The following is a 44,497-nucleotide window of genomic DNA, read 5'->3' as shown; positions in this document are numbered from 1 at the left end:
TGCTGCTCGGTGTCGTCGCCCAGGCGACCTTCCCGCCGTCGGTGGGCCTCGTCGAGGCCAACGCCGTCACCAACCCGGTGGCGCTGGCCCGGGTGCTGCTGCAGCACTACGTGATCGCGATGGAGGTCGTGGGCATTCTGCTGGTCACGGCTGCGCTCGCGGGGCTGGTGCTCACGCACCGGCGCCGGCTCGGCAAGAAGCCCACGCAGCGCGCGCTGGCCGAGGCGAAGGTGGCGCTGCTGCCGACCGGCCGGCAGCTCACGCCGCTGCCCGCCCCGGGCGTCTACGCGCAGAACAACGCGATGGACACCCCGGCGCTCGACCCGCAGGGCCGCCCGCTGGAGCACTCGGTGCCGCGCGTGCTGCGCATCCGCGGCCAGCAGCGTTCGGCGTCCGAGCTGCTCACCGCGGAGGGGCTGTTGGTGCAACGGATCCAGGTGGACCGGCCCGCGCCGGACCAGAACGAGGAGGAGGGCTGATGGAGCTCGTCAACTACCTCTACCTGGCGTCGATCCTGTTCGCGCTCGGTGCCACCACGGTGCTGCTGCGTCGCAACGCGATCGTCGTGTTCATGGGCGTCGAGCTCATGCTCAACGCCACCAACCTGGCGCTCGTGACGTTCGCCCGCATGCACGGCGACATCACGGGCCAGGTGCTCGCGTTCTTCGTCATGGTGGTGGCCGCCGCGGAGGTCGTCGTCGGACTGGCGATCATCGTGACGATCTTCCGTGCCCGCCGGTCGGCCTCGGTCGACGACGTCAACCTGCTCAAGAGCTAGAGGGGCCGACGACTGATGCAGACTCTTTCCCTCGCGCCCTGGCTGGTCGCCACGCCGCTGATCGGCGCGGCGCTGCTGCTCCTGGTCGGGCGCCGCAGCGACCGGTGGGGGCACTGGTTCGGTGTGCTCGCCTCGACGGCGACGTTCGTGATCGGCCTGGTGATCCTGCTCGACATGCTGGGCGTGGACGCCGCAGAGCGGGTGGGCGTCCACACGACGGCGAGCTGGATCGACGTGGGCCCGCTGTCGGTGGACCTCGGGTTCCAGGTGGACCCGCTGTCGATGACGTTCGTCATGCTGATCAGCTTCGTCGGCTCGCTGATCCACCTCTACTCGGTGGCGTACATGTCGCACGACCGCGACCGCCGTCGGTTCTTCGCCTACCTCAACCTCTTCGTGGCGGCGATGCTGCTGCTCGTCCTCGCGGACTCCTACCTGCTGCTGTTCGTCGGGTGGGAGGGCGTGGGCCTCGCCTCGTACCTGCTCATCGGGTTCTGGGACCACCACCTGCCCAACGCGGTGGCGGGCAAGAAGGCGTTCGTCATGAACCGCGTGGGCGACATGGGCCTGATCGCGGCGATGATGTTCATGCTGGCCACGTTCGGCGGGGTGGACTTCGCCACGGTGCTCGGGACGGCCGGGGCCGTCGACGAGGGCACGGCGACGGCGATCGGGCTGCTGCTCCTGCTGGCGGCCTGCGGCAAGTCGGCCCAGCTGCCGCTGCAGGCGTGGCTCGGCGACGCGATGGCCGGCCCGACGCCGGTCTCCGCCCTGATCCACGCCGCCACGATGGTGACCGCGGGGGTCTACCTCCTGGTGCGTTCGGGACCGCTCCTGGAGGCGGCGCCGGACGCCCAGCTCGTCATCGCCGTCGTGGGTGCGCTGACCCTGCTGTTCGGGGCGATCGTCGGTTGCGCCAAGGACGACATCAAGAAGGCGCTGGCTGCCTCGACGATGTCGCAGATCGGCTACATGATGCTCGCCGCGGGGCTCGGACCCGTCGGGTACGCGTTCGCGATCTTCCACCTGCTGACGCACGGCTTCTTCAAGGCCGGCCTGTTCCTCGGGGCCGGCTCGGTCATGCACGCGATGGACGACGACGTGAACATGCGCCGGTTCGGCGGGCTGGCCCGGCTGCTGCCCGTCACGGCGATCACGATGGGCCTCGGTTGGTTGGCGATCCTCGGCGTCCCGCCGTTCTCCGGCTTCTACTCCAAGGACAAGATCATCGAGGCCGCGTTCGTGGGAGAGGGCTGGCGCCCGTGGGTCTTCGGGATCGTCGCCCTGGTGGGCGCCGGGATCACCGCGTACTACATGTCGCGCCTGTTCTTCATGACGTTCATGGGCCGACGGCGGTGGGCGTCGGAGCTCGCGGGCGGTGCGGGTCGTGACGGCGCGGCCGACGGCACCCCGGTGCGGCACCCGCACGAGTCCCCGTGGCTCATGACGCTGCCGATGGTCGTGCTGGCGATCGGGTCGGTCGGGCTCGGGTTCGTGCTGAACGCGGGCGACCGGTTCGTGCACTGGCTCGAGCCGGTGACGGGCCACGCCGAGCACCATGAGCCGGTCCTGCCGATCTGGCTGATCGTGACGCTGACCCTCGTCCTCGTGGTGCTGGGCGCGGCGCTCGCCTTCGTGCAGTACGCCGTGCAGCGGGTGCCGACGACGCCGCCACCCGCCTCTGCGCTGGTGCGTGCGGCTCGGGTGGACCTCCACCAGGACGACGTCAACGAGGGGCTCGTGATGCTGCCGGGCAAGGTGCTGACGCGGTCGATGGTCTTCGCGGACCGGACGGCCGTCGACGCGGGTTGGTTGGGCCTGGCCGGGGGCGTGGGACGCCTCGGTGGCTGGCTGCGCGGGCTGCAGTCCGGGTACGTCCGGCAGTACGCCGCGACGACCCTGGGTGGTCTGGGCGTGATCGTGCTCGTGATCTGGCTGGTCTCCGGCCAGGGGGCGAGCTGAGGCGTGGAAGGGATGATGATGTCCGGCTTTCCCTGGGTGACTGCTCTCGTGGTGTGGCCGCTGGTCGCGGCCGCGGCGACGGTGCTGACCGGTGCGGGGCGCGGGCGCCCCGCCTCGGGCGCGGCGAGCGGGGGCGGCGCGTTCCGCGCCGGCACGGCCCGTACGGTGGCTCTCGTCGGCTCGCTGGTGGAGGTCGCCCTGCTGGTCGGCGCCTTCCTGGCGTTCGACACGTCGGCGGCGGGCACCCACCAGCTGACCGAGACGTACGCGTGGATCCCGGCGATCGGGGCGAGCTACGCCGTCGGCGTCGACGGGGTCTCGTTGCTGCTGGTCGCGCTGAGCGTGGGCCTCGTGCCGCTGGTGATCCTCGCCGCCTGGCACGAGCAGGGCGGTGACCACGTCCGGCTGCGGCGCTATCTCGCCACCGTGCTGGTGCTGCTGTCCTTCATGGTGGTCGTGTTCACGGCGCGCGACGTGTTCCTGTTCTACGTGGTCTTCGAGGCCATGCTGATCCCGGCGTACTTCCTGATCGGAGGCTTCGGGCAGGGCGCGCAGCGCCGGTACGCGGCGGTGAAGTTCCTGCTGTTCTCGCTCGCGGGCGGGCTCGTGATGCTGGTCGCCGTCGTCGCGCTGTACCTGCAGGTACCGGTGGACCCGGCTACCGGGCTGCGCCCCGAGGACGCGTTCCTGACGGCGAGCATGACCGGCCTGGAGCTCGACCCGACGGTCGAGCGGCTGATGTTCTGCGCGTTCTTCCTGGCGTTCGCGATCAAGGCGCCGATGTTCCCGGTGCACACCTGGCTGCCGGACGTGACCCAGAACTCGACGCCGGGCACCTCCACGCTGCTCATCTGCGTCCTGGACAAGGTGGGCACGTTCGGGATGCTGACCCTGTGCCTGCCGCTGTTCCCGCAGGCGAGCCGATGGGCGGCTCCCGCGATCATCGTGCTCGCGGTGATCTCGATCCTGTACGGCGCGATCCTCGCGATCGGCCAGACCGACCTGCTGCGACTCATCGGCTACACGTCGGTGTCGCACTTCGGGTTCATCATCCTGGGCATCTTCACCTTCACGTCCCTGGGGATCTCGGGTGCGAGCTTCATGATGCTCAACCACGGGATCTCGACGGGGGCGCTGTTCCTGCTCGCCGGGTTCGTGATCGCCCGGCACCCGCGCCGCAGCCAGCAGATCGCCGACTACGGCGGTCTGCGCAAGGTCGCGCCGGTGCTGGGCGGGACGTTCCTGGTCGCGGGCCTCTCGGCGCTCGCGCTGCCGGGTCTGGCCACGTTCGTCTCGGAGATCATGGTCTTCCTCGGCGCGTTCGCCCGGTGGCCCGCGCCGGTGCTGGTCGCGATCCCCGCCGTCGTGCTCGCCGCCGTCTACGTGCTGCTGACCTACCAGCGCATGTTCACCGGCGAGATGGGTGCCGACGTCGTCGGCGCGAAGGACCTGGACGTCCGGGAGAAGACGGTCGCCGGCGTGCTGGTGGCCGCGCTGGTGGTGCTCGGGCTGATGCCCGGGCCGGCGCTGGACTACGTGCGCGAACCCGCGGGCGTCTCCGTCGAGCACGTGGGTGAGACCGATCCGGAGCCCGTCCTCGGGGCTCTCGAGGGGAGCGAGCAGTGAACGCGTTCGAGGCACCCGTCATCGAGTGGGGCGTCCTGATGCCCGTCCTGGTGGTGCTGGCCGCCGGCGTGGTCGGCGTCCTGATCGAGGCCTTCGTGCCCGACCGGGCGCGCCGCACCACCCAGGTCGTCCTGACCCTCGCGGCCCTCGTCGGCTCGCTCGCGTCCGTGGTCCTGCTGTGGGACCGCGTCACGACCGAGGGGTACGCCTTCGTGGTGGACGGCACGTACCTGCTCACCCCGTTCACGCTGGGCATCCAGGCCGTGGTGGCCGTGCTGGCGCTGCTCGGCGTGCTGGTGATCGCCGACCGCACGCGCACCGGCCAGGACGCGTTCGCGCCCACCGCGGCCGCCGTGCCCGGCACCACGTACGAGGACGCCGCCCGGGAGGCGGGGCTGCAGCAGACGGAGATCTACCCGCTCGTGCTCTTCGCGACCGGCGGCATGCTCCTGTTCCCCGCGACGGACAACCTCATCGTGCTGTTCATCGCGCTGGAGGTGCTGTCCCTGCCGCTGTACGTGCTGTGCGCGACGGCCCGCCGTCGGCGGCTGCTGAGCCAGGAGGCGGCGTTCAAGTACTTCCTGCTCGGGTCGTTCGCGAGCGCCATCATGCTGTTCGGCATCGCGCTGGTCTACGGGTTCGCGGGGACGGTCAGCATCGAGGGTGCGCTCTTCGTCCTGGCGCACCCGGAGAGCCAGGTGCTCGAGCTGATGCCCGGCCTGGTGATCGCGGGCGTGCTGCTCATCACGGTGGGCCTGCTGTTCAAGATCGGTGCCGCCCCGTTCCACACGTGGACGCCGGACGTCTACCAGGGTGCACCCACCCCCATCACCGGCTTCATGGCGGCGTGCGTCAAGGCCGCCGCGATCGGTGCGCTGGTGCGGGTGATCTTCACGCTGGCGGCGGGTCTGGACGAGCCGCTGCGGCGCGACCTCGAGGTCGGGCTGTGGGCCGTGGCGATCCTCACGATGCTGATCGGCACGGCCGCGGGCGTCGTGCAGACGGACGTCAAGCGGATGCTCGCGTACTCCTCGATCGCGCACGCCGGGTTCCTCGCTGTCGCCTTCGTGGGCTTCTCCGAGGTCGGGTCGCAGGCCGTGCTGTTCTACGTGCTCGCCTACGGGCTCGCGACCCTCGGTGGTTTCGCGGTCGTGACGCTCGTGCGCGAGCAGGACGCCGACGGCGTGGTGCTCGGGGAGGCGACGCACCTGTCCCAGTGGGCCGGGCTCGCGCGTCGCTCGCCCTGGCTCGCCGCGGCGTTCACCCTGTTCCTGCTGTCGATGGCGGGCATCCCGCTCACCGCGGGCTTCGTGGCGAAGTTCGCGGTGTTCTCCGCGGCGGTGGCCGCGGGCGCCTGGCCGCTCGCGGTGCTCGGCGTGCTCGCCTCGGCGGTCGCGGTGTTCTTCTACGTGCGGCTCATCGTGCTGATGGTGCTCACGCCGCGCTCCGAGGATGCGGAGGACGTCGGCGCGGCCGACGGCGCAAGGCCGGCCGAGGGCGAGCCTTCGGCCGACGGCGGCGCACCGGCGACCGCCACGCTGGCCGCGGCGCGGTCCACGCTCGCCCGGGCCTCCGTGGTCGTGGTGACGTCGCGCGGGCCGGCGACCGTGGCGATCGTCCTGTGCGCGGTCGGGGTCGTCCTGCTCGGGGTGGTGCCGCAGATGGCACTCGACTGGGCCACGCAGGCGGCGACGTTCCGGCCTCTGCAGCCGTGACGCCCGGTTCGCTGAGGCCCGGTCCGGGCAGATAGGTTCGGATCGTGACCCGTGCTACCGACGCCTCGGCCGGCGCCTCAGCCGCGCTGCCGACCGCCATCCCGCTGAACGATCCCGAGCTGGCCGAACGGCTCGCGGGACGGCTGGCACAGGTGGACACCGCCCTGGCTGCCGCCGTCGCGTCGACGGACGCGCTGGCCGACGACGCCTCGCGTCACCTGGTCTCCGCAGGCGGCAAGCGGTTCCGGCCGCTGCTGACCCTGCTGGCGGGCGAGCTGGGGGACGGGGCGGACCCGCGGCTCGTCGACGCCGCCGTGGTCGTCGAGCTGACCCAGGTCGCCTCGCTGTACCACGACGACGTCATGGACTCCGCGCCGGTGCGCCGTGGTGCACCGGCGGTGCACACCATCTGGGGCAACTCCGTCGCCATCCTCGTCGGCGATCTGCTGTTCGCGCGCGCCTCGGCGCTCGTGGCGGGTCTGGGGCCGGAGGCGGTGGTGCTGCAGTCGCAGACGTTCGAACGGATGTGCCTCGGTCAGCTCCACGAGACGACGGGACCGGGCGTGGGGGACGACGCCGTCGAGCACTACCTGCAGGTGCTCAGCGACAAGACGGCGTCGCTGCTGGCGACGTCGGCACGGCTCGGCGCGATGTTCGGTGGCTGCTCGGACGAGATCGTCGGGGCGGTCACCGGGTACGGCGAGAAGGTGGGCACGGCGTTCCAGCTCGCCGACGACGTGCTCGACATCGCGTCGTCCGGCACCGAGTCCGGCAAGACGCCGGGGACCGACCTGCGCGAGCACGTCCCGACCATGCCGGTGCTGCTGCTGCGCCGTCGGGTGGAGCGCGGCGAGGCCACGCCGTCGGACATCGAGCTGCTGGCCCGTCTCGACGGGGACCTGTCGGACGACGCGGCGCTGGCCGCCGTCGTGGCCGAGCTGCGCGAGCACCGTGTGCTCGCCGAGACGCGCGAGCTCGCGGTGCGCTGGGCGCGGGAGGCGGCGGCCGAGCTGGCGCCGCTGCCCGAGGGCCCGGTGAAGCAGGCGTTCGGGGACCTGGCGACCGCACTGGCCGACCGGGCCACCTGAGAGGACGGGCGCGGGGCGAGGACCTGTCGTCCTCACGCCCGCGCCCGCCGGCCTGACCCGCGGGTCCCGCGCGATCAGGAGCCTGTCAGGACGTCACGACACCGTGATGCCCGTCGTGTACGCGCCGGAGCCTGAGTAGGCGTGGACGACGACGCGGTAGTAGCCGGACGACGCGGAGTAGGTGAGCGCGTCGAGGCTCGACGTCGTGGTGCCCTGCGCCACGGTGGACCAGCTGCTGCCGCTCCAGCGCTGCAGGTAGACGTCGAAGTCGCCGTTCGAGGGGCCCTCGACGCAGGCGGTGACGGTCGCGGAACCGCTCTGGTTCCAGTAGGTCCCGTCAGGGTGCACGGCCTGGCCGCCGCGGTTCAGGGAGCCGTTGCCCGTGTAGGAGGAGCCGGTGCAGGACGTGCCCGGGTCGCCGCCGTCGTCACCGCCACCGCCGTTGGTGACGAGGGTGAGGTTGTAGCGGGACAGGATCGGGTTGACCGGCTGGAAGTAGGTCGTGCCGCCGGAGCGGCAGTTGCCGGACCCGCCGGAGGTGACGCCCTGCGCCTGGTCGCCCGCGAGGAGCGAGCCGCCGGAGTCGCCGGGCTCGGCGCACACCGTGGTGCGGATGAGGCCGTTCACGCTGCCCTGCGGGTAGGTGACGGTGGCGTTGTAGGCCTGGATGGTGCCGCAGTGCCAGCCCGTGGTGGAACCGGAGCGGCACACCTGCGAGCCGACCGGTGCCTGGGTGGAGCCGGCGACCGCGACGGTGCCACCGTTGTAGTCGTTGACCGCGCCGACGGGGTTGTCGTCGGAGCCGGTCCGGACGTGGGCCATGTCGCTGCCGGGGAAGATCGAGGCGGCGAAGGTGCCGCTCGGCTGGGACGTCGTCGCCCCGGTCGAGCCGCAGTGCCCGGCCGTGACGAACCCGGTGGTGACGGCGAAGCCGACGGAGCAGCGTGAGCCGCTGCCGATGTAGTAGGCGTTGCCGCCGACGACGTCCTGGTAGGTGCGGGGTTCCTCGGTGGTGACCTCGAAGGTGATGGCGCGCTGGGGGACTCCGGCGACCCGGGCCGCCTGACGGGCCTCACCGCGGGAACCGCGGTGCACCTGGACGACGATCGTGTTCTCCGCGAGGTCGACGTAGGTGCCGGGCACGCCGTCGACGTCCGTCAGGGGCGCGGTGAGGGAGGACTGCCACTGCTCCAGGTCCTCCAGGGAGTAGCGGGCGGTGACGGCCTCGGCGCCGGCCTTGCGGACCGTCGAGGACTTGCCCGCGTCGGTGACGGCCGCGTAGACGACGTCGTCGTCGGTGTCGAGCCACAGGCCCGCGAAGTCGTCGCCGAGCTCGTCGTCGAGCTCGTCGAGGGTGATCGAGGCGTCGGCCTGGAAGTCCAGGCGCTCGACGGCACGGTCCTTGGTCACGTCGAGGTCGTCCTGCATGGCCTCGAGCAGCTCGACGGGGTACTTCTCCGCCAGGTCCGCGTCGCCGAGCGGGTCGTCGGCGTCGGGGGTCGGGCTCGCAGCCTGGGCGGTGAACGCCGTGGCCACGAAGGTGAGCGTCGCCGTGGTGGTGGCGAGCGTCCTGAAGGTCGTTCGTCTCATGGAGCTTCCTTCCGTCAGGTGCCGGGCGGAGTACCCGGCAGACCCCACGGTATGCTCATCGTTCAGCATCTGCCCAGATACTATTCAGGTCATACCGAGGTAGTATCCAGGCCGGACACGGTAGCCCGGAGCATCGATGGTGGTGCGGGCACCAGCCTGCCCGGTTCGGGTGGATCGTGCCCGCCGAACGGGTCAGGCCGGGCCGACCCGGGCGGCCGTCAGCGCCAGCGCCGCACCGACGAGCATCGCGGGTCCGAACGCGATCGCGGTCCGCCGGGTGGCTCGCCGGGTGACGATCAGGGCCAGGGCGGTCAGGCCGCCGACCAGGAACGGCAGCACGGCCACGGCCCACAGCACCGACCAGCCGTACCAGGCGCCGACCAGCCCGAGCAGCACCGCCAGCTTGACGTCACCGAGGCCGAGACCCGACGGGCTGATCAGGTGCAGCAGCAGGTACCCGGCGCCCAGCGAGAGCGCCCCGAGCAGCGCGCGCAGCGAGACGTCCCAGGAGTCACCGGCGAGCGCCGCGCCCGCCAAGAGCAGGCCGACGACGGCGGTGGTCGGGTAGGTGAGGGCGTCCGGCAGGCGGTGGGTCGCCCCGTCGACGACCCCGAGCGCGACGCCCGCGACCGCGGCGACGGCGAGCGCCGGCGTCGACCATCCCGGGCCGCTCGCCCACACCGCCCACACCAGGGCGAGCGTGCCGCCGACGACGATGCGACGCCGGTACGGCGACGTCTCGAGCGCGGCGCGTTCGGTGAGGGTCGGCACGCGAGGATCGTAGGGGAGCCTGCCGCGCAGCGGGCGGGCCGTCCACAGGTGCGGGCGGGCCGGACGGTCAGGCCGGACGGTCAGGCCGCCAACGCGTCGCCCGCCACCACGATCTGCACCACGCACAGGGCGGCGACCGCCATGCTCAGCAGGAAGGGAGCCCTGCTGTGCGGTCGGACCATCCCGAGGGCACCGGCGGCCGCCGCGAGCAGGCAGGCGACCACGGTGAGTGCCACGGCCGGTCCGGCGGGACCGCCCGGCGGGCCGGTCATCGTCGTCACGCACCCGGCGGCCAGCACGACCGGGGCGACGACGCTCGCGCCGCGCCGCCCGAGCCGGTGCGGCAGCCCACGGATCCCCGTGGCGCGGTCGTCCTCGAGGTCGGGCAGCACGTTGGCGACGTGCGCGCCGACGCCGAGCAGCGCCCCCGCGAGCACCGCCCACCCGGCCACCACCCGCCCGTCACCGGCCGCCGCCACCACGAAAGCGGGCAGCAGACCGAACGCGACGGCGTAGGGCAGCCACGACCAGACCGTCCGTTTGAACCAGAGGTTGTAGGTCCACCCGCCGGCGAGGACACCGAGGTTCGCCAGTCCCGCTCCGGTCCCGGTGGCGAAGCCCAGCACCGTGCTCACGCCCGCGGCGACGAACGCGCCCGTCCGCAGCGTGCCGGTGGTGACCGCCCCGCGCACGGTCGGCTTGTCGGTGCGGCCCACCTGGCGGTCCCGGGCGGCGTCGAGCCAGTCGTTGCTCCAGCCGATCGAGAGCTGACCGGCCGCGACGGCCGCCGTCACCAGGAGCGCCCGCCCGATGCTCGGTTCGATGCGCAGCGCGAGCGCCAGGGCGAACAGCGTGACCATGGCGGCCGGGGCGGGGTGCGTGGCCGCCAGCATCCCGCGGGCGAGCTTGCCGACGTCGGACATGACGCGAACCTAGTGGCGGCAGAACCTCGGCACGACCGGGGGCCGGGTGGCAGCATGAGGGCGTCCCTCGACGTCGACCGACCGGAGCCCGCCATGGAGTCACTGTCCCTGCCCGCCCTGACCGACGAGCTCATGGCGAAGGCCCGCCAGACCAACGGCCGAGGAGCACGCACCGTCCGCGGCGGCCACGACCACGCGCTGCGTCAGGTGGTGGCCGTCCTGACCGCCGGTCGCGAGATGAGCGAGCACGACGCGCCCGACGAGGCCACCCTGCAGGTGCTCCGGGGGCGGGTGCGGCTGGTCGCCGGGGAGGAGTCGTGGGAGGGGACCGTCGGCGACTTCGTCGTCATCCCGCCGGTACGGCACCGCCTGGAGGCTCTCGAGGACTCCTCGATCCTGCTCACCGCGCTCGCGGCCGGAGCCGTCCGCCTCTGACCCGCACCGTCCCCCGCGCGTCGAGGCCGGTGAGGTGCCACGATGCCAGCATGTCCCGTGTGCTGGCCGTCGCCCCCGCGCTGCCCCCGGACGTCTACCCGCAGCAGCAGATCTCGGAGGCGATCGTGCCGCTGCTCGCTCCGGAGGGCGCACGCCGCAGGCTCGCGCACCGGGTCCACGCCGCCTCCGGCGTGGACACGCGCCACCTGGCGCTCCCCATCGACGAGTACGCGGGCCTGACGTCGTTCGGCGACGCCAACGCCCACTTCGTGCGGGTCGGGACGGACCTGGCCGAGCAGGCGGGCCGGGAGGCGCTCGCGTCTGCGGGAGTCGAGCCCGAGGAGATCGACCTGGTGTTCTTCACGTCGGTGACCGGTCTGGGTGCGCCGTCGATCGACGCGACCCTGGTGCACCGCCTGGGTCTGCGCCCCGACGTCCGGCGGGTGCCGTCCTTCGGCCTGGGGTGCGCCGGCGGGGCGGCGGGCCTGGCTCACCTGCACGAGTACCTGGCCGGGCACCCGCGCCAGGTCGCCCTGCTGGTCTCGGTCGAGCTGTGCTCGCTCACCTTCCAGCGCGACGACACCTCGACGGCCAACCTCGTCTCCTCCGGCCTCTTCGGGGACGGGGCGACGGCCGTCGTCGTCGCCGGGGACGCCGTCCGCCGCGGTCCGGGGCCGACGGCGCAGGTGATGGGCAGCCGCAGCCATCTGTACCCGGGCACGGCGGGCGCCCTCGGCTGGGACGTGCGTGACACCGGGTTCGGCATCGTCCTGTCCCCGGAGCTCCCGGAGCTGCTGCGCGCCCATCTCGCCGGCGATGTCAAGGATCTGCTCGCGCCGCACGACCTCACGGTGGACGACGTCGGCACGTGGATCGTGCACGCCGGGGGACCGAAGGTGGTGGACGCCGTCCGCGACGCCCTCGCGCTGCCGGAGAGCGCCGTCGCGCGCACCCGGGCGACGCTCGCTGCCGAGGGCAACCTGTCGTCGTCGTCCGTGCTCCACGTGCTGGCCGCGACGCTGGCCGACGGCGCACCACGGCCGGGGGAGTGGGCGGTCCTCATGGCATTCGGGCCGGGGGTCGCCGCGGAGCTGGTGCTCCTGAGCGGTCGGGAGGCGGGATGGGCGTGATGCTGTACGCGGCCCTGGTGCTGGCGACGGGGCTGGAACGCCTCGCCGAGCTCGTCGTGTCGGCCCGGCACGCCCGCTGGTCGTTCGCGCGCGGCGGGGTCGAGTCGGGGCGCGGGCACTTCGGGCCCATGGTCGTGCTGCACACGGGGCTGCTGGTGGCGTGCGTCGTCGAGGTCGTCGCGCTGGACCGGCCGTTCCTGCCGTGGCTGGGTTGGCCGATGCTCGTCCTCGTCTTGGCGAGCCAGGGGCTGCGGTGGTGGTGCATCGCCACGCTCGGCCCGCAGTGGAACACCCGGGTCATCGTGGTGCCGGGGCTCGACCTGGTGCGCCGCGGCCCGTACCGCTGGATCCCGCACCCCAACTACGTGGCGGTGGTTCTCGAGGGGATCGCGCTGCCCCTGGTGCACTCGGCGTGGATCACGGCCGTCGGGTTCACGGTGCTGAACGCCTGGCTGCTCCTGGGGTTCCGGATCCCGGCCGAGGAGCGTGCCCTCGAAGCCGCGGTGGAGCCGGCGCGGGACACCGGCGGCCGGTGAGTCCCGACGCCGACGTCCTGGTCGCCGGCGGCGGACCGGTCGGGCTCGCCGCCGCGATCGAGGCGCGCCGTGCGGGGCTGGACGTCGTCGTCCTGGAGCCGCGGGCCGCTCCGGTGGACAAGGTGTGCGGCGAGGGGCTGATGCCCGGCACGCTCGCGGCGACGCGGCGGCTGGGGGCCGACCCGCCGGGTCGGGAGATCCGGGGGATCTCCTACCGGCAGGACGGGCGCGTGGCCGACCACCGCTTCCGTGCGGGGCCCGGCCGCGGAGTCCGCAGGACCGCCCTGCACGCCGCGCTGCACGAGGCGGCGCTCGCGGCCGGCGTGGTGGTCGTGCCGGGCCGGGTCACGTCGGTGGCTCAGGACGACGACGGCGTCACGGCGTGCGGCGTGCGGGCCCGCTGGCTGCTGGCCTGCGACGGGCTGCACTCGCGGGTGCGCCGGGAGGTCGGCCTGGAGCGGGCCGCGGAGGGTGGTCCCGGCCGGGTCGGTGCGGGTCGGCGGTTCGGGCTGCGCCGGCACTACCGGGTGGCGCCGTGGTCGGACCTGGTGGAGGTCCACTGGGGGCCGCGTGCGGAGGCCTACGTCACACCGGTCGCGGACGGGCTGGTGGGTGTCGCCCTGCTCGGCCCGCCGGGGGCGGGCTTCGACGCGGGGTTGGAGTCGATCCCCGAGCTCCTCGGGCGACTGGTGCGCGCGGTGCCGGACGGGCCGGTGCGGGGCGCGGGCCCGCTGCGGGTGCGCACGTCGGCGCGCACGGCCGGCCGCGTGCGGCTGGTCGGGGACGCGTCGGGGTACGTGGACGCCCTGACGGGCGAGGGGCTGCGGGTCGGGTTCGCCCAGGCGCGGGCCGCCGTCGCGCACCTGGACGACGCCGCCGCGTACGAGCGGGCGTGGCGGCGCGTGACGCGGGACTACCGCCTGCTGACGTCCGGGCTGGTGGGGGCCGCGGCGTCGTCGCTGCGGCGGGGCGTCGTGCCGGCGGCGGTCCGCCTGCCGCGTGTGTACGGCGCGGTGGTCGAGCGTCTGGCGCGCTGATCCGGCGTCGACAGCGGCCTGCGTCCCGTCATGCGAGACGTGGTGTTCACCTCTCGGGACAGATGTGAGAACCTGGCACTCCTGCCCGCATGCTGGAGTGGCGGCAGGTGAGGCGAGCCTCACCAGTGCTCGTAGACTTGAACGCCACGCAAGCATCGAACCGGAAGGCGTACCTCGCAGTGAGCAGCTCCCGACCTCTGCGCGTCGCGATCGTCGGCGCAGGCCCCGCGGGCATCTACGCCGCGGACATCCTGTCCAAGACCGACCTCGACGTCAGCATCGACCTCTTCGAGCGTCTGCCCGCCCCGTTCGGCCTCGTGCGCTACGGCGTCGCGCCCGACCACCCGCGCATCAAGGGCATCATCGGAGCCCTGCACAAGGTGCTGAGCAAGGGTGACGTGCGGCTGCTCGCCAACGTCAACTACGGCGTCGACCTCAAGCTCGAGGACCTGCGCGAGTTCTACGACGCGGTCATCTTCTCGACCGGTGCCATCCGCGACGCGGACCTCACGATCCCCGGCATCGACCTGGACGGATCCTACGGCGCCGCCGACTTCGTCTCCTGGTTCGACGGCCATCCCGACGTGCCGCGCACCTGGCCCCTGGAGGCCAAGGAGGTCGCGGTGCTGGGCGCCGGCAACGTCGCGCTCGACGTCGCGCGGATCCTGGCGAAGCACCCGAAGGACCTGCTGCCGACGGAGATCCCGGCCAACGTCCTCGACGGTCTCGAGGCGTCCCCGGTGACCGACGTGCACGTCTTCGCCCGCCGCGGACCCGCCCAGGTGAAGTTCTCCCCGCTGGAGCTGCGCGAGCTCGGGCACGTGCCCGACGTCGACATCGTCGTCTACCCGGAGGACTACGACTTCGACGAGGGCTCGATGGCCGCGATCGAGGCGACCAACCAGACCAAGCAGGTCGTGAAGACCCTCACCGACTGGACCCTCGTCGAGCCGTCGCAGCAGACCGCGTCGCGCCGCATCCACCTGCACTTCCTGCACGCGCCGGCCGAGGTCCTCGGCGAGGACGGGAAGGTCGTCGGCCTGCGCACCGAGCGCACGGCACTGCAGGGCGACGGCACGGTGAAGGGCACGGGCGAGCTCCACGACTGGCCCGTCCAGGCGGTCTACCGTGCGGTCGGCTACTTCGGCTCGCCGCTGCCGGAGATCCCCTTCGACCACCTCAAGGGCGTCATCTCCAACCGGGAGGGTCGGGTCGTCGACCTCGAGGGCGAGCACCTGCCCGGCGTGTACGCCACCGGCTGGATCAAGCGTGGTCCGGTCGGCCTCATCGGGCACACGAAGTCCGACGCCTCGGAGACGGTGCGGCACCTCGTCGAGGACGTCGCCGACGACGGCCGCACGGCTCCGCACGGCGACCCGCAGCAGGTCGTCGACTTCCTCGCCGAGCGCGGCGTCGACGTCGTCACCTGGGACGAGTTCTCCCTCCTGGACGCGCACGAGATCGCGCTGGGCGAGCCCCACGGGCGCGAGCGCATCAAGGTCGTCCCCCGCGAGGAGATGATCGACATCGCGAAGGGTCGCGCCTGACCCTGACGAACGACGAGGCCCGACGGCGGTGGGAACCGCCGTCGGGCCTCGTGCGTTGCACGGGTGTCGCCTGGAAGGAGAACACACGTGGGTCATCGGCACTTCAACGGTCTCAAGACCGTGCTGCTCTTCGGGGTGCTGTGGGCGGTGCTGCTCGGCATCTGGGCCGTGTTCTTCCGCGGCAGCCAGAGCATGCTGTTCGTCTTCGCCGCGCTCGGCCTGATCAGCACCGCCGTCGGGTACTGGAACTCCGACAAGATCGCCATCAAGGCGATGCACGCATACCCCGTCACCGAGCTCGAGGCGCCGGAGATGTACCGGATCGTGCGCGAGCTGTCCACGGTCGCCCGGCAGCCGATGCCGCGCCTGTACATCTCGCCGACGCAGGCGCCCAACGCCTTCGCCACCGGCCGCAACCCGAAGAACGCCGCCGTGTGCTGCACGGAGGGGATCCTGCGCATCCTCGACGAGCGCGAGTTGCGGGGCGTGCTCGGTCACGAGCTCATGCACGTCTACAACCGGGACATCCTCACCTCGTCGGTGGCCTCGGCGCTGGCCGGTGTCATCACCTCCCTCGCGTCGTTCCTGATGTTCTTCGGCGGGGGTGACCGGCGCGACGGCGGCAACATGCTGGCCGGCCTGGCGCTCGCCATCCTCGCGCCGTTCGCGGCGATGCTCATCCAGATGGCGATCTCGCGCACCCGCGAGTACGACGCGGACGAGGACGGCGCCAAGCTGACCGGTGACCCGCTGGCGCTGGCCTCCGCGCTGCGCAAGCTCGAGCAGGGGACCGCCGCGGCGCCGCTGCCCCAGACGCGGGACCTGGAGAACGTCTCCCACCTCATGCTGGCCAACCCGTTCCGCGGCGGCGGCATGGCGAAGCTCTTCTCGACCCACCCGCCGATGGGCGAGCGGGTCTCCCGCCTGGAGAAGATGGCCGGCGGGACCGGATTCGGTCCTGGCGGCATCTCCCGCTACTGAGCGACGCCCCCTGCCGGGGTCAGCGGGCGGGGTGGTGCCCGGCCAGCATGGCCTCGAGCGCCACGGCGACGCCGTCCTCGGCATGGTGGCCGACGACGACGTCGGCCTCGGCGAGCACGTCCGGGTGGGCGTTGGCGACGGCGATGCCGCGCCCGGCCCAGCGCAGCATGGGCAGGTCGTTGGGCATGTCCCCGAAGGCCCACACGTGGGCGGGCTCGATGCCCAGCCGAGCGCACCAGCGGGCGAGCGCGGCGTCCTTGGTCACCTCCGGGGCGAGCAGCTCGGCGAGGCCCGCGGCCCCCGAGAACGCGAGGTGCGCCCGTGGCCCGACGGCGGAGCGGACGGCGGCGAAGAACTCCTCCTGCTCGCGGTCGCCCGCCTCGTGGCCGACGTCGCCGGGCCGGGTGGACAGCGCCGCCCCCGGCCGGACGGCGAGCAGCTTGCCGACAGGCCCGTCGGCCGCTGCCGGGGTGCCGCCGTCGGGCAGCGTCTCCTCGACCGGCACGGACCGCGCCGTCGCGGGCAGGTCGGTCTCATCCCGGGGGAACCAGGGGTCGAAGGCGGGGCCGTCGGGCCGCTCGAACCCGAGCGCGATCTCGGGGACGGCGGCACGGAGGTCCGTGACGAGCCCGCGCAGGGCGTCGTCGGCGAAGCCGCGGACCTCGAGCGCGGTGCCGGTCGCGAGGTCCCAGACGGCAGCACCCCCGAGGCAGACGACGCGACCGTGACCACCCACGCAGTGGGCCAGGCCGGGCAGCCAGCGCGGCGGGCGGGCCGTGACGAACACGATCTCGATGTCCTGCGCCTCGACGGCTCGCAGGGCGGACCGGGTGCGGTCGGAGACGGTCCCGTCCGGGCTCAGGAGCGTGCCGTCCAGGTCGGTCGCCACCAGACGGGGGAGGCGGCCGGGGGTGCTCACCGGTAGTTGACGAACTGCAGCGCCACGTCGAGGTCCGCGCCCTTGAGCAGGGCGATGACGGCCTGCAGGTCGTCGCGCTTCTTGGAGCTGACGCGCACCTCGTCACCGGTGATCTGGGTCTTGACGCCCTTGGGGCCCTCGTCGCGGATCAGCTTGGTGATCTTCTTGGCGTCCTCGCTGCTCAGACCCTCCTTGAGCGTGGCGGGCAGGCGGTACTCCTTGCCGGAGGCCTGCGGCTCGCCCTCGCCCGTGTCGATGGCCTTGAGCGAGACGCCGCGTCGGATCAGCTTGGTCTGGAAGACGTCCAGGACGGCGTTCACCCGCTCCGCGGAGTTGGCGACCAGCACGATCGCGTCGCCGCTCCAGGAGATCGAGGCGCCGACGCCGCGGAAGTCGTAACGCTGGTTGATCTCCTTGGCGGCCTGGTTGAGGGCGTTGTCGACCTCCTGGCGGTCGACCTTGGAGACGATGTCGAACGACGAGTCGGCCATGGCGGTGCTCCTTGCTGTGTCGGGACGTGTGACCACCGTAGTCGGCGCGCCGCGTGGTCGGTACGGCCGCCCGGCGGCGGAGCCCTCGAGCGGGACCTTCCGGACGAACCGGATGGGTAGTTCTATCCACCGGACGCTCTGTCCCCGCGGGCCCGGTCAACGGTAAGGTTCGTCGCGGAGTCGTCGGCCCGTCGCCGCCGACGTCCGCAGGGGCTTCCGGATCTTCTCCGCGCAGCGCGGACCGGTCCGCGCGCCCCCGTGCCCCCGGCGACGAGCCGCAGCAGCGCTGAAGAAACTACTGAAGGGTCCTCGCATGAGCCTCGTCTCACGCGTCCTCGAGAACCGCCGGTCCGTCGCGTCCGCGGGCGTCGTCGCACTCTTCGGCGCCGGTCTCGCCGGGTTCGCGCTCTGGTACGAGGGTGAGGCGACGGCGGACATCGACCTGAACGACTCCGGCGTCTGGGTCACGCAGACCTCCACGGGGACGCTCGGCCGCTTCAACCACGAGGCGCAGGCGCTCGACGGCACACTGCTCGCGAACTCCGTCAGCTTCGACGTGCAGCAGAACGCGCAGCGGGTGCTCCTGGAGAGCGACGGGGACTCGTCCGCGAGCCCGGTGGACCCGGCACAGCTCGCGCTGCGCGGGACGATGAAGTTCCCTGCCGGTGCCGAGGTCGTCACCGGCGGCTCGACGACGGTGGTCCACGACGCCGAGCACGGACGGGTCTGGGTGCTCCCGTTCGACGGCAGCGTCGGGTTCGACGAGAACGAGCTCGACCCGGACCTCGAGGTCGGCACGGGCGGCGCAGCGACCGTGGCCGAGGACGGCACGGTGTTCGTCGCCGTCCCCTCCGACAGCGCCCTGTACACGATCGAGACCGCCGCCCAGGGCACCGCGGCCGGTCACAGCGAGGATCGGCTGCCGGTCCACGGCGAGGCAGAGGTCCAGCTCACCACGGTCGGCGACGACGTCGTGGTGCTCGACCGGTCCACCGGCAACCTCGTGCTGCCCGGCGGGGACACGGTCGAGGTCGACGGGGGCGCCGAGGCGCAGCTCCAGCAGGGATCGGCCGACGCCGACGTCGTGGTGCTGGCCACCTCGCGGGGCCTCGTCTACCAGCCGCTCGACGGCGGTGACGCCACCACCCGGTCGGCCAACGGCACGCCGGCCCGCCCGGTCCAGCTCGGTGGCTGCACCTATGGCGCGTGGTCGATCTCGGGCCAGGTGATCCGTGACTGCCCGGGAGTCGACCACGACGAGGACATGGTGCTCGAGGGCATCAGTGACACCACCGCCCTCGCCTATCGGGTGAACCGGGACGTCATCGTGCTGAACGACATGGTCAACGGCACGGTGTGGATGGCGGCCGAGGACTTCCAGAAGGTCGACGACTGGGAGCTCACCATCCCGGAGGACGCCGAGGGCGAGGAGGCCGAGTCCGAGGAGACGATCCCCGAGCAGGTGGACCAGTTCGTCGCGGACCGCGAGGCGAAGAACAAGCCGCCCATCGCGGCCGACGACTCGTTCGGCGTCCGACCGGGGCGCACCACCGTGCTCGACGTGCTGGGCAACGACGTGGACCCGGACGGCGACGTGATGACGGCGTCGGTCGAGTCGGCCCCGGAGGGGGACCTCACCGTCGACCGCGTCCTGGACGGGGCGGCGCTGCAGGTCGACGTGCCCGCGGACGCGACCGGGAAGACCACCTTCACCTACCAGGTCGACGACGGCCGCCCGAAGGGCACGGACACCGCGTCGGTGGAGGTCCGCGTGGTCCCGCTGTCCGAGAACGATCCGCCGGAGCAGACGGGCGAACCGGTGCTCAAGGTGGGGCAGGACGGCACCGGATCCATCAAGGTGCTGCCCTACTTCGAGGACCCGGACGGTGACGACCTCTTCCTGTCCCACGCCAGCACCGGCGACCCGAACGACGAGATCCGGTTCCGCCCGGACGGCACCGTCGAGTTCCGCGACGGCGGTGGCGCCACCGGCCGCAAGATCGTCGACGTCACCGTGTCCGACTCTGCCGGGTCGCCGTTCGAGGGGCGGCTCCTGGTCGACGTCGTCGCCGCCAACGTCCCGCCGGTCGCTGTGCAGGACCACGTCACGGTGCTGTCCGGACAGCCGGTCACGGTCTCGCCCTTGACGAACGATCACGACCCGAACGGTGACTCGCTGCGTCTGGTCCACGTCGCCGAGAAGGACGGCGTTGCGATCACGCAGAACCTCGCGGCCGGGACCTTCACCGCGCAGGGTGACGAGCCGGGCTCCTACGACGTCACCTACCAGATCAGCGACGGCCCGAACTCGACCATCGGTCTGGTGCGGGTCGACGTCATCGCCCCGCCCGACTCGGACTCGGCACCGGTCGCGGTGTCCGACCAGGTCCTGCTGCCCACGAACGGGACCGCGCTGCTGGACGTCCTGGCGAACGACACGGACCCGGCCGGTGGCGTGCTCGTCGTCCCGTCCGTGGACGTGCCGTCCGACGCCCCGATCGACGTCAGCGTGCTCAACCACCACGTGCTCAAGGTGACGGAGACCAAGCGGCTCGACGAGCCGGTCACGTTCGAGTACACGGTGGCGAACGCCTCGGGCTCCACGACGGGGGAGGTGCGCGTGGTCCCGATCCCGGCCTCCGACGTGCTCCGGCCCCCGGAGGCGGCGCCGGACGAGGCCCTCGTCCACACCGGCGACGTGGTGACGATCGCCGTCCTGGACAACGACAGCCATCCCGACGGGCTCGAGCTCGCGCTCAACGACGAGCTCCAGGAGGAGCCGGACGCCGCCCTCGGCGAGGCGTTTGTCTCGGAGGACGCGGTGCGCTTCCGCGCCGGCTCCGAGCCGGGCACGGCGCACCTGGTGTACGAGGTGATCGACAGCAACGACCAGAAGGACTCCGCCCAGGTGACCATCACGATCCAGGGCGACGATGAGAACACGGCGCCGCAGGTCCCGGACACCGAGGCCCGGGTGCTCAGTGGTCGGACGGTACGCATCGCGCTCCCGCTGGACGGGGTCGATCCCGACGGGGACCACGTCACCCTGAGCTCGATCTCGAAGGCGCCCGGCAAGGGGACAGCGAAGATCGTCGACGGGTACATCGACTACACCGCGGGCAAGGGCTCCGCCGGGTTCGACACCCTGACGTACGAGGTCACCGACACGCGCGGCGCCGTCGGCGAGGGTTCCGTCCGCGTCGGGATCGCCGCACCGCCGGGGACGAACCAGTCGCCGCAGGTGGTGGACGACGAGACCACCGTGCGGCCCGGACGGACCGTCGCGGTGCGCGCCCTCGAGAACGACTCCGACCCGGACGGCGACGAGATCGGCCTGGTCTCGGACGGCTTCGAGGGGATGCCCGAAGGGCTCGAGCCGGAGGCCGTGGACGACGACGTGGTCCTGGCGGCGCCCGACGTCGAGGGGACGTATGCCTTCTACTACACCGTCCAGGATGCGTTCAAGGCGCGCACGACGGGGGCGATCAGCCTGACCGTCGACGCGGAGGCGCCCCTTCTGCGCCCGGTGGCGGTCGACGACGTCGTGACCGCGGACCAGGTGCAGGGCTCCGCGTCGGTCACCGTCGACGTGCTGGCCAACGACGTCGACCCGGACGGCGTCGGTGCCGACCTCACCGTGACGGTGGACGAAGGACTCGAGGGGGTCGAGGTCACGGAGGACGGACAGATCTCCGTGGCGCTCGCCGCAGACGCTCGCGTCATCACCTACACGGTCACCGACATCGACGGGCTGCAGGCCAAGGCCTTCGTGCGGGTGCCCGGCGACCAGGCGCGGCCGTACCTCCAGCCGGGCATGGACCCGGTGCAGACGACCAGCGGTGAGCCGCTGACGATCGATCTCGCGGAGTACGTGGTGGTGCGTGACGGCCGTGAGCCCCGCATCACGGAGGAGAAGTCGGTCCAGACGGCTCAGGGGACCGTCTCGGTCGAGGACGCCGACACGTTCGTCTACACCTCGGCCGAGGACTACGCCGGGGCGGCGTCGGTCAGCTTCGAGGTGACGGACGGCGACGGACCGGACGACGCCGACGGCCTGACCGCCGTGCTGACACTGCCCATCGAGGTCGTCCCGACGGAGAACATGGCACCGGAGATCGTCGGTTCGCCCGCGTTCGAGGTCGCGGCCGGCGAGGAGGGCGCCGTCGACCTGGCCCGGTACGTCGAGGACCCGGACGGCGACGACCTGACGTTCGAGGTCGACGGTGCCGACGGGATCTCGACGTCGGTCACCGGCGGCACGGTCACGGCACAGGTCGAGCCGAACGTCCCCCGGGGTACGGCGACCAACATCGCGTTCACCGTCTCCGACGGCGAGAACCCGCCCGTGAGCGGCGACCTCACGCTGACCGTCGTGGGCTCCACGCGGCCGCTCGTCCAGACGTCGCCGGACGAGGTGCCGGACGCCCACCAGGGTGTCGAGATCCGCGTGCCGGTGCTCGAGAACGACACGAACCCGTTCCCCGAGGACGCGCTGACCATCGTCGGCGCCTACGGCGAGACGGGGGACGGCCAGGTGTCGTTCGACGACTCCGAGGTCATCGTGACCCCGGGCGAGAACTTCCACGGCGTGCTCACCGTGCGCTACACGGTGCAGGACGTCACCGAGGACCCGGACCGGCAGGTCGACGGGTCGCTGACGGTGACCGTGCTCGGCCGGCCCGAGGCGCCCCGCGCCCCGGTGGTCGAGGAGGTCCGCTCCGAGACGGTGGTGCTGAGCTGGGAGCAGCCGAACAACAACGGTGCGGAGATCACCGGCTACGTCCTGCGCACCGACGGCGGCCAGTCGACCGAGTGCACGACGACGACCTGCACGTTCGACGGCCTGACGAACAACGTGACGTACACGTTCACCGTGGCCGCCCTCAACGAGGTGGGAGAGTCCGACGAGTCGCCGGCCTCGGCGGAGGCACGTCCGGACGAGAAGCCGGACCCGCCGGAGCCGCCGAGCCTGGAGTTCGGCGACGAGTCCCTGACCGTCACCTGGAAGAACCGCACGTACACCGACCGGTCGCCGATCGAGTGCGTCAACCTGGAGATCAGCCCGGCGCCCGCCGACGGACGGATCCAGAAGACGTGCCTCACGACCACCACGCTCGAGTGGGACGGTCTGACCAACGGCACGGCCTACACGGTGCGGGTACAGGCGATCAACGCGGCACCGGACCCCTCCGACTGGTCCGAGGCGTCGGCGCCGGAGACCCCGGCGGGCCCGCCTTTCAAGCCGGGCGCGCCCACGGCGACCCGCATCGACACCGCTGTGGGCGGTCAGACGACGGTGGCCTGGAACCAGCCGGACACCAACGGTGACGCCATCAAGATGTACTACCTCGACGTGCTCGAGAACGGGTCGAAGGTGCGGACGATCGAGGTGGCGGGCACCACGACCTCGCAGACCATCCAGGACCTGACCACCACGTCGAGCTACACGTTCGTCGTGTCGGCCGAGAACAAGGCCGGCACCTCGGAGAAGAGTGCGGCGTCGAACGCGGTCGTGCCGTACGGCACGCCGGTGACCCCGACGGGCGTGTCCGCCAGCCTGGGCAGCAACACCAGCGGCCGCGCGACCGTGAGCTGGGGCGCGTCGTCGGACTTCCGCGGTCCCGGCCCCTACTACCAGGTGCGTGCGAACGGTTCCGGTGCGAAGGGCGCCGACAACAAGACCAGCTACCAGTACACCGGTCTGAGCAACGGCACCGCGTACACGTTCCAGGTGCGGGCCTGCAACGAGTACGACTGCTCGGCGTGGTCGACGGCGTCGAACTCGGTGACGCCGTTCACGACACCGGGCCGGCCGGGGATCCGGACGTCGACGGTCAGCAAGGAGCAGGGCGAGTTCCGGGTGACGGAGCCGAGCAACAACGGTGGCCGGGCCGTGCAGAAGATCGAGTACCAGCGGTCGTGGGGCTCGAACGGGACCGCTACCTCCTGGCCGTTCACGCAGAACACGCCGAAGAAGTTCGACTCCACCTACACCCTTAGTGCGCGGGCGTGCAACCAGGCGGGTTGTGGGGCCTGGGCGTCCGCGAGCTACTCGACGTACACGCCGAACCCCAGTGCGACCGTGTCCCATGGATCGGGGACCGGCTACGTGAAGGGCTGCGAGTCCGGCGCCTGCAACTACTACAAGGTCACGCTGAAGGACTTCTACCCCGACAACGCCTCGCACACCATCGAGTGCTGGTCGGGCAGCAACCCACAGTACTCGGGCGGGTGGCACAACATCCGTACCTACGGCGACGGCAAGGTGTGGAAGAGCCCCGGCGGGCCCGGTTACACCAAGAGGCTCCCGGCCAACGGGACGGTCCAGCTCGGCTGCTTCTACGGCCACCCCGGGACGCAGGTCGCCGTCGTCATCGACGGCAAGCGGTACGCCGCCCGGAACTGGTAGCCATGACGCCGCACCAGCGACCCACGATCACGAAGGAAACCTGAGATGACGATGACTCCCGAGCAGGCGGCCTGGTTCGCCCAGACGTTCGACCGCCTCAGCGGCAACGTCGGCCTGGCCGTGCTGGGCAAGGCGCCCGTGGTGCGCCTGGCCCTCACCTGCATGCTGGCCGAGGGCCACCTGCTCCTCGAGGACGCGCCGGGGACGGGCAAGACGGCGATGGCCCGTGCCATCGCCGCCTCGGTCCAGGGCACGCAGAACCGCATCCAGTTCACCCCGGACCTGCTGCCCTCCGACGTGACCGGCGTGATGATCTACGACCAGAAGACGGGCACGTTCGACTTCCGGCCCGGCCCGATCTTCGCGTCCATCGTCCTCGCGGACGAGATCAACCGTGCCTCGCCGAAGACGCAGTCGGCGCTTCTCGAGGTCATGGAGGAGGGTCGCGTCACGGTCGACGGCGCCGCCCACGACGTCGGCCGCCCGTTCATGGTGATCGCCACGCAGAACCCGATCGAGCAGGCCGGTACGTACCGGCTGCCCGAGGCGCAGCTCGACCGGTTCCTCATGAAGACGTCGGTCGGCTACCCGGACCACGCCTCCACGGTGGAGATCCTGTCCGGAGCGGCGACGCGTGACCGCAGCGCGGCCCTGCAGCCGATCATCACGACCAAGGCGGTCGCTGACATGGCCGACCTCGCCGCCACGGTCCACACCGACCAGGCGGTCCTGGAGTACATCAGCCGCCTGGCGGAGGAGACCCGCAACGCCCCCGAGGCGCGGATCGGTGTCTCGGTCCGTGGAGCCCTGGCCCTGGTGCGCTGCTGCAAGGTCTGGGCTGCGGCGCACGGCCGCAACTACGTGCTGCCCGACGACGTCAAGCAGCTCGCGCAGCCCGTGTGGGCGCACCGGTTCGTGCTCGACGCCGAGGCGGAGTTCACGGGTGCCCGCGCAGACATCGTCCTGGCCCGCATCATGGCGGACGTGGCGGCACCGCAGGAGCGCGCCGGCGTATGACGGCCCCGAGCACAGGGCGAGCGCGACCCTCACGAATCGCGGCGTCGAGACTGCGCACCGGAGCCTGGTGGGTGACGGCCGTCGCGTCGCTGCGCGGCGCGTGGTCCACGCTGGTCACGGTGTGCGCCCCCGTGACGGGCGCGTTCAGCAGCTTCGGGATCGCGGCGCTGGTCGTCGCGGCGGGGGCCTGGGTCACCGGCCTCGTGCTCGGCTGGCTCGAGGTGCTGGTGGTGGCGATCGTGCTCACGGTCGCCCTCGTGGCGGCGATCGTGTTCGTGCTGGGCCGGCTGCGGTACGACGTCACCCTGACCCTGACGCAGTCGCGGGTGACCGTCGGAGACCCTGCCGTCGGCCGCCTCGACGTCCGCAACGCCGCGTCCCGGCCCCTGCTGCCGTCGGTGATGGAGCTGCCGGTCGGCCGCGGCACCGCAGCCTTCCCCGTGCCCCGCATGCGTGGCGGCGGCACCCACGAGGAGATCTTCCGCGTCCCGACCCGGCGCCGCAGCGTCATCACGGTCGGTCCCGTGAAGTCCGTGCGCGCCGACCCGCTCGGGCTCCTGCGCCGTGAGGTCACCTGGACGGACTCCCAGGAGCTGTACGTGCACCCGGCGGTGAAGAACCTCGCGAGCTCCTCGACCGGTCTGCTCCGCGACCTCGAGGGGCGTGCGACCACCGACCTCACCGACTCGGACATCTCGTTCCACGCGCTGCGCGAGTACGCGCCGGGCGACGACCTGCGCCACATCCACTGGAAGACGACGGCACGCACGGGCACGCTCATGGTCCGCCAGTTCGAGGAGACGCGGCGTTCCCACCTGGCCGTGCTGCTCTCCACGCGCGCGCAGGACTACGCCGACGACGAGGAGTTCGAGCTCGCGGTCTCCGTGTGCGGGTCGCTCGGTCTGCAGGCCATCAAGGAGGACCGGGGGGTGACGGTGCTCGTGCACACGGGCAGCCTCCGCGGCGACCACCACACGCGGCTCCTCGACGACCTGTCCCGGGTCGAACCCGTCCACTCCCACAGCAAGCTGGTGGACCTCGCCCGGGGTGTCGGGTCGAGCTCCGCGAGCGCGTCGGTGATCGCGTTCGTCGTCGGCAGCAAGGTCACGCCGACCGAGCTGCGGGTCGCGTCCGCGCGGCTGCCCGTCGGTGTGACGGTGATGGCGATCCAGTGCGTGCCGGGCGTCAGCCTGTCCCGCCACTCGATCGGCGAGGTCGGCGTGCTGGCCCTCGGTCGGCTCGGCGACCTGCCGCTCGCCCTGAAGAAGATGAGCGAGGCATGACCCACGAGACCACGCGGGGTGGCGAGTTCGCCCCCCAGGACACGAGCGCGCGGGAGGAGTTCCGCACCGGGACCGGGCGCGGCACGACCCGGCGGCACCGGGACGCGGTCCCGCGGGCGACCACGGTGCCCGGCCTGGTCGACCTGTCGGCGCTGCTGGTGATGCTCGGTGCGGTCGTCGTCGGCTTCGGCCCCGTCTGGGGCTCGGCCGGATACGTGCTGCCCGCGGCGGGCGGTGTCGTCGTCGGTCTGGCCGTGGCCTGGATCGGTGCGTGGCGCCGATTCTCCGCGGTGACGGTGACGGCGCTGGCGATGCTGGGCTACCTGCTGCTCGGCGGTGTCTTCGCCCTCCCGCACACCGCGATCGGTGGTGTGGTGCCGGGTCTGACGACGCTGCGCGACCTGCTGCTCGGCGCGGTGGAGGGCTGGAAGCGGTTCGTCACGACGGCACCGCCGCTCAGCTCCTTCCCGGACCTGGCGGTTGTCCCGTATCTGCTGATGCTGATCGTCTCGCTGGTCGCGGGCACGATCGCCTGGCGGGCCCGGCACGCGGTGTGGGCGCTCGCCCCGGTCACCGTCGGCTTCGTCGGCGTGATCCTGCTCGGGACCCTCGACGAGGCGCTGCCCGTGGTCCAGGGGGCGGTGATCGCCCTGGTGGGACTGCTCTGGGGCGGGGTGCGGGCCATGGAGGCACGCGTCGGGACGCACTCGATCGCCACCGAGTCGAGCAGCGCGGCGATCCGTCGCCTGCGCTGGTACCGCGTCCGCACGGGCGCCGCGATCCTGGGCGTCGCCGCCGTCACCGCGGCCTTCGTCGCGCCGGCGATCATGCCGGACTCGCCGCGCACCGTGCTGCGCGAGACCATCGTGCCGCCGCTGGACCTGCACCAGTACGCGAGTCCGCTCGTCGCGTTCCGCAACTACGCCAAGGAGCAGCGCACGGACGAGCTCTTCACCATCAGCGACCTGCCGGAGGGCGGGCGGGTCCGCCTGGCGACGCTCGACCGGTACGACGGTGTCGTCTACGACGCCTCCGGCGAGGGTGGCGACACCGGCGTCTACAGTCGAGTGGGGCAGAGCATCGCGACCGCTGCCACCGGCGAGGCCGTCGAGGTGGAGGTCGAGGTCACCGGCTACTCGGGCGTCTGGGTGCCGGAGGTCGGCGCGTTGACGGGCGTGCGGTGGACCGGCCCGGACGCCGCGGCGCAGGACGGCAGCACCTACTACAACTCGGCGACCCGCACGGCGATCACGACGCACGGCGTGCGGCCCGGGGACACCTACACGCTGAGCACCCTCGTGAGCGACCTGCCGAGCGAGGAAGAGCTCCAGCAGAGCACCGTGATGGACGTCGACCTGCCCGACGTCCCGGACACCGCCGTGCCGCCCGGCCTGCCCGCCAAGTCGGCGCAGTTCACCGGCGAGGAGATCGACCCGGCCACCAAGCTGTTCCTCCTGCGCGACGCGCTCGCCGCATCGGGAGTCCTGTCCAGCGGGCTCGAGGGCGAGCCGCCGTCGCGCCCCGGGCACTCGGCCGAGCGGATCGACACCCTCGTCCAGCAGGAGAAGATGGTCGGCGACGACGAGCAGTTCGCCGTGGCACTGGCACTCATGGCCCGCCAGTCCGGCATCCCGGCGCGCGTCGTCATGGGCTTCGCACCGGAGGAGGACAGCGCCTACACCCCCGGTGAGCCCTGGACGGTGGTCGGCAGCGACGTGCGCGCGTGGATCGAGGTGCCGTTCGAGGAGCACGGCTGGGTGCCGGTCGAGGCGGTCCCCGAGCAGAAGCCGCAGATCCAGCCCGAGCCGCAGTCGGAGGAGGTGCCCAAGCCGCCTGTGCTGCAGGAGCCGGAGCCTCCGGAGGAGCCGGACCAGGCCAAGGCGGGCAACGTCGAGGACGACGAGGAGGAGGAGGCGGAGAACGAGACCTTCGACTGGGGCCGCTTCGCGCTCATCGTCGCCGCCATCGGCATCCCGCTGCTGCTCGTGGCAGGACCCGTCGTGGCGATCCTGGCCTACAAGGCTCGACGGCGGAACCGCCGGCGCCTCGCCGAGGAGCCGGTCGAGCGGTTCAGCGGTGGCTGGCACGAGGTCGTCGACGTCGCCACCGACCTGGGCAGCACCGTGCCGGCCTCGGCCACGCGGCGGGAGAGCGCCCACCTCATCGCCGGCGAACGCCAGGCACCCGGTACGCTCGCTGTCGCACACCGCGCGGACGCGAGCGTCTTCGGGGCGGGACGGTCCAGCGCCGAGGAGGCCGAGGGCTACTGGCAGGAGATCGACGAGCTCGTGGGCGGCATGCGGGCGGGCGTACCGCGCGGCCAGCGGCTCCGGGCAGCGTTGTCCCTGCGCTCGGTCCGTGCGCGCAGGCGCTGGCGTAGGAGCTAAGGAGAATCGATGAGTGACGTGGTCTGTGCGGGCTGCGGCTCGACCCAGCGGGAGGGCGCACCGTTCTGCGCCGTGTGCGGGCGCCAGTTCCCGCGGACGGGCAGGCCGGTGGAGGTCTCCCCGGAAGGGCCGCGCGGCGCGTTCCAGCAGTCGTTCGGCCGGGGGGACCCGGGGGAGCCGGTCGCGGTGAACACGACCACCGAGCCCGAGCTGATGACGGCCACGCAGGTCCCGGCGGCATGGCACCAGACGCCCGAGCCCGCCCTGGTCGCGCCCTCCTACGCCCACGTGGGCAAGCGGTTCGTCGCCTTCCTGATCGACGGTGCCGGCGCCGGTCTCCTCTTCGGGCTCGTGTACGGCCTCGGGTTCCTGTTCGTCGACCTGCCCGCCGGGACGTACTACCCGGGCGACCCGGAGTTCGCGGCGGCACTCAGCCAGATGCTGGTCGTGATCGTGCTGGCGCTCGCCGTCCTGCTCGCGTACGGGCTGTGCCAGCTGATCTGGGAGGGCCGGTCGGGCAAGACCCTCGGACACCTGCTCCTGGGCATGCGGGTGCAGAGCGCGGAGGGTGGGATGCCGATCGGGGTCGGCCGGGCCTTCCTGCGCTCACTCGTCGTGGCAGCCGGCTCGCTCGTCATCGGCATCGGCCAGTACGTGGTGCTGCTCAGCCCGCTGTGGGACGCGTCCGGTCGCAGGCAGGGCTGGCACGACAAGGCCGGGAAGGCCGTCGTCGTCGACGCGCGCACCTCCGCGTCCGCGGCTGCTGCCCGGCCGGCCGCACCGGCGGCCGCGACCTACCCGCCGTCGGTGCCTGCTGCCGCTCCGGTGGCACCCGCGCCCGGCCCGGCCTCCGTGGCGCCGACGCCGGTCCGGCCGTCGCCACCGGCCCAGCCACCGACGGCGGCCGGATACCCGCCGTCGGCCGCCCCCGACCCGTACGCCGCCTACCAGGCACCGGCCCCGGCGGCCGGAGACGGTCTCATCACCGGCGTGCCCGGGGTGGCCGCCGAGAGCCCGGACGACGTCCCCGCCCCCGGGCCCGCCACCCAGGCGGCTCCTGCTGCTCCCGCGCCGGAACCGGCTCCTGCTGCCCCCGCGCCGGAACCGGCTCCTGCTGCTCCCGCGCCGGCTCCGGCTCCTGCTGCTCCCGCGCCGGAACCGGCTCCTGCTGCCCCCGCGCCGGAACCGGCTCCGGTCGAGCAGCCGGAGCAGCCTGAGCAGCCGGTGAGCCTCCCGGAGGAGCACACGTCGTTCGGCGCCACGCGGATGCAGGCACCCGTCCAGCAGCAGGCCCTGTCGCCCGCGCCCGTCGCCGTCGTCGAGCTCGAGCTGGAGTCGGGCGAGCGGCAGGCCGTCGACGGGCTCGCCCGGATCGGCCGCAACCCGGAGGCGACGGCAGGGGAGGACGTCCGTCTGATCCGTGTCGACGACCCGACCCGTTCGGTGTCGAAGAACCACGCGGACCTCGGCGTCGACTCCGCAGGGCTCTGGCTCACCGATCGAGGGTCGACCAACGGCACGGTGATCTCGTCGGCGGGTCTGCCGCCGCGCGTGGCGGAGCCCGGTGCACGGGTCCGGGTGCCGACAGGGTCGACGATCCATGTCGGCGACCGGCGCATCGTGGTCCACCCCGGGCGGCGTCCATGAGCGCCGCCGAGCTGGTGCTGAGCTGGGGAGCGGCGACTCACGAGGGCCGCCGACGCCGCGTCAACGAGGACGGGTTCCTCGCGGGCGACGGGGTCTTCCTCGTGGCGGACGGCATGGGCGGGCACGACGCGGGCGAGGTCGCCAGCGCCTTCGCGCTCGAGGCGCTGAGCCCCCTGCGGGACGTCGCGCGCATCGACCCGGACGTCGTGGTCGACCTGGTCGCGGCGGCGCAGGAGCGGGTGCGCGGCATCGAGACCGGTCCGGGCGGACGGGGTGCGGGGACCACCCTGACCGGCGCCGTCGTCGCCTACCAGGACGACGTGCCCTACTGGCTGTTCGTCAACGTCGGCGACTCGCGGACCTACCTGATGTCCGCGGGGACGCTGGACCAGGTGAGCGTGGACCATTCGGAGGTCCAGCAGCTCGTCGACGCCGGCCTGCTCACGGAGGAGGAGGCGCGCGAGCACCCGCGTCGCAACGTGGTGACCCGGGCGCTCGGAGCCGACGACACGCCGAGCCCCGACTTCCGGTACGTCCCGGTCGTGGTGGATGATCGGCTGCTGGTGTGCTCGGACGGGCTCACCCTCGAGCTCACCGACGAGCGGATCGCCCAGCTCCTCCTCGAGCACCCGGACCCGCAGGAGGCGGCGGGCAGGCTCGTCGACGAGGCGATCGCGGCCGGCGGACGCGACAACATCACCGTGATCGTGGTGGACGTCGCGAGCGCCGCGGACGGCACGGAAGGGACGACGACCACCCCGCGCGGCGCCTTCGCGCCGGACGAGGACACGGTGCCGACCGGGGCGTGGCCCGCGCGGGAGCAAGGACTGGAGGACGCATGACGAGGGCCGAGTACACCGAGGGCGACGCACGGGCGATCGTGCGAGGTGGCACCGTGGTGCTGCTGCCCGCACCGGTCGACGCGGACCTGGTCGCCCGGCTCTGGGCGGTGCTGCCGGAAGCGAGCGGTCGCCCCGACGACGGCGGGGTGCCCCCGGCGGGTGTCGTGGCGGTCGTCGGCGTGCTCGCCCAGGTGGCCGGCGCCCTGACGGACATCCCGCCGTTCGCGGTGGCGACCTGGGACGCCACCACCGGCACGGCGCGGGTCGCCGTGCGGGGGACCGCGGCGTCGGCCGTGGTGGCGACGGGGTCGGGAGACGTCGAGGTGACGGGCGCCGACGTCCTCATGTGGGCGGAGCGCGTGGTCGACGACGCGACCTCCGTCGTCGTTCGCACGGCAGGCGCCGCGAGCCCGGGTGCCGCGGCGTGGCCGCTGGTCGGAGGCGTGATCCGTGCGGACGCGGTGCGGCTCGGGGACCTCGTGCAGGGCAACCTCGTGCAGGGCGGCGAGTCCGGGGCCGAGGCGCCTGCGGCTGCCGCCGACGTACCCCCCGCCCCCGCTCCCGCCGACCCGAGCGCGTGGCCGGTGCCGGGGCAGAAGTTCGTCACGGTCCCCAGCCAGGAGACGATCGTCGGCAGCGTCGACAGCCCCGCCCCGACGCCCGCGCCGCCGGCCCGCCCGGTACCCGCCGGCCACGACGGTCGCACCGACGGCGCTGCCGGGGAAGCGACCGACGACGGCGCCGACGACGGGGAGACCGTCTCGCCGGTCTCCGAGGAGACCGTCATGGGTGACGACGGCGACGGCTACGAGCACCTGTTCGGCGACACCGTCTTCCGCCGCGTCGAGGACGCCGCGGTGCGGGTCACGGAGGACGACGAGGGCGAGGACGAGCCTGCCGCCGCCGTCCCGGCGCCCGCGACACCGTCGGAGGCGACGCCACCGGCGCCCGCACCTGCGCCGGAGCCCGTGCCGGCTCCCTTGCCCGAGCCCGGTGGGCTGATCGCCGAGGTCCCCGGTGCCGGGACCCCCGCGGCCGCCTCGCGGGCGGCCGCCATCAGCGCAGACCAGGCTCCGCCGTCCGAGCCGGGCCAGGAGCCCGGTGTCCTCGACGACCACGACGGCCACACCATCATGTCGGGCGAGCTCGCCGCGCTGCGCGAGGCCGCCGGCGGGGTGCCGCAGTTCGACGTGCCCGCACCCGCGGGCGCCCAGGACGTGCTGGCGCTGACCTGCTCCCAGCGCCACCCCAACCCGCCGACGCGCGAGCACTGCCGCACCTGCAACGCGGCGCTGGAGGGCGACCCGCACCTGGTGCCCCGCCCGCTGCTGGGACGCATCCTGGTCTCGTCCGGCACGGCCACCGGCGGCGTCAACGAGGTCGACGGCGGCCAGGCGGTCGACCTGGACCGCGACGTGGTCGTGGGGCGCCGGCCCCGGACGTCCACCACCTCCGCGGACCGGATGCCGCGGCTCGTGACCGTGGCGAGCCCGCAGCAGGACATCTCGCGGTCCCACGTCGAGGTCACGCTCGAGGAGTGGCACGTGCTGGTGGAGGACCTCGCGACCACCAACGGCACCATGCTGCTGCGCCCGGGCCAGGAGCCCCGCCGCCTGCACCCGAACCAGAAGGAGATCATCGCGGACGGCGACGTCGTGGAGCTCGGCGACGGCGTGGCGCTCACCTTCGAGGGCATCTGGTGAGGGCGGGCGCATGAGCAGCAAGCGCGCCCCCTCGGCGCCTCCCGAGATCCCCGGGTACGAGTTCCGCAAGCTGATCGGTTCCGGCGGGTTCTCCGACGTCTTCCTGTACGAGCAGCGCCGGCCCCGGCGCCCGGTCGCGGTGAAGGTGCTCCTCAAGGAGTGGTCGAGCGACGCCCAGCGAGCCGCCTTCGACGCCGAGGCGGACCTCATGGCGACGCTCGGCAACCACCCGTCGATCGTCACGATGTTCGAGGCGGGGGTGACGCCGGACAACCGCCCCTACCTGGCGATGGAGCACTGCTCCCGCCCGAACCTCGGGTCGCGCTACCGCACCGAGCGGTTCTCCGTCGCGGAGGCGATGCGGACCACGATCCAGATCGCCGGCGCGGTGGAGACGGCGCACCGGCTCGGCATCCTGCACCGGGACATCAAGCCGGCCAACATCCTGGTGACCCAGTTCGGCCACCCCGCGCTGACCGACTTCGGCATCTCCTCCACGGTGGACTCGGTGTCCGTCGCGGAGGGCATGTCCATCCCGTGGTCGCCGCCCGAGTCGTTCGGCGACCCGCCGGTCAGCGGGATCGCCACCGACGTCTGGGCGCTCGGTGCCACCTGCTACACGCTGCTCGCCGGCCGCACCCCGTTCGAGGTGCCCGGCGGGTCGAACGCCTCGGCGGACCTCATGAGCCGCATCGCGACCGCGCCGCTACCGGGCACGGGCCGTGGGGACGTCCCGGACTCGCTCGAGCGGGTGCTGCGGATCGCGATGGCCAAGCAGCCGGGCTCGCGGTACCCGACCGCGCTGGCCTTCGCCCGTGCGCTGCAGCAGGTCCAGGTCGAGCTGGCGCGCGACATGACGCCGATCGACATCCTCGACGAGTCCGGCTCTGTGCACGCGGAGGAGGACGACGCGGCCGACGGCACGCGGATGAACCGGATCACCGCCATCGATCCCGGCCAGGGGCTGCCGTCGGTGGGGTCGGCCGGGTCGGCGGGGTCTGCGGCATCGGCGGGGTCCCCCGGCTCCTGGGGATCGGCCGCGAGCCCGGGCTCCTGGGGATCGGCCGCGAGCCCGCAGGCACCGTCCACCGGCGGAGCGTCCGTGCCGCTGGTCGGCGCACCCGGCAACGGGCCCGGGGCGCCCGGTCCCGGGTTCGTCCCCACGGTCGGCACCGGCCAGGAGTGGGCCGGTGTCCCCGTCGACGAGACGGTGCACCGGACCCAGGCGCCGTCGTCGGACACCGGCGAAGACGCCGACGACGGCGCCGCGACCCGCTCGACCTCGTGGTGGCCGCTGGTCGGCGGCGCGGCCGGGCTCCTCGTCGTCGGCGGCGTGGTCTGGTGGCTGGTCTCGGGCTCCGGGACGTCGCCGGAGGCCGGCCCCAGCGCCGAGGCGACCGCCGTGGACCCGGTCGCACCGCTCGGCGGCTACGTCCCACCTGTCCGCGAGCTGGACGTCGCGGTCGACGGTGACGAGGTCGTGGTGACCTGGGAGCCGCCGCGCGAGGCGCACGAGGGTGACGTCTACGGCTGGCGGCAGCTCTCCCTGACCTCCGAGTCGCGGTACGAGGAGACCGACGAGACCACCGTGCGGGTGCCCGACGACCCGGACCAGAACGTCTGCGTCGAGGTCGTCGTGGTGCGGGACAGCAAGCCGTCCGACGTGACGCAGGTGTGCGCGGACGAGGCCTGAGCGACAGGAAGGGGGACAGATGGGCGAGCTGGCGATCGAGTTCTGCGGTGAGTGGTTCCACCCGGACCCGGGCGAGCCGTTCGACATCGGCCGCGAGGGCGACCTGGCGATCGACGACAACCTCTACCTGCACCGTCGGTTCCTGCGATTCACCAGCGAGGAGGGCATCTGGTGGCTGAGCAACATCGGCTCGGCCGTCGCGGCCACCGTCTGCGACCTGCGGGGCGGCGTGCAGTCCTGGCTGCCGCCCGGGAACCGGCTGCCAGTCGTGTTCCCCACGACATCGGTGGTCTTCACCGCGGGTCCCACCACGTACGAGCTGACCGCCTCCCTGCGGGACGCTCCCTACTACGAGATCGGCACCGAGGAGTCCTCGACCGGTGCCACCACCATCGGCGCCGTCCGGTTCACCGTCAGCCAGAAGCAGCTCATCGTGGCGCTCGCCGAGCCGATGCTGCGCCGTGAGGGCACGGGGCTCAGCGAGATCCCGTCCAGCGCGGACGCGGCACGGCGCCTCGGCTGGGCGACGACGCGGTTCAACCGCAAGCTCGACAACGTCTGCGACAAGCTCGACCGCATCGGCGTCCGAGGCCTGCGCGGCGGCCCGGGCGGGGCTGCGACCAACCGCCGGGCGCGCCTCGTCGAGCACGCCGTCACCTCCCGGCTCGTGACCGCTGACGACCTCCCCCTCCTCGACCTGAAGGACGACGTCTGACGTGCGCATCAAGCTGACCCTGAGCCGGCCGGACGAGTCGGCCGTCAACGTGGCCGTCACCGCGGACGCCACCGCGAGCGTCCGCGACGTGGCCGAGGTGCTGTTCACGGCCGACCCCACCCGCAACGGGGCACCGGCACCGGACAACCTCACGCTGCAGATCCTCGGCGACGGCTCGGCGCAGCGCAACGTCTCCGCGGGCCGGGTGCTCACCCCGACCAGCGACATCGTCCAGGCGGGGCTGCGGTCGGGCTCGGCCGTGTCGATCGTCCGCGTCTCGGAGCAGTTCGTCCACCCCGGTCAGGACCGCGGCGCCGCCGTCGCCGTGCTGCGCGTGCTGGAGGGCCCGGACGCGGGTCGTGAGTTCCACCTGCCCGTCGGCACGTCGTACCTGGGGCGGGACCGCGACATGGACGTCCGGCTCCAGGACCCGCAGGTCTCCAAGCGGCACGCGCGCATCATCATCGGCGAGCAGGTGGAGGTCCACGACCTCGACTCGGCGAACGGCCTCGTGATGGGCGGCCAGCGGATGACGCGTTCCGCGCTCACGTCGTCCGACACCGTGACCGTCGGCGGGAGCGTCGTCTCCGTCGTCTCCCTGCACCGGTCGACCAGCCTGGCCCCGACGAGCCCGGTGGTGGAGTTCAACCGGTCCCCACGGGTGGTGGCCCGGTTCGGCGAGACCGACATCGCCGCGCCGAAGCCGCCGCGGCCCGAGCCGCCCCGGCGCCTGCCCTGGCTGCCGATGATGGTCCCGGCCCTCATGGGCCTCGCGATGTTCGTCATCTTCGACAACCCGCGGATGCTCATCTTCATGTTCATGAGCCCGCTGATCATGATCGCGATGTACCTCGACCGGAAGACGAACGCGAAGAAGCAGTTCGCCGAGGCGTCACGGCTGTTCGAGGAGGCGGTCGAGGCCACCGGGGAACGGATCGTGCGGACCCACGCGATCGAGCGGGCCGTGCGCCGGGCCGAGGCCCCCTCCCTCACGGAGGCGATCGACGCCGTGCGCCGGCTCGGCGGGCTGATGTGGACCCACCGCCCCGAGCACCGCGGGTTCCTGACGCTCCGGCTGGGGACGGGCAGCGCCCCGGCACGCACCGAGTTCACCGAGCCTCGGGAGAACGAGGCGATCCCCGAGCACTGGGACAAGGTGCTGGACCTCAAGGCGCGCTGCGAGGTGATCGACGACGTCCCGACCGTCGCCGCGCTGCGCTACGGCGGGAACGTCGGCCTGGCCGGACCCAGCGGCGTCGTCGAGTCCGTCGCCCGGGCCGCCCTGCTGCAGCTCGTGGCGCTGCACTCGCCCGCGGAGATGGTCGTCACCGCGCTCACCTCGCACCGCTCCCGCGAGGACTGGGAGTGGCTGCAGTGGGTCCCGCACACCGGGTCGCCCCACAGCCCTCTGGGCGCCTCCGACCACCTGGCCGCGGACCCCGGTCGGGGGACGGCGCTCCTCACCCGCCTCGAAGGACTGATCGAGGCGCGCGGCGTCGTGCTCGACGGTCCGCCGCCGTTCGAGGGCGAGCGGGACCCGAAGAAGGACGCCGAGGAGCGGTCCCCGAAGCCCGTCCTGCCCGCCGTCGTCGTCCTCGTCGAGGACGACGCACCGCTCGACCGGTCGCGCCTCGTCCGGCTCGCCGAGCGCGGCCCGTCCGCGAACGTGCACGTCGTCTGGGTCGCCCCGACGGTGGAGCAGCTGCCCGCCGCCTGCCGCACCTTCGTCCTGCTCGACCCGCAGTCGCGCGAGGAGAGCGGGATGACCGGCGAGGTGCACTACGGCCGCCTGACCTACCCCGTGACCTGCGAGACGGCCGACCTGGCGACGGCCTACGAGGTCGCCCGGATCCTGTCCCCGGTGGTCGACGTCGGCGCGCCCGCCGAGGACGAGTCCGACCTGCCCCGCTCGGTGTCCTACCTGGCGCTCGTGGGGACCGACCTCGGATCGGACGCGGCCGGGGTGGTGGACCGGTGGCGGGAGAACCTGTCGCTCACGCCGCGCGACGGGTCCCCGCCGGTACGCCGCAAGAGCCCGACCGACCTGCGTGCACTCATCGGGCACAACGGCGTCGAGGAGTTCTACCTCGACCTGCGCACCCAAGGGCCGCACGCCCTCGTGGGCGGGACCACCGGTGCCGGCAAGTCGGAGTTCCTGCAGTCCTGGGTGCTCGGGATGGCGGCGGCGCACAGCCCCGACCGCGTGACGTTCCTGTTCGTCGACTACAAGGGCGGGGCGGCCTTCGCGGACTGCGTCGACCTGCCGCACACGGTCGGCCTGGTCACCGACCTCTCGCCGCACCTGGTGCGGCGCGCGCTGTCGTCGCTGCGTGCCGAGCTCCACTACCGCGAGCACCTGCTCAACCGGAAGAAGGCCAAGGACCTCGCCTCCCTGGAGCGCACCGGCGACCCCGAGGCGCCACCGAGCCTGATCATCGTGGTCGACGAGTTCGCGGCGCTGGTGGGAGAGGTCCCCGAGTTCGTCGACGGCGTGGTGGACGTCGCCCAGCGGGGGCGCTCGCTCGGGCTGCACCTCATCCTCGCCACGCAGCGCCCCGCCGGCGTCATCAAGGACAACCTGCGGGCGAACACCAACCTGCGTATCGCGCTGCGCATGGCCGACGAGTCCGACTCCAAGGACGTGCTCGGGGACGAGATGGCGGCGCACTTCTCGCCGTCGATCCCCGGCCGCGGTGCGGCGAAGACCGGGCCGGGCCGCATCACGACGTTCCAGACGGGCTATGCCGGCGGCTGGACGAGCGACGAGCCGCAGCACACCCAGGTCGAGGTCGAGGAGATGGACTTCGGCACGGGGCGGCGCTGGGAGATGCCCGCGCCCGACACGTCGGACGACGTCGACCCCGGACCGAACGACATCGCGCGGATGGTCGCCACCATCCGCCAGGCCGCCTCGAGCGCGGGGGTGCCGGCGCCGCGCAAGCCATGGCTGGAGGAGCTGGCCGCGACCTACGACCTGGCCCTCCTGCCCAACCCCCGCACCGACTCCCGGCTGCTGCTGGGCGTGCTCGACGACCCGCACGCCCAGGCGCAGCCGACGGTCCACTACGAACCCGACACCGACGGCAACCTGGCGGTGTACGGCACGGGCGGCACGGGCAAGAGCACGACGCTGCGCACCATCGCCGTCTCGGCGGGCCTGACCGCCCGCGGCGGCCCGACGCAGGTCTACGGCATCGACTGCGGGTCCGGCGGGCTGTCCATGCTGGAGAACCTCCCGCATGTCGGTGCGGTCATCTCCGGTGACGACGAGGAGCGGATCACCCGCCTGATGCGCCGGCTGACCGGGCTGCTCGACGAGCGGTCCGCCCGGTACGCCGAGGTGCGGGCCAGCACCATCGACGAGTACCGGCGGATCGCGGACCGGCCCGAGGAGCCGCGGATCATCGTGCTGGTGGACGGCATCGGCACGTTCCGCGACTCCTACGAGGTGTCCTCCGTGCGAGGATTCTCGATCTTCGGGGCGTTCACCCAGCTCGCCACGGACGGACGACCGGTGGGGATCCACCTCGTGATGTCGGGCGACCGGGCCGTCTCGGTGCCGCCGTCCCTGAACTCCACGGTGCAGAAGCGCATCGTGCACCGCCTGGCGCGCGAGGACGACTACCTGATGCTGAACGTCCCCCGCGACGTCCTCAACCCCGCGTCGGCCCCCGGTCGGGCGATCATGTACGGCCAGGAGGCCCAGATCGCCGTCCTCGGTGGGGAGTCGAACGGGGCGGTGCAGTCGCGCGAGCTCGCGAGGCTGGAGCAGACGATGCGACGGATGGGCGCCGCGCAGGCGCCCGGCGTGGCGCGGCTCCCCGACAGCTTCGGGCTCGACGCCCTGCCCCCGTTCGTCGGGGACCAGGCGACGATCGGCCTGCGCGACCTCGACATGGCGCCGGTGGGGCTCCCGGCACGGTCGCCCTTCATGCTGGCGGGGCCGCCGGGGTCGGGCCGCACGACGGCGTTCGTCACCCTCGCGACCACGCTGCGAAGGGCCGGGCGGACCCGCCTCGTCTACCTGTCGTCACGTCGGACCAGCCTCGGTGCCCTGGAGCTGTGGGACCGGCAGGCGGCGAACCCGGAGGACGTCGTCGAGATCCTCAAGGAGCTCACGGCCGACCTCCAGGAGGACCGCTACCCGGCGGGCGGCCTGACCGTGATGGTCGAGAACTACACGGAGCTGACGGGCACACCGGCCGAGAAGCCGCTCGAGGCGTTCGTCAAGCTCGCGGTCCGCAAGGAGCAGCTCGTGGTCGGCGAGTCGGAGACCTCGACCTGGTCGAAGGCCTTCACCCTGGCCGGGCCGTTCAAGTCCGGCCGCAACGGCATCCTGCTCACCCCGGGTGACACGGACGGGGACGTCCTGATGAACACCCCGCTGGGTCGGCTCCGCCGCAAGGACTTCCCGCCCGGGCGGGGGTTCCTCATCACCGCGGGCCGGGCCGCCAAGATCCACGTCGCCCTCCCGGGGTGACGTCCCGGGGATGGGGAGCGCTCCCCATTCCCTGCCGTCACGCGCTCTGGTTGAGTGTGTGACGTCGAAGCCAACAGTCGGCTGTCCTGCACGGGACGGCCCTGAACGAAGGAGCATGACATGGTCGCAGAGGGTGGCAACGTCTTCGGTCTTGATGTCGAGGCAGTCCGGAGCCTGGCCGGCGTCCTGCGCGAGCAGGCGGAGGTCGTCCGCACGAGCGTCACGACGATCACCACGCAGATGGGTCAGACCGAGTGGAACGGCCCCGACGCCGTGCAGTTCCAGGAGGAGTGGGACGGCACGCACGCCGCGAAGCTGAACGAGATCGCCGCGGCGCTCGACGGCTACGCCACCACGGCGGACAACAACGCCTCGCAGCAGGAGGACACCTCGAACGCGTACTGACGCGCGAGGCAGCTCCCGCTCGGCGGGAGAGACACGAGGGGTGCGGTGCTGTGCCGCACCCCTCGGTCGCTGGTTCGGAAGCAGACCGAGGGCGATCCCGGGCGCGGTGCGCGGCGGGGCTATGAGGAGGAGCTGTGAGCGGAGGGATGTACGGCGCCGACGTCGAGGCGCTGCGCCTGCTCGCTGACAAGATCGCGGAGGGCGGTGACGCCCTGGACTCCGTGGTGGTGACGGTCGAGACGGCTATCCCCGGCCAGGACGGTTGGGGCGGACCGGACGGCGACGGTTTCCGTGCGGAGTGGGGCGACACCCACGTGGTCCGGCTCCGGGACACCGCCGACCTGCTGCGCGACGTCGCGACGAAGGTCCGGGAGAACGCCGAGGACCAGGCACGCACCTCGGACGACTACACCGGTGGCGGTGGCGCACCGGGCACGGGTGGCGGTGGCACGGGCGGCGGTAGCGGCGGTGGCGGCGGTGGCGCCGCGGACGGCGACTCCGAGGACGACGGGGGGAACCCGCTCCCCACACCGGGCTCCAGCCCGACGGACCGGCCGACCGACCGCAACGACCCGGACTACGACCCGCTGGACCAGAGCACGCATCGTGGCACGCAGGACATCTACGAGCGGCACGGCACGTACGGCGAGGACGGCTACACGCCGAGTGCCGACGGCGAGAACGCCGCCAGCGCGGCGGAGCGCGGCAACGTCCATCACACGCTCGCCGAGGGCGAGACAGGCGGGTTCGCCGGCTACGAGAACGGCGTCGACGGCGAGTTCGGCTCCGAGGACGGTGTGCACGGCTCCGGCGAGGCCGGGGTGGCCGCGGGCGCCGGCTACGACGCGTCCGGCTCGGTGACCCTCTCGGAGAACGGCCTGGTCGCCGAGGGCTCCGTCGGGGCCAACGCCGGCGTCGGCGCGAGCGCGAGCGGTGAGGTCGGCTACGGCGACCACCTCGGCGCCTCCGGGTCGGCGGAGGTCTTCGCCGGTGCCCGGGCCGAGGCCAACGGCGGCGTGTCCCTGGGTCCGGACGGCCTGGGTGTCAGTGCCGGCGTCGACGCCTTCGCCGGGGCCGAGGCCTCCGCCGAGGGGTCGGTCACTGCTGCAGGTGTGACCGCCGAGGCCGGGGCGACCGCCTACGCCGGCGTCGGCGTCACGGCGAACGCCGACGTCAACGTGGGCCTCGACAACGTCTCCGTCGACCTCGAGCTGGGTGCCGCGCTGGGCATCGGTGGCGGGTTCGACGTCTCGTTCGACTGGTCGCCCGCCGAGACCGTGGACGCCATCACCGACCTGGGTGGGGGCTTCGTCGACGGCATCACCGGCGGCTGGTGGTGACCGTCGATGGCATCGACTGATTGGATGGAAGCATGACTACCGTCTCCTACCCCAGCGAGACCTTCCCGGGTTTCCCGCAGGTCACCATGGACTGCCCCGAGGGCTGGTCCCCGCACTCCGTCCCCCCGGCGCAGCTGGCGATCACCCAGGAACGGCCTGCGGGCGAGTTCCGGCCCAACGTCATCGTCGTCATGCAGCGCCTGCGGCCCGAGCAGTCCTTCGAGGACGTCGTCCGCCAGGCCGTCGACAAGCTCGAGGCCACGCCGGGCTACGAGGAGGTCGGGCGGACGGAGACGACGCTGGCCGGCTTCCCGGCCGCTCGCGTCGAGGGCGCCTGGACCACCGAGCAGACCGGCACGATCGCCCAGGCGCTGCGCATCGCCGTGGTGGAGCACGACGGCGTGCGGGACGTCGTCGAGATCACCGGCACCTGCGCGGGCCAGCAGGCCACCGAGGTCTGGCCGACGATCCGGGCGATCCAGGACAGCTTCGACCTGGTGAGCCGGTGACCGGCGCGCAGGCCCCGGACCGGACGGCGCGGGTCGCCGTCGTCAGCCGACAGGTCGTGTTCGTCGCCGGCATCGTGCTGCTCGCCGGCGGCGTGCTCGCCCTCGTGAACGGCCGGACCGCTCTGGGCATCGGCCTCATCGTCGTCGCGGGCATCCTGGTCTTCCTCCGCGGCATGTGGACGCTGCGGCGCGGCATGCGCGCCGCGGCCGAGCGCGAGCGCGCCGAGGTGCCCGACGCCCCGGTCGCCGCGGCGGGCGGAGCCACCGGCGTCGACCAGGTGGTCGCCGACCTCGTCGGCATGAACGCCGAGGGCCTGCCCTACCTGATCGAGGCCGCGCCGACCCCCCGGGGCGTCCAGGTCGAGGTCCGCTGGAAGGTCGAGGAGATGCGCTGGCAAACCCTCTTCGTCAAGGGTCGGACCGCCTACGCCTGGCGGATGGAGGTCGACCTGGACCCGACCCGGTCGACCTACAAGTTCGTCGAGTACTCCGGGAAGGCGGACGCTCGTGCCGCCATCGGTCCCGGTGGCGCCTTCGTCCGGGCGAACTGGACCTGGCACCGCGGCCGGACGGCCGGGCAGAGCAACATGACCGTCGTCGAGGGTGCGGACGGGCAGGTCACCGTGTCGGGTTCCGCCGGGCCGCGGACCTCGTGGGAGGGTGTCGTGTCGATCCGGCCCGCCGACGCGAAGGTTCCGGTCTTCACCGTCCTGCGCAACCACGGCTGGCGGCCGCGGTTCGACTGGTTCGGCGCCCGGATGTTCGAGAAGTAGCCCCCACACCACCGAGGATTCGCATGACTCACACCATGACCCGCCGTCGGCTCCAGGCGGCGTTCGCCGTCCTGGTCGTCGCTCCGGCCCTGACCGCGTGCTCCTTCAGCGTCGGCGAGATCGAGCCTGTCGGCGAGGACGCCGGGGCGTCGGAGTCGGCCGCGGCGGACTCGGGTGCCGACGCCGGGACCGACACGTCCGAGGAGCCGGAGACGGCCGAGGCGCCGGCGACGACGGCCGAGCTGACGACCATCCACGCCCAGCACGTCGCGGCGCGGATCCCGTCCGACTGGGAGGAGATCGGGGACGCCGACGGCTGGTCCTACGTCCACCAGCTCTCGAACGAGTCCGGTGGCGTCGCCGGCCGGATCGGGTTCATGCCCGGCGGCGCGGAGATGAGCGCCCAGGAGTCGATCGACTGGTTCATCGGCGAGGTCGAGGGCCAGGGTGTCACCGACGAGAACTACGCGCCGGTGACCACGCTCCGCGACGAGGAGGACCGGGCCAACACGTCTTACACCTACACCTCGGGCGGCGAGCAGTACGTGAGCGTCGTCTGGGCGCTGGTCGACGGCAACGGGATCCCGTCGCTGGTGCAGCTCTCCGGTGCGAACGACGTGATCACCCAGGACTTCGTGGCCACCATCGACCAGTCGCTGAACCTCAACGGGGACTGGAAGGGCGCGGCCGGCTGACCGGTCCGCCTCAGCCTCGCCCGGCCGCCGTCGCACTCGCGGCGGCGGCCAGTCGTGTCGCCCGTGCCGACCGGGTCCCGTCGACCGTGAGGACGACGAGCGCGACCCACACGAGAGCGAACCCGACCCACCGTGACGGCGACATGTGCTCGCCGAACAGGAGCAGGCCGACGAGGAACTGGAGCGTCGGCGTCAGGTACTGGAGCATCCCGAGCACGGACAGCGGCAGGCGACGCGCAGCGGCCCCGAAGAGCAGCAGCGGCACCCCGGTGACGATGCCGGCGCTGACCAGCAGCAGGGCGTGCCCGACGCCCTGCTGCCCGAACGTGGAGACACCGGCGGCGGTCAGCCAGCCGAGGTAGGCCAGGGCGAACGGAGCGGCCACCGTGGTCTCCACCGCGAGGCTCGGCAGCGCACCGACCGTGCGCCCCGCGCGGTTCTTCGTCAGCGAGTAGCTGCCGAAGGAGAAGGCCAGCACCAGCGAGATCCACGGCAGACCGCCGACCCCCGTGGAGATGACGACGACGGCGGCCGCGCCGAAGCCGAGGGCGACCCACTGCGCGGGCCGCAACCGCTCGCGGAGCGCCACCACGCCCAGCAGGACGGTCACCAGCGGGTTGATGTAGTAGCCCAGCGCGGCGTCCAGGACGTGCTCGCTGAGCACCGCGTAGACGTACGTCACCCAGTTGGTGACGATGAGGATCGCCGCGACCGTGAGCACGCCCAGGGTACGGGGGTTGCGGAACACCACCGTGTAGGTCCGCAGGGACCGGGTGACGGTGAGCAGCAGCACGCAGAACACGAGCGACCACACGATCCGGTGCGCGATGATCTCGACCGCGCCGGCGGGCTCGAGGAGCGGGAAGTAGAGGGGCATGGCGCCCCACAGGAGGAAGGCTCCCAGGCCCAGCGGCAGGCCCCAGCGGGGCGCGGGCGGGGCGGCGGTGGTGGTCACCAGCGCAGGATATGCCGCGGGGTGACAAGTGCCACGGTGGACGGATTTCCGCAGCGGCCACCTGGCCGCTATGGTTGTCTCCGCAAGGTCGTCCGCGGCCTTGCTCGGCAGGTTG

33 protein-coding genes are annotated in these 44,497 nt (G+C 72.7%); 27 read left to right on the top strand and 6 right to left on the bottom strand.

The features are described 5' to 3' along the window. The 6 genes from ACWAT2_RS07225 to ACWAT2_RS07200 all read left to right on the top strand — a co-directional run. Positions 1-479, top strand: a 479-nt coding sequence (locus tag ACWAT2_RS07225; protein ID WP_480048695.1) for an NADH dehydrogenase subunit 6, incomplete at its 5' end; no start/stop codon positions are given. Then, positions 479-778 carry an NADH-quinone oxidoreductase subunit NuoK gene (gene nuoK / locus ACWAT2_RS07220; protein ID WP_402372646.1) on the top strand — a complete coding sequence of 100 codons (300 nt, stop codon included), beginning with the start codon at positions 479-481 and terminating at the stop codon, positions 776-778. The genes ACWAT2_RS07225 and nuoK, both read left to right, overlap by 1 nt. 15 nt (positions 779-793) lie before the next feature. Next, entirely contained in the window at positions 794-2,740 is a 1,947-nt protein-coding gene (nuoL, locus tag ACWAT2_RS07215) for an NADH-quinone oxidoreductase subunit L (RefSeq protein ID WP_402372644.1), read from the top strand. A gap of 15 nt (positions 2,741-2,755) precedes the next feature. After that, entirely contained in the window at positions 2,756-4,366 is a 1,611-nt protein-coding gene (locus ACWAT2_RS07210) for an NADH-quinone oxidoreductase subunit M (protein ID WP_402372947.1), read from the top strand. Continuing rightward, positions 4,363-6,081 (top strand): NADH-quinone oxidoreductase subunit NuoN, encoded by a 1,719-nt coding sequence (gene nuoN, locus ACWAT2_RS07205; protein WP_402372641.1) that lies wholly within the window; start codon positions 4,363-4,365, stop codon positions 6,079-6,081. The genes ACWAT2_RS07210 and nuoN overlap by 4 nt, the downstream gene beginning before the upstream one ends. A gap of 44 nt (positions 6,082-6,125) precedes the next feature. Next, on the top strand, positions 6,126-7,169 hold the full coding sequence (locus ACWAT2_RS07200) for a polyprenyl synthetase family protein (protein WP_402372639.1): 1,044 nt from the start codon (positions 6,126-6,128) through the stop codon (positions 7,167-7,169). 93 nt (positions 7,170-7,262) lie between these two features. Here ACWAT2_RS07200 and ACWAT2_RS07195 read toward each other — a convergent pair whose 3' ends face one another. The 3 genes from ACWAT2_RS07195 to ACWAT2_RS07185 all read right to left on the bottom strand — a co-directional run bounded on the left by ACWAT2_RS07195 (position 7,263) and on the right by ACWAT2_RS07185 (position 10,453). Then, positions 7,263-8,759: a S1 family peptidase gene (locus ACWAT2_RS07195; protein WP_402372637.1), complete on the bottom strand. Its 1,497-nt coding sequence runs from the start codon at positions 8,757-8,759 to the stop codon at positions 7,263-7,265. Between the two features lie 192 nt (positions 8,760-8,951). After that, positions 8,952-9,530, bottom strand: a complete 579-nt coding sequence (locus ACWAT2_RS07190; protein ID WP_402372634.1) for a prepilin peptidase — start codon at positions 9,528-9,530, stop codon at positions 8,952-8,954. A gap of 80 nt (positions 9,531-9,610) precedes the next feature. Continuing rightward, entirely contained in the window at positions 9,611-10,453 is an 843-nt protein-coding gene (locus tag ACWAT2_RS07185; RefSeq protein ID WP_402372631.1) for a UbiA family prenyltransferase, read from the bottom strand. Between the two features lie 54 nt (positions 10,454-10,507). On the opposite strand from ACWAT2_RS07185, the gene ACWAT2_RS07180 reads away from it, so the two are divergent. From ACWAT2_RS07180 to htpX, 6 genes are all read left to right on the top strand, one after another. After that, entirely contained in the window at positions 10,508-10,888 is a 381-nt protein-coding gene (locus ACWAT2_RS07180; RefSeq protein WP_402372629.1) for a cupin domain-containing protein, read from the top strand. 50 nt (positions 10,889-10,938) lie between these two features. Continuing rightward, positions 10,939-12,018, top strand: a complete 1,080-nt coding sequence (locus ACWAT2_RS07175) for a type III polyketide synthase (RefSeq protein ID WP_402372628.1) — start codon at positions 10,939-10,941, stop codon at positions 12,016-12,018. Next, positions 12,009-12,554, top strand: a complete 546-nt coding sequence (locus ACWAT2_RS07170; RefSeq protein WP_402372626.1) for an isoprenylcysteine carboxyl methyltransferase family protein — start codon at positions 12,009-12,011, stop codon at positions 12,552-12,554. The genes ACWAT2_RS07175 and ACWAT2_RS07170 overlap by 10 nt, the downstream gene beginning before the upstream one ends. Then, positions 12,551-13,591, top strand: a complete 1,041-nt coding sequence (locus ACWAT2_RS07165; RefSeq protein WP_402372623.1) for an NAD(P)/FAD-dependent oxidoreductase — start codon at positions 12,551-12,553, stop codon at positions 13,589-13,591. The genes ACWAT2_RS07170 and ACWAT2_RS07165 overlap by 4 nt, the downstream gene beginning before the upstream one ends. Positions 13,592-13,770: 179 nt before the next feature. Continuing rightward, positions 13,771-15,138: an FAD-dependent oxidoreductase gene (locus tag ACWAT2_RS07160; RefSeq protein ID WP_402372621.1), complete on the top strand. Its 1,368-nt coding sequence runs from the start codon at positions 13,771-13,773 to the stop codon at positions 15,136-15,138. 87 nt (positions 15,139-15,225) lie between these two features. Continuing rightward, the gene (gene htpX, locus ACWAT2_RS07155; RefSeq protein ID WP_402372619.1) at positions 15,226-16,119 is read left to right on the top strand and encodes a zinc metalloprotease HtpX; all 894 of its coding nucleotides are present in this window, start codon (positions 15,226-15,228) and stop codon (positions 16,117-16,119) included. A 19-nt stretch (positions 16,120-16,138) separates the two neighbouring features. Here the strand turns inward: htpX and ACWAT2_RS07150 are convergent, their stop codons facing one another. After that, a complete protein-coding gene (locus ACWAT2_RS07150) occupies positions 16,139-17,038 on the bottom strand; it encodes an HAD family hydrolase (RefSeq protein ID WP_402372617.1) in 900 nt (299 codons plus the stop codon). Further along, positions 17,035-17,529, bottom strand: coding sequence for a YajQ family cyclic di-GMP-binding protein (locus ACWAT2_RS07145; protein ID WP_171782394.1), 495 nt, complete (start codon positions 17,527-17,529; stop codon positions 17,035-17,037). The genes ACWAT2_RS07150 and ACWAT2_RS07145 overlap by 4 nt, the downstream gene beginning before the upstream one ends. Positions 17,530-17,842: 313 nt before the next feature. Between ACWAT2_RS07145 and ACWAT2_RS07140 the strand changes: the two genes are divergently transcribed. The 15 genes from ACWAT2_RS07140 (at position 17,843) to ACWAT2_RS07070 (ending at position 43,427) form a co-directional block, all read left to right on the top strand. Then, positions 17,843-23,938, top strand: a complete 6,096-nt coding sequence (locus ACWAT2_RS07140) for an Ig-like domain-containing protein (protein ID WP_402372614.1) — start codon at positions 17,843-17,845, stop codon at positions 23,936-23,938. 45 nt (positions 23,939-23,983) lie between these two features. Then, positions 23,984-24,955 carry an AAA family ATPase gene (locus ACWAT2_RS07135; RefSeq protein ID WP_402372612.1) on the top strand — a complete coding sequence of 324 codons (972 nt, stop codon included), beginning with the start codon at positions 23,984-23,986 and terminating at the stop codon, positions 24,953-24,955. Between the two features lie 71 nt (positions 24,956-25,026). Continuing rightward, complete coding sequence (locus ACWAT2_RS07130) at positions 25,027-26,238, top strand: DUF58 domain-containing protein (protein WP_402372610.1); 1,212 nt, start codon at positions 25,027-25,029, stop codon at positions 26,236-26,238. Then, positions 26,235-28,625 carry a transglutaminase-like domain-containing protein gene (locus tag ACWAT2_RS07125; RefSeq protein ID WP_402372608.1) on the top strand — a complete coding sequence of 797 codons (2,391 nt, stop codon included), beginning with the start codon at positions 26,235-26,237 and terminating at the stop codon, positions 28,623-28,625. The genes ACWAT2_RS07130 and ACWAT2_RS07125 overlap by 4 nt, the downstream gene beginning before the upstream one ends. 9 nt (positions 28,626-28,634) lie before the next feature. Continuing rightward, complete coding sequence (locus ACWAT2_RS07120) at positions 28,635-30,272, top strand: RDD family protein (RefSeq protein WP_402372605.1); 1,638 nt, start codon at positions 28,635-28,637, stop codon at positions 30,270-30,272. After that, positions 30,269-31,114 carry a PP2C family protein-serine/threonine phosphatase gene (locus tag ACWAT2_RS07115; protein ID WP_402372603.1) on the top strand — a complete coding sequence of 282 codons (846 nt, stop codon included), beginning with the start codon at positions 30,269-30,271 and terminating at the stop codon, positions 31,112-31,114. The genes ACWAT2_RS07120 and ACWAT2_RS07115 overlap by 4 nt, the downstream gene beginning before the upstream one ends. Further along, a complete protein-coding gene (locus tag ACWAT2_RS07110) occupies positions 31,111-32,817 on the top strand; it encodes an FHA domain-containing protein (protein WP_402372601.1) in 1,707 nt (568 codons plus the stop codon). Before ACWAT2_RS07115 ends, ACWAT2_RS07110 begins: the two co-directional genes overlap by 4 nt. Before the next feature lie 10 nt (positions 32,818-32,827). Next, entirely contained in the window at positions 32,828-34,510 is a 1,683-nt protein-coding gene (locus tag ACWAT2_RS07105) for a serine/threonine-protein kinase (protein WP_402372599.1), read from the top strand. Positions 34,511-34,529: 19 nt separating this feature from the next. After that, the gene (locus tag ACWAT2_RS07100) at positions 34,530-35,225 is read left to right on the top strand and encodes a hypothetical protein (RefSeq protein WP_402372597.1); all 696 of its coding nucleotides are present in this window, start codon (positions 34,530-34,532) and stop codon (positions 35,223-35,225) included. Position 35,226: 1 nt separating this feature from the next. Then, positions 35,227-39,705: an FtsK/SpoIIIE domain-containing protein gene (locus ACWAT2_RS07095; RefSeq protein ID WP_402372594.1), complete on the top strand. Its 4,479-nt coding sequence runs from the start codon at positions 35,227-35,229 to the stop codon at positions 39,703-39,705. 120 nt (positions 39,706-39,825) lie between these two features. After that, on the top strand, positions 39,826-40,110 hold the full coding sequence (locus ACWAT2_RS07090) for a WXG100 family type VII secretion target (protein ID WP_402372592.1): 285 nt from the start codon (positions 39,826-39,828) through the stop codon (positions 40,108-40,110). 134 nt (positions 40,111-40,244) lie between these two features. After that, positions 40,245-41,450 carry a hypothetical protein gene (locus ACWAT2_RS07085; RefSeq protein WP_402372589.1) on the top strand — a complete coding sequence of 402 codons (1,206 nt, stop codon included), beginning with the start codon at positions 40,245-40,247 and terminating at the stop codon, positions 41,448-41,450. A gap of 32 nt (positions 41,451-41,482) precedes the next feature. Then, on the top strand, positions 41,483-41,959 hold the full coding sequence (locus tag ACWAT2_RS07080; protein WP_402372586.1) for an LpqN/LpqT family lipoprotein: 477 nt from the start codon (positions 41,483-41,485) through the stop codon (positions 41,957-41,959). Continuing rightward, a complete protein-coding gene (locus ACWAT2_RS07075; RefSeq protein WP_402372584.1) occupies positions 41,956-42,732 on the top strand; it encodes a hypothetical protein in 777 nt (258 codons plus the stop codon). The genes ACWAT2_RS07080 and ACWAT2_RS07075 overlap by 4 nt, the downstream gene beginning before the upstream one ends. Before the next feature lie 23 nt (positions 42,733-42,755). Next, positions 42,756-43,427: a hypothetical protein gene (locus ACWAT2_RS07070; RefSeq protein WP_402372583.1), complete on the top strand. Its 672-nt coding sequence runs from the start codon at positions 42,756-42,758 to the stop codon at positions 43,425-43,427. Between the two features lie 10 nt (positions 43,428-43,437). Here the strand turns inward: ACWAT2_RS07070 and rarD are convergent, their stop codons facing one another. Continuing rightward, positions 43,438-44,382 carry an EamA family transporter RarD gene (rarD, locus tag ACWAT2_RS07065; RefSeq protein ID WP_402372580.1) on the bottom strand — a complete coding sequence of 315 codons (945 nt, stop codon included), beginning with the start codon at positions 44,380-44,382 and terminating at the stop codon, positions 43,438-43,440. Between the last annotated feature and the right edge of the window lie 115 nt (positions 44,383-44,497).

The sequence above is a fragment of the Isoptericola sp. GX10416 genome (genome assembly GCF_056590155.1).
This window is presented reverse-complemented; position numbering and strand designations above follow the sequence as displayed.

Excerpts from the sequence above, each read along its gene's own strand:
- nuoK (WP_402372646.1), top strand. The coding sequence starts at position 479 with ATGGAGCTCGTCAACTACCTCTACCTGGCGTCGATCCTGTTCGCGCTC.
- nuoL (WP_402372644.1), top strand. The coding sequence starts at position 794 with ATGCAGACTCTTTCCCTCGCGCCCTGGCTGGTCGCCACGCCGCTGATC.
- ACWAT2_RS07210 (WP_402372947.1), top strand. The coding sequence starts at position 2,756 with ATGATGTCCGGCTTTCCCTGGGTGACTGCTCTCGTGGTGTGGCCGCTG.
- ACWAT2_RS07195 (WP_402372637.1), bottom strand. The coding sequence starts at position 8,759 with ATGAGACGAACGACCTTCAGGACGCTCGCCACCACCACGGCGACGCTC.
- ACWAT2_RS07185 (WP_402372631.1), bottom strand. The coding sequence starts at position 10,453 with ATGTCCGACGTCGGCAAGCTCGCCCGCGGGATGCTGGCGGCCACGCAC.
- ACWAT2_RS07180 (WP_402372629.1), top strand. The coding sequence starts at position 10,508 with ATGAGGGCGTCCCTCGACGTCGACCGACCGGAGCCCGCCATGGAGTCA.
- ACWAT2_RS07175 (WP_402372628.1), top strand. The coding sequence starts at position 10,939 with ATGTCCCGTGTGCTGGCCGTCGCCCCCGCGCTGCCCCCGGACGTCTAC.
- ACWAT2_RS07170 (WP_402372626.1), top strand. The coding sequence starts at position 12,009 with ATGGGCGTGATGCTGTACGCGGCCCTGGTGCTGGCGACGGGGCTGGAA.
- ACWAT2_RS07145 (WP_171782394.1), bottom strand. The coding sequence starts at position 17,529 with ATGGCCGACTCGTCGTTCGACATCGTCTCCAAGGTCGACCGCCAGGAG.
- ACWAT2_RS07140 (WP_402372614.1), top strand. The coding sequence starts at position 17,843 with ATGAGCCTCGTCTCACGCGTCCTCGAGAACCGCCGGTCCGTCGCGTCC.
- ACWAT2_RS07135 (WP_402372612.1), top strand. The coding sequence starts at position 23,984 with ATGACGATGACTCCCGAGCAGGCGGCCTGGTTCGCCCAGACGTTCGAC.
- ACWAT2_RS07125 (WP_402372608.1), top strand. The coding sequence starts at position 26,235 with ATGACCCACGAGACCACGCGGGGTGGCGAGTTCGCCCCCCAGGACACG.
- ACWAT2_RS07120 (WP_402372605.1), top strand. The coding sequence starts at position 28,635 with ATGAGTGACGTGGTCTGTGCGGGCTGCGGCTCGACCCAGCGGGAGGGC.
- ACWAT2_RS07115 (WP_402372603.1), top strand. The coding sequence starts at position 30,269 with ATGAGCGCCGCCGAGCTGGTGCTGAGCTGGGGAGCGGCGACTCACGAG.
- ACWAT2_RS07110 (WP_402372601.1), top strand. The coding sequence starts at position 31,111 with ATGACGAGGGCCGAGTACACCGAGGGCGACGCACGGGCGATCGTGCGA.
- ACWAT2_RS07105 (WP_402372599.1), top strand. The coding sequence starts at position 32,828 with ATGAGCAGCAAGCGCGCCCCCTCGGCGCCTCCCGAGATCCCCGGGTAC.
- ACWAT2_RS07100 (WP_402372597.1), top strand. The coding sequence starts at position 34,530 with ATGGGCGAGCTGGCGATCGAGTTCTGCGGTGAGTGGTTCCACCCGGAC.
- ACWAT2_RS07090 (WP_402372592.1), top strand. The coding sequence starts at position 39,826 with ATGGTCGCAGAGGGTGGCAACGTCTTCGGTCTTGATGTCGAGGCAGTC.
- ACWAT2_RS07080 (WP_402372586.1), top strand. The coding sequence starts at position 41,483 with ATGACTACCGTCTCCTACCCCAGCGAGACCTTCCCGGGTTTCCCGCAG.
- ACWAT2_RS07070 (WP_402372583.1), top strand. The coding sequence starts at position 42,756 with ATGACTCACACCATGACCCGCCGTCGGCTCCAGGCGGCGTTCGCCGTC.